Source organism: Massilia aquatica (genome assembly GCF_011682045.1).
GTDB classification, from domain to species: domain Bacteria; phylum Pseudomonadota; class Gammaproteobacteria; order Burkholderiales; family Burkholderiaceae_D; genus Telluria_A; species Telluria_A aquatica.
Window position 1 is genome coordinate 171986 of record NZ_VVIW01000003.1, and the last position, 57123, is coordinate 229108.

Below are 57123 nucleotides of genomic sequence, written 5' to 3' on the forward strand. Positions count from 1 at the left end.
TGGAATTGGGCGGCAACGACCTGCCAATCGTGCTGACCAACCTGAATGGCGACATTCTTGAAACGACGGCAGCCGGCCAGCTGCCGAACGCGTTCGGCAGCTGGGACCTGAAGAAGTAAGCCTTGAAAAAAACCATCGATGTCCAGGCCGCAGTCGCCCTTGCGGCGATTGAAGCCATCGCCGCCAAGACCCAGGGAACCTTCGGGGTCGGCGGCGTGCTGCTCGACCAGCATGGCAACGTGCTCAAATCACTACAGAACAATGTGGTGCGCGAAGGCTTGATCTTCGACCCGACCGCCCACGGCGAGCGCCAGTTGATCGACTGGTACTTCGCCGAACGCGCCAAGGGCCGCGCCTTGCCGCCGCCCGAAGAAATCACCCTCGTCACCTCGCTCGACCCGTGCGCCATGTGCACCGGCGCGATCCTGTCGGCCGGCTTTAACGTGGTCGTCGCCGCGCGCGACGCCAACGCCGGCATTAACTACGACACCAGTTTCACCTTTACCAGCCTGCCCGCCGGCCTGCGTCCGCTGGCCGAAGCGAGCTTCTTTTACCCGGCCGTGAAAGGCGCGTCCCCGTTCGCGCGCGAAAGCGCCGGCGCCGCGCCCAAGTCGTTCTTCATCGGGAAAACCATCGCCGAACCCACCCAGGCGCTTTGCTCGCTGGTGTTCGAAGCGACCGCCGAAAAAGTCCAGCTGCTGCTCACCAGCGACCTGTCGCGCGGGCAGCTCAGGGACCCAGCGCAGCTGGACCCTGACCACCCGCTGGTACGCCAGCTCAAAACCCTGTACCCCGACGCGCTGGCCTACCGCTGCGCGCCGCAGCAGCCCGATGCCGGCCTGGCGCCGTATCTGCGCGCGGCCATGGAACGCGACCGCCAGCAGGGCGGGGAGGGCGATGCCGTCGCCTTGCTCGATCCCTTCGGCAACCTGCTCTTGTGTTCACCGGGCCGGCGCGCGCTGTCGGCCATCTGCACCGCGTTCATGGAATGCACGCGCCAGTATGCCCAGCTGCGCTACACCCTGATGCAGGGGCAGGACGCGCAGGCGCAGGCCGAGGTGCGCCAGTACCTGGCCCACCCGCGCGAAGGCACCTTTGTGTTTGCGCGCGGGCCCGACGCCAGCGCGCAAAGCTACATGAACCTGGGCGCCTACGGCTCGACCATGGAAGGGCCGCTGCCGGCGGATAACCCGGCGCAGTTCCAGTACGTGAGCGCATCACTTGGCGACCCTGAACTGGCGGCGATCTGCGCCAACATGCCGCCGCTGTACCGCGACATTATCCGCATCCGTCCGCAACAGGTGGCCGACCAGGCGCTGGTGGCGGCGCTGGCGCAGCCGCAGCCAGCTAAGCAGCCGTGATATCGGCCTGCATCATCCCGAAGATGTTCCCGTCCGGGTCCTTGACGTAGGCCAGCCAGCCGATCCCCGGCACCGCCATCTTGGGCACGCACACCACGCCGTGCGGCGAGCCGGATACGGCTTTGGCGAGCGAGGCGTCGATATCTTCCACGTCGACCGTGATGACGAAGGCGTTGACCGCCGCCTGGCTCTCGGGCAGCGGACCGCGGCGCGGCAGCAGGCCGCCGTTGATGCCCGGCTGGTCTTCGGGCCCGGTGTGCACCATCCAGTACTCGCCGCCCGCCCATTTGTTGAAGCTCCAGCCGAACAGGCGTTGATAAAAGTCGATGATCGCCTGCGGGTCGGAGGCCTGGATTTCGAAGTGGACTGCACGTGACATGGTGTGCTCCTCGATGGCTGCCTTGGTTGGCTCAATGAGTTGGCGGAATTATTCGAAGGGGTCGTAGGTGCCGAAGGTCCAGACGTGACCCTCCAGGTCGCGGCAGGTAAAACTGCGCCCGCCATAGTCTTCGTCCTTGAGCTCCATGACGATCTGCGCGCGCGCCGCCAGCACGCGCTCGTAGACGGCGTCGGCATCGGCGACCACCACGCAGATGGTCTGGGTCTGCGCGCCGCCGATCTCGTCTGGCTGCTTCATCAGTTTGCTGTATTCGGAATCGATGGCCGAGGTCGAGCCGAGCATGATCATGCCGTTGCCAAAAGTTAATTGGGCATGCAGGATCATGTTGTTGTCGCCGGGGACGACGAGTTGCTTTTGGAAACCGAAATTATTGCAGAGCCATTCGATGGCGGCCGGCGCGTCGCGGTAGCGCAGGCATGGAATGACGTTGGCGCGGGTTTGTTTCGGGCTTGCTGACATGTTCCTTCTCCTGGGTAGGTGATCGGAAAAGCAGGGTTTTTCAAGGTCCCTATGGTACTGGATTATTGAAGCCGTGGCGCTTACATTTGCTGGAACAGATGCGCGTGATTGCGGCTCACTTCGAGCAGCGTGGGGTGGTTGCGCACCCTGAGCATCTGCCGTCCGCGCTCGTCGCGCGTGACCTCGGCGATGGCGTCGACCCGCACCAGGGTGGAGCGGTGGATGCGCCAGAATTCGTCGGGATCGAGTTCGTCGGCCAGCTCCTTGAGCGTCTTGCGGATCAGCAGTTCGGCCTGCGCCGTCCGCACCAGCGTGTACTTGTCGTCGGACTGGAAAAACAGGATTTCGCGGGTGCTGATCATGCGCAGGTTGCTGCCCACCTGGGCCTGGATCCAGCGCAGGTAAGCGGGCTTTTTGGCGTCGCCCTGCTGCAGGATCCGGGTCAGCTGGCGCAATTGCTCGCCGATGTTTTCGGGCGCTTTTGTCAAACGCGTGCGCAGCCGTTCGCACGTGACAAGCAGGCGTTCGGCTACCACGGGCTTGAGCAGGTAATCCATGGCGCCCTGTTCGAAGGCGTCCAGCGCGTACTGGTCGTAGGCCGTTACGAACACGATGTGGCAGCGGTTGTACAACTGGCGCGCCGCTTCGATGCCGCCCTGGCCGGGCATGCGGATGTCGAGGAAGACGATGTCGGGCTGGTGCTGGTCGGCCATGCTGACGGCATCAAACCCGTTCGCCGCTTCGCCTACGATGAGCAGGTCGGGCCACACCTCGGCCAGGCGCGCGCGCAGCTGGTCGCGCATGGGTGATTCGTCGTCGACAATGAGGGCGCTGGTCATGTTAGTTACTCTCCCGGGCAGCATAGGGTACGCGCAGCGAGGCCAGCGCGCCGCCTTCAAGCGGCATTTCGATCACCAGCTCGGCGCGCGCGCCGAACAGCAGGAACAGGCGCTCGCGGATATTCGCCAGGCCCACGCCGTCGCCCGCATGCATGTTAAAACCCACGCCATTATCGCGCACGTCGACGTGCATGGAATCGCCCACCAGGCGGGCGCCGATGTCGATGCGGCCGCCCTCGATTTTCGGTTCGAGGCCGTGCTTGATGGCGTTTTCGATCAGGGTTTGCAGCATCATCGGCGGGAACGGCGTGTGCTCCAGGTGCGCGGGCACGTCGAAGCTGACCGCCAGCCGCTCCTTCATGCGCGCCTGCATGATCGACAGGTAGGCGCGCGAGAGCTGCACCTGGCGCCCCAGCGTGCCGCCGCCGGCCGCGCGCATCTGCGGCAGGGTGGAACGCAGGTATTCGATCAGGTGCATGTGGATGCGCGCCGCCTGCGGCGGATCGGTTTCGATCAGCTGGCCGATCAGGGCAAGGGTGTTGAACAAGAAGTGCGGCTCGACCTGCGCCTGCAGGGTCGCCATCTGTGCTTCGAGCAGGCGCCGTTCGAGCACGGCGACGTTGGCTTCGGCGGTCGCTTCCCTGGCCACCAGTTCAGCGCGGCGCTTGCCGCCGGCCAGCACTTTGACGCCGTACGAGATGATGATGTACCAGACCGCCGGTTCGGGCAGGGTCAGGATCAGGCCGAACGCCAGGCCCAGGAACCAGGTGATGAACAGTTGCCGCCATTCCACCAGAGCAAGCCAGTCGAAGAAGTTCCACCATAGCACCGTGGCTTGCGCGAGGGAATCGCGCAGGAAATCCATCACCTTGTTCAGCTGGCTTGCTTTCACGCTGTTACTGGCCTTCGGTCTTCACCGGCGTGTAGGGCGTGGCCGGGCCGCGCGTGGCGCGGCCTTGCGCGGCCCGGTCGGTCACGTAGCCGTTGACCAGTTTAATGACCATGAACAACACGAACAAGGTGAGCACCAGCGGTACGATGGTCAGCAGCAAGGCCAGGCCGACGGCGCTGAGCATCAGAGTCGGCCACGACATGGTGGAAATGGCGCCGACGGCGTATTTTGCTGCCTTGACCAGGGTGCGGCTCAGGTCTTGCAGGCTGGCATACAGGGACGTAAAGGCAGGGTTGCTCATTTGCTTCTCCAGGGGAGGGTTGTCGATGGAGAGACTGTAGCAAGTGCGCGGCGAATGCTCTACGGTTGTCCGACGAAGTGCATAAAATGGGGGGCGACCGGTATGCATGGGCGATAAGCGGGCCGCCAGCTCAGGCCAGCGCCACCACCTTGCCGCCAAGGTCGTCCGCGATCACCAGCAGCTCGCCCGGCCCCGGCGCGGCCACGATCAGTGCACCGCCGGCGGCCCAGATCGCGCTGCGGCCGGCGCTCTGGTAGCCACCCGAGGCGCGCGCGTGATTGGCCATCAGTACACCCATGCCGAACAACTTGGCGTAGCCAGCCAGCTGGCCCGTATCCTTGTCGTACCCGCCCACCGAGATCAGCGAGCCGGCCGCATACAGTTCGGCCCCGGCCACCGCGGCGGCGTGCGCGTGCTGCTGCTGGCCGGTGTCGGCGCAAATCGCCAGCGCCACCCTGGTGCCGCGCACATCGTGCAGCTGGCTGATGGCGCTGCCGGCCGCGACGTGCTGTTCTTCTCCCGCGTGCAGGAAGTGCTTGCGGTAGCAAGATGTGCGGCCATCCGGATGGAAGGTAATCGCGCCGATGCCTGGCAGCGCACCAGCGTTGGCCAGCGGCGCGCCGGCCACGATGGTCATGCCGGCGCTGGCGGCGCGCTCGCGCAGCGGCGCCAGCACGGCGTCGTCGGCCTTGAGGGCGCAGGCGGCCAGGCCGGCCAGCTCGTAGCCGCACAAGGACAGTTCGGGGAACACCAGCAGCTGCACGCCTGCCTCGCGGGCGGCGTCGATGACGGCCAGATGGCGCGCGACGTTGGCTTCGATATCGAGCGGCACGCTGGCATACTGCGCGGCGGCGTAGCGCAGGCCGGCCATCAGATGCTCTCCCAGCCGCGCCGCAGCAGGCCGTAAAAGACGGTGTCGCAGATTTCGCCGTTGACGATCCAGCGTTCCGGCATGTAGCCCTCTTTTTGAAAGCCCATGCGTTCGAGCAGCTTGGCCGAGGCCAGGTTGCGCGGGTCGATATCGGCTTCGATGCGGTTCATGTTCATTTCCTTGAACAGGTAGTCGAGCGTGACCCGCATCGCTTCGCTCAGGTAGCCCTGGCCCCAGTGGGCGCTGGCCAGCGCATAGCCGATTTCGCAGCGCCGGTTCTGCGCATGGAAGGCGTGCGGCTTCATGGTGCCTATCAGCTTGCCTGTCTCGCGCAGGACCAGCGCCAGCTCCATGCTGCTGCCATCGCTGTAGCCGTCCAGCGCGCGCGCGATGACAGCGTCGCCCTGCGCCGGGTCGGTCCAGGCGGTGCCGCTGAAGTAGCGCATCACGGCCGGGTCGGAGTGGATGGTGTAGAGCGCCTGCGTGTCGCTGGCGTGCAGGAAGCGCAGGGTCAGGCGTTCGGTCTGCAGGGTGACTGGAGCAATTTCTGGCATGGGACGGTCCGGCAAATTAGTAGGTTAATAAGAATACACGAATGCCGCTTCAGGCGCGCGCAGCCGTCGTCCCGCCGGCATTGTTTCTTTCCTGACGACAAAAACAGCACGACCTGATCCCACGCGCACCCGGGGCATGCTCCTACTCGCATGGGTCGCTTGCAATGTAAGAATGTCTGTTCGATATCTTCATCAGGAGACAGGCATGAAAACCAGGATCGCAATCACTCTCGTCGCACTCATGGTCGGCGGCGCCGCCATGGCGCAAACCCAGGGCGGCACCAGCGGCAACGCTACCACAGGATCGACCGCCACCAATACCGGGACGGCCGCACGCGGGGATGCGACAAGGGCCAGTCCGAACCGGCAGGATCGTAACCGCAACAAGGCGCCGCAAAACCGCGACAAGGCACCGGAAGAGCGCGACGTGGCGAACGACCCGCGCGATAGCACCACCAACACGGGCACCGGCACCGCGACGAACAATACGGCCGCGCGCGACGCCGACCGCTCGTCCACCAGCGGCGGGGCCGAGATGCGCGGCTCGTCGGGCACCACGGGCGCCAGCGGAACCGGCAGCATGAATAACAATGGCACGACCAGCACCAATGAACCGGCGCGCAATGGCGATATTCCTGCGCCGCGCACGGGCGGCATGAACAGCACCGGAACCACCGGCGACAAGTCGGCCGTGCCGCCAGTGCGCTGATGCCATTGGGCGCTTCCGGGAATGCCACAGATGGTGTTCCCGGCGGTGGCGCGTCGGGCATCAGGCGTGATCAGTCAGGGTGGGTGATATACCAACGCTTGATTTTTTCGCCGAGCGCCGGACGCAGTGCCTCAAGGTGAACCTGGATGATCGTCTCGGGAAGTGCCTTCTGTATCGCGATGAGTCGGGACCCACCTGCCCGTCAAGATAGTGTAGCCAGATGCTGCCCACATCGGGCGCGTCGTCGCGCACGACGTCGCTCACTAACTGGCTCGCCGGCGCGAGGGGAGTGCGATCATGCGCCACCTGAAGATGGCGCCGCCGCAATCCCAAAACGCACCCGATAGCGCAGCGTGCTGACCCGCCTCGCGGCGTCGAGTTCGAGGTACGCCGGTTCGCTATCGTCGCCCGATCCTCCCATCCCGCGCATCAGGCCGGCCCTGCCCCAGCCCTGGTCGCCGAAGGCGCCGGAATGCTCGATCTGCGCTCCCATAGCCTCTACCTGGCAGACGAACGTCAGCTGCAGGCCCGCTTCGTCCGCGATGATCTGCGCCACGCTGCGCGCGTTGGCGATCGCCGCTGCATGGGCGGCGGCGCGCTTGGCCTCGGAGGCGTCGAATTGCGGCGGCAGCATCGACACGTTCAGGGTGTAGCGCTGGTGTTCAAAGATCGGCTGTAGCGCGTCGAGCGCGCTGTACAGGCGCTTCGCTTCCGGGCAGGCCAGCAAAATCTTGAAGCTGCGCTCCTGTCCTGGCTTGTTTTTCTTCCAGAACCACGGCTGCCAGATGGCGTTGCCGCCCTCGCTCATTTCATCAGGCGCGATGCCCGAACTTTTGAGAACACGGATGCAGTCGTCGCGCAGCGCGCCTGCTTCGGTGATGGCGTGCTCGGTTGTGGTGGCGCGCACCGATATCGACAGGTCGGCGCGGTAGATGGCAACCTGTTCGACCAGTGACGACTCGCCGGTTACTTCGATATACGAATCCATGGTGGTTTCTTTATGCGGGTTGGGTTCAGGGTGGTGATCCAGTGGCCGATCATACTATGCGGCCGGCGCGGGCTGCGGCGGCATGGCGGCACGGTCAGTTGTCGTAGGTGAGCGATTCTTCGACTTTGAGGCCCAGTGCCGGGCGCAGCGCAGTCATGTGCGCCTCGGCCAGGCTTTCAGGCAGCACGTCGGGTACCTGCAGTTTCCGCAGCTTGAGCCGCTCGTCGAGATAGCCGATGTCGATGCCGCAGGTGGTGGAATAGCTATAGTATTTGAATGCGCGGATCGATGTGATCGAGTAAAACGACAGCCTCATGATCCGGATGCCCCTGGCGGCGCCGCGAAGATGCAGCAAGAGCTGCTCCGACTCCAGGTCGATCTGGTAAAACACCACGGCCGCGCTGGATGTGCCCAGCGACGCCATCGACCATACCGTGGCCACGCAGGTCAGCCACAGCACGACCGCAAACATGTTACTGGCGACCAGGTGATAGATCTTTTCGTTGGTCAGTATTAGCACGAAAAAGAGCACATGGATCAGCAGGAAGCTCGTCATGAAGGGCTGCTCTTCAATGAAGGACAGGACCGAAAACCTAGGCGGCGTTTCCTCCGGCGTGTTCTTGTCGTGGAAATCGGAGCACCATTCGAGTTCGACAGGGGCGGCTGGAAGCGCGGGCGCGGCGGCCATGCGGGCGGCGTTGGAAGCTTCCGGCGCCAGCGTGTTGCGCGCCTGCGAGCGTTTCAGGTTCAGCCGGCGCGACCGGTAGACGGTCATGCGGCACCCGCTTCGGTGACGTCGATAGTCGAATGCATGGTGGTGTCTGTGCGCGGGTTGTGTTCAGCGTGGCGGTCCCACCGCGTGATCATACTATGCCGCCAAGGTGCGGGCACTGCCGGCAGTGGAATTGCGATACAGTTCACCTGTCGTAGCAGATCTGATCGCGTACACGGGAGCCCAGTGCTGATCGCAGCGCGTCAGCGTGAGCTTGCATGGTCTTTTTCGACATGCTGTCACGTGTTTCCCAGTACACCGCCTCGGTCCCGTTGGCGTAGTAACTAAAACAGAAACCACCGGTGTCGGCATAGATGGTCGGCAGGTAAGGAGTAATGGAGACGATTGCCGAAAACGGGATCGTGACGACGTCGACGCGATTGTGAGACTGTGACTGGTGCAAGGTAAGCTGCCCGGTTCGCAGGTCGATCTCATAGGCGCTGACATTACTGACTTCGGTGTACTTGCCCGTCATCGAGTAGAACATGACGCCCATCACCACAATGCACAGCGCTGCGCTCCACAGCATGTCATCGTCCGGCAGGCGCCAGTGCGGCGATTCGCCTCTGATCAGCGAAACGAAAAACATCGCCATATTTACTAGCAAAAAAAGTCCGGCGACGGGCGCAACGACGCCGTAGCCGAACAACAAAGTAGCGGTGCTGCGCGCGTGATCGTTGTTGTCATGATAGTCCGCAGCGTACCAGACGAGGACCTGGCCGCCGTCGGCTGCGGACGGTGCATGCCGCTTGCCTCCTTTTGGCCGCTTTGGCTTTGGCGCCGCCTGTTTCATTGAGCGCTCATGCGTGACCGGCGCGGTCGGCCGTGCCGCTCATCGACACCGCCGCCAGCACCATGTGGGTGATCATTTCCTCGGCGTCGTCGAAGTCCTTGCGCGAGAGCTGTTTGCGGTTCAGCACCAGTGCCATCTGCGCCGAGAAATCGGCGTACGACTGCGTCATGGCCCAGATGGCGAACAGCAGGTGGGTGGCGTTGATCGGGCCGATGCGGCCTTCGCCGATCCAGCCTTCGAACACCTCGATATCCTTGCGCAGCAGCGGCACCACCCGGCTCTGGATCTGCTGGCCGTACAGCTGCGCGCCGCTGATCACTTCCATCGCATACACGCGCGACGCCCACGGCTGTTCGCGTGAAAAGCGCAGCTTGGCCTGGATGTACGCGCGCAGCATGTCGCGCGGTTCCTGGCCAGGATCGGCCAGGGTGGCCATGCGCGCCAGCCAGTCATCGAGCACGCCATCGAGCACCCTCTCGTACAGCGCCTGCTTGGTCGGAAAATAGTACATCAGGTTCTGCTTCGACAGGCCGGCCTGCTCGGCGATGGTGGCGATCGAAGTGCCTTCGTAGCCGCATTCGGCGAACACGCGCACGGCCACGTTGGCGATGTCGGCTTCGAGCTTGTCGCGATTGAGAATGCGGCGCTTGACGGCGGGCGTGCGCGCAACTGCGGCGGTCTTGGTGGCGGCCATGGTGACTTTCAGCGTAGCGATTGCAGGAAGCCGATCAGCTCGGGCGCGTCGGCGGCATACGCCACGTTGAAGCGGAACCAGATGCTCGGGGACGGGCGCAGCATGAAAAACTCGTGAGGCGAGAGCAAAATGCCGGCGCGCAGCGCGCGGTCGGCGATCACCTTGCCGTTGAACTCCGCCGTCGGGGTGATGGGCCAGCCGGCGCTGACGAACATGCCGCCGCGCGGCCGGGCCAGCGGCTCCATGCCCGCCTCCTGCAAGCGCTCGATGGTGCGTTCGCGCCCCGAGCGCAGTTGATCGACCAGGCGTTCCACCATGCGTTTGTAGGGCCGCGCCGAGAGGGCGTGGTACACCGCGCGCTCGTTGATTTCGGAGGTGGTCAGCCCGGTCAGCATCTTCACGCGCAGCAGTTCGGGAATCAGCGAATTCGAGGCGCAGATCGAGCCGACCCGCAGCACCGGCGACAAGGTCTTGGAAAAGCTGCCGACGCGGATCACGCGCCGCAAGCCGTCCATGGCCGCCAGCGAGGCGTCGCCGCCGGCTGCCAGTTCGCGGTAGATGTCGTCTTCCACCAGCCAGAAGTCGAACTGCTCGGCCGCCAGCAGCAGCCGGTGCGCCTGCGCCTGCGTGAGCGAGGTGCCGAGCGGATTTTGCAGCACGGTGTTGACGAACATGAGCTTGGGCTGGGTGCTGGCCGCCTGCGCCATCAAGGCATCCATATCCAGCCCGTCCGGCCCGCGTGGAATGCCGACCGCAATGCAGCCGTGGTGGCGGATCAGCGAGAGCAGGTTGCTGTAGCCCGGATCTTCGACAAAGACCGTGTCGCCCGGCTTGGTCAGCGTGCGCAAAATCAGGTCGAAGGCGTGGGTGGCGCCGTTGGTGAGCAGGATCTGGTCGGGCGTGACGGCAAACAGTTCGTCGGCCAGCGTCGCGGCCAGGTGCTGGCGCAGGGTGGGAAAGCCGAGCGGATGGCCGTAGCCGCGCAGGCGGCTGGCGGGAATCTTCATCGCGTGGCGCACCGCGTCGAGCACCGTGTCGTCGCCATACCACTCGGGCGGCAGCCAGCCCGCGCCCACCGGCAGCGCATCCGACACGCCGGAATACAGGTCGGGGGTGAGGGCGTCGATGGCGGCCGGCGTGGGCTGCAGCGCCAGTTGCTGCGGCGCGCTGGCCGCTTCGCTGCGCGCCACGAAAAAGCCGGAACCGCGGCGCGAACTCAATAAGCCCAGGGTGAGCAGGCGGTCATACGACTCCACCACCGTGAAGGTGCTCACCCCGTTACACTTTGCGAAACGTCGAACCGAGGGCATCTTTGTGCCCACGCGCAATTCGCGCCGGTTTACCATCAGCGCGATGGCCGCCACGATCTGGTCGACCAGGCCGCCGCGCTTGCTGCGCTCGATTGCCAGCACCGGCCAGCCATCCCCGCAATTGCCAGGAGGAATTTCCTCACGCAGAACGTCGCTCTCATCCATCCACAAGTCCTTTGCTGCGGCGCCGCAAACTGTATTGTTTGCGCTACCGATACGGTTGGCGGGTTTTGCGATTTGTGTATATGTGCCATAGTTGATCTGCTGACTATTATTGCATCATCATTTTGCCAACTGGTAAATTATTTTTTTAGTTGTAAAAACTATTGGAGAGTCGCATGAACGAGTCCAGACCAGCATCGATGTCGTCGTTTTGGATGCCATTTACCAATAATCGCGATTTCAAAGCCAACCCGCGCCTGCTGGTATCGGCTGAGGGGATGTATTACAAGGATGTCGACGGCAACACCGTGCTCGACGGCACAGCGGGCCTGTGGTGCGTGCCTTGCGGGCACAACCAGCAGAAGATCGTCGCCGCCGTGCGCGAGATGGTCGGCCAGCTCGACTTCGCGCCCACCTTCCAGATGGGCCACCCGGCCGCCTTCGACCTGGCCGAAAAACTGATGGACTACACCGGCCACCGTTTTGGCCACGTCTTCTACACCAACTCCGGTTCGGAAGCGGTCGACACGGCGCTGAAGATGGCGCTGGCCTACCACCGCGCGCGCGGCGAAGCGGGGCGCACGCGCCTGATCGGGCGCGAACGCGGCTACCACGGCGTCGGTTTCGGCGGCATTTCGGTCGGCGGCATCGGCGGCAACCGCCGCACTTTCGGGCCGCTGCTGCCGGGTGTCGACCACCTGCCGCACACGCACAACCTGGAAAAGAACGCCTACTCGCGCGGCGAGCCGGAACACGGCGCCAACCTGGCCGATGAACTGGAACGCATCGTCGCGCTGCACGACGCATCGACCATCGCGGCGGTCATCGTGGAACCGGTGGCCGGGTCCACCGGCGTGCTGATTCCGCCGAAAGGATATCTGAAACGCTTGCGCGAACTGTGCACCAAGCACGGCATCCTGCTTATCTTCGATGAAGTCATTACCGGTTTCGGGCGCTTGACCACGCCGTTCGCGTTCGATTACTTTGACGTCATTCCGGACATGGTCACCTGCGCCAAGGGCCTGACCAACGGCATGGTGCCGATGGGCGCGGTGTTTACCCAACAGCATATCCACGACGCCTTCATGGACGGCCCGGCCGGCATTGAACTGTTCCATGGCTATACCTATTCGGGCCATCCGCTCGCCTGCGCCGCTGCGCTGGCCACGCTGGAGGTATTCGAAGAGCAGAAGATCCTCGACAACGCCAAAGCCGTGCAGGAATACTGGACCGACGCGGTGCATTCGCTCAAGGGCCTGCCGCACGTGATCGACATCCGCACCATCGGGCTGGTGGCGGGCATCGAACTGGCGCCCATCGACGGCAAGCCGGGTGCGCGCGCGTTTGGGGCCTTCAAGAAGGCGTTTGCCGATGGCGTGCTGATTCGCACCACCGGCGACATCATCGCCCTGTCGCCACCGCTGGTACTCGAGAAGAAGCACATCGACGAGTTGTTCGGCAAGCTGGCAACCATTCTCAAAAACCTGGACTGACCCCATGAGCAATCTCGACACGCAGTTGGATACAATCACTCACTTCATCAACGGCGCCAAGGTCGATACGGCCAGCGGCCGCTACGCCGACGTCTTCAATCCCGCCATGGGCGAGCCATGCGCGCGCGTGGCGCTGGGCACGGCCGACGATGTGGATGCCGCCGTCGCCGCGGCCGCCGCGGCGTTTCCGGCATGGTCGGCGACGCCGCCGCTCACGCGCGCGCGGGTCCTGTTCAAGTATCTGCAGCTATGCCAGGCGCATACCGACGAATTTGCGGCCATGCTCACGCGCGAACACGGCAAGACGTTTTCGGACGCGCAGGGTGAAGTGGCGCGCGGCATCGAGATGGTGGAATTCGCGGTCGGGATTCCGCAACTGCTCAAGGGCGAATTCACCGACCAGATTTCGCGCGGCATCGATGCCTGGTCGATGCGCCAGGCGCTCGGTGTGGTGGCGGGGATCACGCCGTTTAACTTCCCGGTGATGGTGCCGATGTGGATGTTCCCGGTCGCGATCGCCTGCGGGAATACCTTTGTTTTGAAGCCGTCCGAACGCGACCCGTCGGCGTCCCTGCTGCACGCGCTGCTGCTCAAGGAAGCCGGGCTGCCGGACGGCGTGTTCAACGTGGTCCAGGGCGACAAGGTCACCGTCGACGCGCTGCTCGATCATCCGGAAGTGCAGGCGGTCAGTTTTGTGGGCTCGACCCCGATCGCGGAATATATTTACGCGCGCGGCAGCGCCAGCGGCAAGCGGGTGCAGGCGCTGGGCGGGGCCAAGAACCACATGGTGGTCATGCCCGACGCCGACATGGACATGGCGATCGATGCCCTGATCGGCGCCGCCTTCGGGTCGGCCGGGGAGCGCTGCATGGCCATTTCGGTGGTGGTGGCGGTGGGCGACGCCGGCGACAAGCTCATTGGCGCGCTGGGCCAGCGCACCGCCGCGCTCAAGATCCGCGACGGCATGGCGCATGACGCCGAAATGGGGCCGGTGGTCAGTGCCGCAGCCAGGGAACGCATCGAGCGCTTGATCGGCGAAGGCGTGGAGCAGGGCGCGACGCTGGTGGTCGATGGGCGCAACTGCAAGGTGCCCGAACGCGAGAACGGCTTTTTTGTCGGCGGCACCTTGTTCGATCACGTGACGCCCGATATGACGATCTACAAGGAAGAGATTTTCGGACCGGTGCTGTGCGTGCTGCGCGCGCCGGACGTGGCCACGGCGGTCAAGCTGATCAACGCCAACGAGTACGGCAACGGCGTGGCGATCTACACGCGCGACGGCGGCACGGCGCGTGAGTTCGTGCGCCAGATCCAGGTCGGCATGGTGGGAGTGAACGTGCCGCTGCCGGTGCCGATGGCGTTCAACAGTTTCGGCGGCTGGAAGCGCAGCATGTTCGGCGACCACCACGCCTACGGTCCGGAAGGCGTGCGCTTTTATACGCGGCACAAGGCGGTGATGCAGCGCTGGCCGAACACCGCGAGTGCTGGCGTGGAATTTGCTTTTCCACAGATGAAGTAGAAGACCCTGAATGCGGGATGCGTACGGTTGGCTGATGATGCGTCGTTCCCGCGCAGGGCTAGGCGCCCCCGCGGGAATCCATAGCACCTGTGATCAAAGGTGCTATGGACCCCCGCCTGCGCGGGGGAGACGAGGGTTCAGCTAATAATGTGTCCACGGGGGTAGGTGAACCTAATTAGAAAAACAGGGATGTAAAACATGATCGAGTCTCTCAAGCACCTGCCGCACGCGGCCAGTTCCAGCAGCGCGCTGGCCGAACAGTTCACCGACCTCGCACCGGCATTGACCCGCCGCCAGGCCGCCATCGAAAGCGCGCGCTGCCTGTACTGCTACGACGCGCCGTGCACGCGCAGCTGTCCGTCCGAAATCGACGTGGCCAGCTTTATCCGCAACATCCACGACCAGAACATCAACGGCGCGGCGGCGGGCATCCTCAAGCAGAACATCCTGGGCGGCAGCTGCGCGCGCGTGTGCCCGACCGAGATCTTGTGCGAAGACGCTTGCGTGCGCAATCACGATGAAGAAGGCCAGCCCGTCAAGATCGGCCTGCTGCAACGGCACGCGCTCGATCATGCCTCGTTTACCTCCTATCCGTTCCAGCGCGCCGAGCGCACCGGCAAAAGAATCGCCGTGGTCGGCGCCGGCCCGGCCGGCCTGTCGTGCGCGCATCGCCTGGCCATGCTGGGCAACGATGTCGTCATCTTTGAAGCCCGCTCCAAGTCCGGCGGCCTGAATGAATACGGCATCGCCAAGTACAAGCTGACCGGCGACTTCGCCCAGCGCGAGGTGGAGTTCTTGCTCAGTATCGGCGGCATCGACGTGCAGCACGGCCGCATCCTCGGCGTGAACCTGCACCTGCACGAACTGCACACCCAGTACGACGCCGTGTTCCTCGGCCTGGGCCTGAACGCCAGCCGCCAGCTCGGGCTGACCGGCGAAGACGCCCCCGGCCTGATGGCGGCGGTGGACTACATCGCCGACCTGCGCCAGGCTACCGACCTGGCCAGCTTGCCGGTGCCGAAGCGCGCCATTGTCATCGGCGCCGGCAACACGGCGATCGACATGGCGGTGCAGATCAAGCGCCTCGGCGCCGAAGACGTGACCCTGGTGTACCGGCGCGGTGCGGAGTCGATGAGCGCGACGCACCACGAACAGGATATCGCGAAGGCCAATATGGTGCGTATCCGCACCTGGGCGGCGCCGCTGGAAGTGCTGCTCGACGATGCGGGCCGCGTGCGCGGCATGCGCTTTGAAGAGACGCGCCTCGATGGCGCCCGCCTGATCGGTACCGGCGCCTTTATCGAGATCGCCGCCGATGCGGTGTTCAAGGCCATCGGCCAGTGCATGGACCCGGTGGGTTTGTCGGACCAGATGGCGCAGCAGCTCACGCGCGAGGGCGACAAGATCCACGTCGACGCGCAGTTCCGCACGGCGCTGGCGGGTATTTACGCGGGCGGCGATTGCGTCGCGCCGGGGCAGGACTTGACGGTACAGGCGGTCCAGCATGGCAAGCTGGCGGCGATGGCCATTCACAATGACATCCAATTCAAGGTGGAGGCTTCCCATGGCTGACCTGAGCATCGAATTTTGCGGCATCAAGTCCCCCAATCCGTTCTGGCTGGCCTCCGCGCCACCGACCGACAAGGCCTACAACGTGGTGCGCGCCTTCGAGGCGGGGTGGGGCGGGGTGGTCTGGAAGACGCTCGGCGAAGACCCGGCCGCCGTCAACGTGTCGTCGCGCTACTCGGCCCTGTACGGCAAGAACCGCGAGGTGATCGGGTTTAACAACATCGAACTCATTACCGACCGCTCGCTCGAGATCAACCTGCGCGAGATCACGCAGGTGAAAAAGGACTGGCCGGACCGCGCCATGATCGTCTCGCTCATGCTGCCGTGCGAAGAAGCGCTGTGGGCCGAGATTTTGCCCAAGGTCGAGGCGACCGGTGCGGACGGTATCGAACTCAATTTCGGCTGCCCGCACGGCATGCCGGAACGCGGCATGGGAGCGGCCGTGGGGCAGGTGCCCGAGTATGTGGAGATGGTCACGCGCTGGTGCAAGAAGCACTCGAAGCTGCCGGTGATCGTCAAGCTCACGCCGAACATCACCGACGTGCGCAAACCGGCGCGCGCGGCCAAGGCGGGTGGGGCCGATGCGGTGTCGCTGATTAACACGATCAACTCGATTACGCACCTGGACCTGGACCGCATGGTGGCGCTGCCCATCGTCGGCAACGCGAGTACGCACGGCGGCTACTGCGGTGCGGCGGTCAAGCCGATTGCGCTGAACATGGTGGCCGAGATTGCGCGTGATCCGGAGACGCATGGCTTGCCGATTTCGGGCATCGGCGGCATTGGCAACTGGCGCGACGCGGCCGAATTCATCGCGCTCGGCGCCGGGTCGGTGCAGGTGTGCACCGCCGCGATGCTGCACGGCTTTCGCATCGTGGAGGAGATGAAGGACGGCCTGTCGCGCTGGATGGACGAGAAGGGCTACAAGACCATCGCCGAGTTTTCCGGCAAGGCGGTGCCCAACACGACGGACTGGAAATACCTGGACATGAACTACCAGGTGATCGCGCAGATCGACCAGGACAAATGCATCAAGTGCGGCAAATGCTATGTGGCGTGCGAGGATACCTCGCACCAGTCGATCGCCCAATTGATCGACGCGGCGGGTGTTCGGACGTACGAAGTGATCAAGTCGGAGTGCGTTGGGTGTAATCTGTGCGAGATTACCTGCCCGGTGGACGCGTGCATCACGATGGTGCCGCAGGAGACCGGGAAGGCGTACATGAACTGGACGCAGGATCCGCGTAATCCGAGGGCGGAAGTGCTTAGTTAGCCCTTGAGCCGTCGTTCCCGCCGAGGGCCGCCTTGGCGCGGGAACGACGGATTCCGACGTCACCACTTAGGAGAATACCACTGTGAGCAACGACCTGTCCGCCAACACCCAGCTCTGGAACGAAGACCTCGCGCCCACTTCCGACGCGCAGCGTACCTGGCGCTGGTATCACTTCGCCGCCCTGTGGGTCGGGATGGTCATGTGCATTCCGGCGTACACGCTGTCGGCCAGCCTGATCGAGGGCGGCATGTCCGGCTACCAGGCGGTGCTCACGGTCTTCATCGCCAACGCCATCGTGCTGCTGCCGATGCTGCTGATCGGCCACGCCGGCACCAAATACGGCATTCCCTACGCCGTGCTTGCGCGGGCTTCGTTCGGCACCACGGGCGCGCGCATTCCGGCACTGATGCGCGCCATCGTGGCCTGCGGCTGGTACGGCATCCAGACCTGGTTCGGCGGCAGCATGATCTACACCCTGCTCGGCGTGATGATGGGGGCCGACATCGGCGGCGCCAGGATTGCGGGCCTGGGCATCAACGGCATGCAGCTGCTGTGCTTTCTGGCCTTCTGGGCGATCCAGTTCTATTACATCGTGCACGGCATGGAATCGATCCGCAAACTCGAAACCTGGACCGCGCCGCTCAAGATCCTGATCTGCTTCGTGCTGCTTGGCTGGGCGCATAACAAGGCGGGCGGCTTCGGCCCGCTGCTCGAACAACCTTCCCAGTTCGTCGAAGGCGGCAAGAAGGCCGGCCAGTTCTGGTCCACCTTCTGGCCCTCGCTGACGGCCATGGTGGGTTTCTGGGCCACGCTGGCGCTGAACATCCCCGACTTCACGCGCTTCGCCAAGACCCAGCGCGACCAGATCATCGGCCAGTCGGTCGGCCTGCCGCTGCCAATGGGCCTGCTGGCGGCGCTCGCCGTGATCGTGACCTCGGCCACGGTGGTCTTGTACGGCAAGGCGATCTGGGACCCGGTCGACCTGGCCAGCCGCATGACCGGCATCGCCGTGCTGATTGCGCTGATCGTGCTGCTGGTCGATACCGTCAGCGTCAACCTGGCCGCCAACCTGGTCGGACCTGCCTACGACTTTTCGTCGCTGGCGCCCAGGCACATCACCTACCGCACCGGCGGCTACATCACCGCCGGCATCGCGCTGGTGATGATGCCGTGGAAGATCCTCGAATCGACCGAGGGCTATATCTTCACGTGGCTGATCGGCTACTCGGCGCTGCTCGGTCCCATCGCCGGCATCATGATCATCGACTACTACTTCATCCGCAAGACCGAGCTGCATATCCCGAGCCTGTACCGCGACGATGGCGCCTACTCGTACGGCAACGGCTGGAACGTGGCGGCGGTGGTCGCTTTCGTGGTCGGCGTGCTGCCGAATATTCCCGGCTTCCTGAATGCGGCCTTTCCGGCCTCGTTCCCCGGCGTGGGCCCCGTGTTCAAGACACTGTATACCTATGCATGGTTCGTCGGCATCGCCATTTCCGCAGTGGTGTACGGCGTGATGATGAAGGGGAAGGCAGTGCCGGCCCTTGCCACCGTCCGTCCCTGAGTTTCCGTTTGTCTTACAGGAGAGATTTATGACCACGATTATCCGCGGCGGCACGGTCGTCAACGCAGACCGCGCCTTTCGCGCCGATGTGCTCTGCGACGGCGACAAGATCGTCGCCGTCGGCGAGCAGCTCGATGCGCCCCTTCACGCCACCGTGATCGACGCCAGCGGCCAGTACGTCATGCCCGGCGGGATCGACACCCACACCCACATGCAGCTGCCGTTCATGGGCACCGTCACGGCCGACGATTTCTTTACCGGCACCGCCGCCGGTCTCGCGGGCGGCACCACGACCATCATGGACTTCGTGATTCCGAACCCGCAGCAGTCCTTGCTGGAGGCGTACCACATGTGGCGCGGCTGGGCCGCCAAATCGGCCGGCGACTACACCTTCCACGTGGCGGTAACGTGGTGGAGCGACAAGGTGCATGAAGAAATGGGTGTGCTGGTGCGCGAGCATGGCGTGAACAGCTTCAAGCACTTCATGGCGTACAAGAACGCCATCATGGCCGATGACGAAACCCTGGTGAAGAGCTTTACCCGCGCACTGGAACTGGGCGCCATTCCGACCGTGCACGCCGAAAATGGCGAGCTGGTTTTCCAGTTGCAGCAAGACCTGCTCAAGAAGGGCATTACAGGTCCGAGCGCGCATCCGCTCTCGCGTCCTCCCGAGGTGGAGGCGGAAGCGGCCAACCGCGCCATTGCGATTGCCAATGTGCTCGGCACGCCGGTGTACATCGTGCACGTATCGTGCGCCGAGTCGCTCGATGCGATTTCGCGCGCGCGCGCCAAGGGCCAGCGCGTGTACGGCGAGGCGCTGGCCGGGCACCTGGTGATCGACGACAGCGTGTACCAGAGCGCCGACCTTGAATTCGCACGCGGGCACGTGATGAGCCCACCGTTTCGCAGCAAGCACCACCAGGCGGCGCTGTGGCAGGGCCTGCGCGGCGGGAACCTGCACACGACGGCGACCGATCACTGCACCTTCTGCGCCGAGCAAAAGGCGGCGGGGGCGGACGACTTTACCAGGATTCCGAACGGCTGCGGCGGCGTCGAGGACCGCATGTCGGTGGTGTGGGATGCGGGCGTCAACTCCGGCATGCTCACGCCGTCCGAATTCGTGCGCGTGACGTCGACCAATGCGGCGCAGATTTTTAATATGTACCCGCGCAAGGGCGTGGTGGCGGTGGGTGCCGATGCCGACCTGGTGGTGTGGGACCCGGAAGGCACGCGCACCATTTCCGCCAGCACGCAGTTCGCCAAGGGTGGCTTCAACGTCTTCGAAGGGCGCACCGTGAGGGGCATTCCTTCGCATACCCTGCACGCGGGGCAAGTGGTGTTTGCCAAGGGCGAACTGCGCGCGGTCGAAGGGGCAGGGCGGCATGTGGACCGGCCCGCATTCACCAAGACCCATGCGTAAATCCCGTCGCACGTCTTCAACCCTGGAGTGATCAATGAACGATTTGCGCATTAACGGCGAGCGCCTGTGGGCCTCGCTGATGGAACTGGCCAAAATCGGCGCCACGCCAAAAGGCGGCGTCAAACGCCTGGCCCTGACGGACCTCGACAAACAGGGCCGCGACCTGGTGGTCGGCTGGGGCAGGGAAGCCGGCATGTCGATCACGGTCGACCAGATCGGCAACGTCTTCATGCGGCGCGAAGGCCGCAATCCGGCACTGGCGCCGATCATGACCGGCAGCCATATCGACACCCAGCCAACCGGCGGCAAATTCGACGGCAACTACGGCGTGCTGGCCGGGCTGGAAGTGGTACGCACCCTGAACGACCAGGGCATCGAGACCGAAGCACCGGTCGAAGTGGCTTTCTGGACCAACGAGGAAGGTTCGCGCTTCGTGCCGGTGATGATGGGTTCGGGCGTCTTCTGCGGCGCCTTCAGCCTGGAGACCGCGTATGCCGCCAAGGATACCGAAGGCAAGAGCGTGCGCGACGAACTGGCGCGCATCGGCTACATGGGCGAGCAGGTGCCGGGCCAGCATCCGATCGGCGCGTATTTCGAGACGCATATCGAACAAGGGCCGGTGCTGGAAGACGCCGACAAGGTGATCGGCGTGGTGCCGGCGGTGATGGGGTTGTCGTGGTACGACTGCGTGGTGACCGGCATGGAGGCGCACGCCGGCCCCACGCCCATGGGGCTGCGCAAGGATGCCTTGCAGGTGTCCACCTACATCATGCAGGAGGTGGTGAAGATCGCGAATCGCTATCCGCCTTACGGGCGCGGCACGGTCGGCATGGTGCAGCTGTTCCCGAACAGCCGCAACGTGATTCCGGGCGAGGTCAAATTCAGCATCGACCTGCGCAACGTGAACGATGAACTGCTCAATACCATGCACGAAGAAATGCTGGCCTTTATCGACAAGACCCGCAGCGACTCCGGCCTGGCGATGTCGATCGAGCGCGTGTCGTACTATCCGCCTTGTCCCTTCCATCCGGACTGCGTGGGTGCGGTGCGCGAGGCGACTGCAAAACTCGGCTACTCGACCATGGACGTGGTTTCCGGCGCCGGTCACGATGCGATCTACGCGGCGCGGCTGGCGCCGGCCGGGATGATTTTCGTGCCCTGCAAGGATGGCATCAGCCACAACGAAATCGAGGATGCGAGGTCCGACCACCTGGAAGCCGGCTGCAATGTGTTGCTGCATGCCATGCTGGAACGGGCGAAAATCGTTCGCTGATAATTTCAGTTAAGAAATCACGTCGGCGTTCTCCTACTGCTACGCCCGGACTGTTCTGATTCGTGCGTAGGAGTTTGCTTGTTACGCTGTCCTTTTCCATGAGGAGGACAGTTCATGCGCGCTTTAACCTATCACGGCAGCAACGACGTCAAGGTCGACAACGTACCCGATCCGATTTTGCAGGAGCTCGACGATGTGATCCTGAAAGTGACTGCCACCGCGATCTGCGGATCGGACCTGCACATGTACCGCGGGAAGATCCCGGCAATGAAGAGCGGCGATATCCTGGGCCATGAATTCATGGGCGAAGTCGTCGAGACGGGACCCAACGTCACCAAGCTGCAAAAGGGCGACCGCGTGGTGGTGCCGTTCGTGATCGCCTGCGGCAGCTGCTTTTTTTGCGATATGGATCTGTACTCGGCGTGCGAGACGACCAACCCCGATCGCGGTTCGATCATGAACAAGAAAAGCCTGCGCTCGGGTGCCGCGCTGTTCGGGTTCAGTCATTTGTATGGCGGCATACCCGGCGGGCAGGCCGAGTATGTGCGCGTGCCGAAGGCGAATGTTGGGCCGATCAAGATTCCGAAAAACCTGGCCGATGAACAGGTGCTGTTCCTGAGCGATATCCTGCCGACCGGTTACCAGGCGGTGCTGAACACGGGCGTGGGCAAGGGCGGCAGCCTGGCGATTTTCGGTGCGGGGCCGGTGGGGCTGATGGCGGCGGCCAGTGCGCGCATGCTGGGGGTCGAGAAAATCTTCATGGTCGACCATCACAAGTTCCGGCTCGATTTTGCGCAGCAAACCTATGGCGTCATTCCGATCAATTTTGAAGAGTGCGACGCTGCGGAGTTCATCCTCGATCACACCGATGCGCGCGGCGTCGATGGCGTGGTGGAGGCGGTCGGCTTCGAGGCCAAGGGCAGTGCGGTGGAAACCGTGATGACCAACCTGAAGCTCGAAGGCAGCAGCGGCAAGGCGCTACGCCAGTGTATCGCGGCGGTGCGGCGCGGCGGGACGGTCAGTGTGCCTGGCCTGTACGCCGGGTTTATCCACGGCTTCCTGTTCGGAGATATTTTCGAGAAGGGGATCGGCATCAAGGCCGGGCAGACGCACGTGCAGAAGCATATGCCGGAACTGCTCAAGTTCATCGAAGAAGGCAAGCTGCATCCGAATGCGATCATCTCGCATCGCCTGAACCTGTCGCAGGCGGCCGAGGGCTACAAGATGTTCGATAAAAAAGAGGATGACTGCCGCAAGGTGGTGCTCACGCCGTAAGCGTAACGGCCCTGCGCGTGGCGTCGGCCCCGCGCAGGAGCGGCGTTACCCAAGGCTGCGCAGGAAATCAAGAAAGACCTGCGCCGCCATGTCGGCATCATCGGCCGTCATCGTCTCCAGCCGGTTATGGCTGATGCCGCCATTGCCGCAGCGGACAAACAGCATCGCCACATCGGTAATCTTCGCCATGGCCATCGCATCGTGTCCCGCGCCGGAAGCGAGGTCGTAGCGCGGTAAACCCGCACGCTCGATTGCCGCACCCAGCTGGTCCATCAACGCCGGCGCACACGGCGCGGCCGGCGCCGACACGATCTGCTCGATCTCCATGTCGACATGCCGGCGAGCGCAGATCGCCTCGATGCCGTCCAAAATATCCTTGACCGCCGCATGGCGCACGGCGTCGTCCGCCGCGCGGATGTCCAGCGACAGCTTGCAATGGCCGGCAATCACGTTCACCGATCCATTCGGCACCTGCAACTGGCCCACGGTGCCCACCAGCGACGCCACACCGGTACAGCGCCGCTCCACCAGCAGCACGATTTCCGCAGCCGCCGCCGCCGCATCCTTGCGCATGTTCATGGGCGTGGTGCCGGCGTGGCTGGCCAGCCCGGTCAGCTCGACCAGGTAGCGCGAACTGCCGGCAATCGCCGTCACCACGCCCACCGCCAGGCCGCGTTCCAGCAGCACCGGACCCTGTTCGATATGCACTTCCACGAACCCCGGCAGATCGGCCGGATTGCGCGCAATGCCCGCAATCGCATCGGGATGATGACCGGCCGCTCTCAAGGCCTCGCGCATGGTCACGCCGGCTGCATCGGTCTGTTCCAGCAACGCCATGTCGAACTGGCCGATCACCGCGTTACTGCCCAGGAAGGTGCTGCGAAAGCGCACGCCTTCTTCTTCGGCAAAGCCCACCACTTCAAGGTGGTAGGGCAGGCGCTCGCCGCGTTGGTGCAGGTGGCGCACCACCGCAATCGGCAGCAGGATGCCCAGGCGCCCATCGTATTTGCCGCCATCGCGCACGGTGTCGTAGTGCGATCCGGTCATCAGCGTTTTTGCTTCCGGGTCATGCGACAGGTAGCGCCCGACCACGTTGCCGACAGCGTCGATATGCGTTTCCATGCCGGCCTCGCGCATCCACTCGGCCAGCTGCGCGGCGGTGCGCTGGTGTACGTGGGTCATGTAGGAGCAAGTCAGGCCATCGTCCGCTTCGCTCCATGCGCCGATGATTTCGGCCCACTGCATGATGGTGGGGCCGAACGTGAGCGTGAGCTTGAGCAGGTCGTTGATGCGCAGTTCGGCGATGCGGTGAATCTGGCGCAGGCTTTCGGCCATTTCATCAAGGCGCTGGTTTTTCAGGCGCCGCGTGAAGGTCTCGATGATCGCGCTGCGCGTCAGCCCATTGCCGTCCGGGCCCTTGACCGCGAGGATGAACGGAAAGCCGAAGCGGGCGTTGTAATCGGCATTGAGCTTGTGCAGGGTCGCATATTCTTCCGCGCTGCACAGGTTAAGGCCCGACTTGGCCTGTTCGTTGGTCGACTCCTGCGTCAGTTCGCCGGCGATGGCGGCTTTGCCGGCCAGTTCCGGGTGGGCGCGGATCAGGCCAAGCTGCTCGTCGACGCTGGCCTTGGCCACCGCCGTTTGCAGCGCGTACTTGAGCGCTGCCACGGTCGCAAACGGCCGTGCGGCCGCTGCCCGTTCGGGGATCCATGGCGAGTGTTCGTAGATGCCGCGCAGGGTGTCGATAAAGGCCGCCGCGTCGCAGCCGTTCAAATCAGTTAATGTGGTCATGGGGTGTCCATTCTTGATTACCGATCATAAGCGCTGGCCGCGTTGCAAACATACGCGCCGGCTGATAAACGCTATCGCTACTTCTGCACCAGCGCCTTGGCCGCCGCGCTGACCTGGTCGCGCAGCCATTTGTGCTCGGGCGCCTGGTGCACGCGCTCATGCCACAACTGGTAAAACCGCATCGGCGGGAACTTGACCGGCACCGTGAAGCTTTTCAGCGGCAGCGTCTTTTCGTAAAAGCGCATGAACTGGCGCCCGGTGGTCAGTACCAGGTCGGTCTGCGTCAGCATATACGGAATCAGGCCGAAATAGGCCGATTCCACTGCCACCGTGCGCTGCATGCCCTGGCGTTCGAGGAAGGCGTCGATCACGCCATGGTAACCGGGCAGCGTCTGCGACGGCGCCACGTGCGGCAGGGTGAGGTAATCCTCGATCGTCATGGCGTCGCTGGCGGTGCGCTTGGCGTACGGGCTGTCGGCGCGCATGGTGCAGATGATCGGGTCTTCGAACAGCTTGGAGATGTGCAGGTGCGCCGGCGGCTCGTCCCAGTTGGCGATGACGAGGTCCATGTCGCCGTCCGACAGCATGCGGATGTAATCGACGCCGCCACCCAGGCTGTGAATGACCACGCGGCTGTTGGGGGAGCCGCGCCGCAGCGCCGCCACCACGTTCGGCAGGAACTGGCTGTCGAGGTAATCGGGTGCTGCGATGTGGAAGGTGCGCGCTTCTTCCTGCGGCACGAAGGGCGACTTTTTGACGAACAGGCTCTCGGTTTCGTCGAGGATGCGCTTGGCGGGTTTGAGCAGGCTTTCGCCGTGCTGGGTCGGCACCATGCCGCGCGCGCCGCGCACCAGCAGCGGGTCGCCCGTCAGTTCGCGCAGTTTGCGCAGCGAGGCCGAGATCGAGGGCTGCGGCTGATTGAGCTTGAGCGCCACGCGCGAGACGTTTTTTTCGACCAGCAGCAGGTACAGGATGCGGATCAGGTGCAGGTCGAGGTGTTGGGGAAGGCTGGACATCGTTGTGTATATGAATTCGAGTATGTGGAATATACGCGATATTTCATGTAATGACACTTGAATCAGTTTATCTTGGGTAAATTCGCGCTACTATCGCCGCAGCCCACGCAACAAGGAAACCCATGGAAGTGTACGGATACCTGCTCCCCTACGGCCTCGAATGGCTCAACCTCATCGTGCGCTGGCTGCACGTGATCACCGGAATCGCCTGGATCGGCGCCTCGTTTTACTTCGTCTGGCTCGATAACACCATTCGCCCGCCGGCCCCGGGTTCCGAGCTGGCCAAAAAAGGCGTGTCCGGCGAATTGTGGGCGGTGCATGGCGGTGGTTTCTACAACCCGCAAAAATACCTGGTGGCGCCGGCCGAACTGCCCAAGGAGCTGCACTGGTTCAAGTGGGAAGCCTATTCCACCTGGCTGTCGGGCTTTGCGCTGCTCACCATCGTCTACTACTTCAACGCGCAGGCGATGATGGTCGATAAGGCCGTGGCCGACCTCTCGTCAATGCAGGCGATCGGCGTCGGCGTCGGCAGTCTGGTGGTCGGCTGGACCGTGTACGACCTGCTGTGCCGCTCCCCGCTGGGCAAGCGCGACCTGCCGTTCGGGATCGTGATGTTCCTGTTTTTGGTGGCCAGCGCGTATGTGCTGAACAAATACCTGAGCGGGCGCGCCGCCTATATTCATGTGGGCGCGATGATCGGCACCATGATGGTGGCCAATGTGCTCATGCTGATCATTCCGGGCCAGCGCAAGATGGTCGCGGCGATGACGTCTGGCCAGAAGCCGGACCCGATCCATGGCCTCAAGGCCAAGCAGCGCAGCGTGCATAACAACTACTTTACCTTGCCGGTCCTGTTCATCATGATCAGCAATCACTACGCCATGACCTACCGCCACGAGCACGCATGGGCGGTGCTGGCCGGGATCATGGCGGCCGGCGTCTTGATCCGCCATTTCTTCAACCTGCGCCATCGCGGCCGCGTGGAGTGGCGCTACCCGGCAGCCGGCGTGGCGCTGCTGCTGGCGGTGGCGATCGCCATCGCGCCGAAAGCGCCGGCGGCCGCCGTTGCGGGGGCAGATCCGGCGGCGCAGTTCGCACAGGTGGAGGCGATCATCACGCAGCGTTGCGCGACCTGCCACGCCGAGCATCCGACCCAGCCCGGGTTTGCCACCGCGCCGGCCGGGATCATGCTGCACAAGCCTGATTTGATTCACCAGAACGCAGCGAAAATTTACCAGCAATCGGTGCAGCTGAAAGCTATGCCGATCGGGAACCTGACCAATATGACCGACGCCGAGCGCGCACAGGTCGCCGCCTGGTTCGAAGCCGGCGCAAAATGAGGACAACAATGAACGCACAAGAAAAACTGGTCGACTGGATCGACGCCCACTTCGACGAACAGGTGGCGTTTTTGCAGGAAGTGATCCGCATTCCGACCGATACGCCGCCGGGGAACAACGCGCCGCACGCGGACGCCGTGGCCACGATGGTGGAAGCACTGGGCTGGAGCGCCGAGAAGCACGCGGTGCCCGAGCAGGCCGTGCGCGATTACGGCATGGAGAGCATCACCAACCTGATCGTGCGGCGGCCGTATGCGGCGGGCGGGCCGACCATTGCGCTCAATGCGCATGGCGACGTGGTGCCGCCGGGCGATGGCTGGGTGCATCCACCGTATGGCGCGGTGGTGGAAGGCGGCTTCATTTACGGGCGCGCTGCGGCGGTCTCAAAAAGCGATTTTTCGACCTATATTTTTGCCGTGCGCGCGCTGGAAGCGCTGGGCGTGCCGCTCAAGGGCGCCCTGGAACTGCACTTTACCTATGACGAGGAATTCGGCGGTTTGCTGGGACCGGGCTGGCTGCTTGAACAGAAACTGACCAAGCCCGATTTCGTGATCGCGGCGGGCTTCAGCTACAACATCGTCACCGCGCATAACGCCTGCCTGCAACTGGAAGTGACCGTGCATGGCAAGTCCGGGCACGGCGCCATGCCGGAAACCGGGCACGATGCCTTGCAGGCGGCCACGCGTATTTTGAATGCGATCTACGGGCAGCTGCCGGAACTGAAAAAGATCAAGTCGAAGGTGGCGGGCATCGATTCGCCGACCATGCTGGTGGGGCGCATCGATGGCGGGACCAATACCAACGTGGTGCCGGGGAAGGTGGTGCTGAAGATGGACCGGCGCATGATTCCGGAGGAAGATCCGGTGGCGGTGGAGGCGCAGGTGAGGGCGCTGATCGAAGATGCCGTGCGCGATGAAGCGGGGATTCGGGTCGAGATCCGGCGCTTGCTTCTGTCGCACGCGCTGCGGCCCTTGCCGGGGCAGGACAAGCTGGTGGCGAGCTTGCAGAAGAACGGCAGGCAGGTGATCGGCGAAGAGATTACTGCGCACGGCACGCCGCTGTATGCGGATGCGCGCCTGTATGGCGAACATGGGATTCCGGCGGTGCTGTATGGCGCGGGGCCAAGGACGGTGCCGGAGTCGAATGCGAAGAAGGCCGATGAACGCCTGGCGCTGGAGGATTTGCGCAAGGCGACCAAGGTGGTGGCGTTGACGTTGCTGGATTTTTTGGGCCAGTAATCCTGCTCTGTTTCTGCCAGCCCCCCGCGCGTCCCCTTGGCTGGAGCCCATGTCATCTTTGATCACAGGTGCTATGGGCTCCCGCCTGCGCGGGAGAGACGGCTCGTAAGGTAGCGGTAAGTGCGCGCGGGGTTACTTCAACGTCCGCTCAAACAGCTGGTAAATCCGGCGATACTGGTCGTACCAGCTCTCCGGCTGCACGAACGCGTGCCGTTCCAGCGGGTAGCTGGCCAGTTCCCAGTGATCCTTTTTCAGTTCGATCAGGCGCTGCGCGATGCGCACCGAGTCCTGGTAAAACACGTTATCGTCCACCATCCCGTGCGAGATCAAGAGGTGCCCGCGCAGCTTGTCGGCGTATTCGATCGGCGACGACTTGCGGTACGCCTCCGGATCGAGATCCGGCGTGTTGAGGATGTTGGCGGTGTACTCGTGGTTGTAGGTGGTCCAGTCGGTCACCGGCCGCAGCGCGGCGCCGGCCTTGAACATGTCCGGCTCGCGCATCAGCGCCATGAAGGTCATGAAGCCGCCATAACTGCCGCCGTACACGCCCACGTTTTTCAGGTCGCCCTGGTGGTTCGCCGCCATCCAGTTCACGCCATCGACGTAGTCTTCCAGTTCCGGATAACCCATCTGGCGATAGATCGCGGTGCGCCATGCGCTGCCGTAGCCTTTGGACGCGCGGTAGTCCAGGTCGAGCACGATGTAGCCCTTCTCGACCAGCAGGTTATGGAACATCTGCTCGCGGAAGTACACCGGATAACGCTTGCTCACGTTCTGCAGGTAGCCCGCGCCGTGCACGAACATCACGATCGGGTACTTCTTGCCCGGTTCCAGCGTGGCGGGGCGATACAGCTTGCCCCAGATCTGGCCCGCGCCCTTGGTCGACGGCACTGCCACGTACTGCGGTTCGATCCAGCTGCGTGCCTTGAACGCGGGCGAGCGCGTGTCGGTCAGCTTCACCGGCGCACCGCCGCTGGCAGCGATGGTCGCCAGCTGCGTCGGCATATAGCTCGACGAATAGTGCAGCAGCAGCTTGCGTTCGTCCGGTGACAGCGCAAACTGCTCCACGCCTTCGAGCGCCGTCACTTCACGCAGTTTCGCGTCGGTGCTCGAGACTGCGCACACTTCATACGTGCCCGGATTCTTCGGGTTGCACATCATGTACGCCGTGGTCCCATCGGCCGTCCACTGGATACGGGTCGCTTCCCACTTGCCCTGCGTGAGCGCGCGTGTCCTGCCGTCGCCGGCGCGCGTGTACAGGTGCGCGTAGCCGCTTTCTTCCGACAGGTACCACAGCGTGCTGTTATCGGGAAGCCAGCCGAATTCGTTGTTGCCCGAGTTGACCCAGGCGTTGTCGGTGACGCGGTGGGCCGGCTTGAGCGTGGCGCCGGCCAGGTCGACGGTGGCGATCCAGCGGTCCTTGTTGTCGGCGGCGCGCAGCATGACGGCCACGCCGGTGCCATTGCGGCTCCATTCGATCGCCGCGCCGTCGTCGTCCACGCGCACCACGCGGTTGCCTTTCAGTTCGGGCAGTTTTTGCGCCTTGCGCAGGTCCGCCAGCGGATCGACGGTGATGCCGGGCAGGGGGTCGAACGACAGGTCGCGCATCTCGCGCGTGGCCAGGTTGACCAGCTTGAGCGTATGCGACACCGGTGCGTTGCGGCCCACGCGCGGACGCTGGTCGTCGAATTCTTCGTAGCCCGATTCGGTCACGTAGCGCGGCAGCTTGCCGATGCGGCCCTTGTCGGTCACCTTCGGTGCCGTGACCAGCAGCAGCCAGCGGCCGTCCGGCGACAGGGCGCTGCCATCGATGACGACTTTGTCGCCCAGGTAGATCGGCGCCGGCGCGCGCGTGGCGTCGGCGCGGCGTTCCTGTTCGGCGCGGTCGCGGCCCGCGTCGCGGTCTTCTTTCTGGCGCTTGAGGGTCGAGATCAGGCGCAGTTGCAGGTCGCGCAGATTGTCGGCGTCCGGCGCGGCGGCCGGGTCTTTGGTGGCGCGCACGGCGGCCAGCGGGGATATCAGGCGGTCGGCGCGGTTCCAGCCGAGCCACTCGTGGCCGACGCGGAACTGCACGCCGCGTCCGTCGGCGGCGTACTGCGGCGCCATGATGCCGGTGCTGCCGCGGGTGATCTGGGTCAGCGCGCCGTTTTTCAGGTCGCGTTCGAACAGGTCGCCGTTGCGCAGCATGAGGGAGCGCGTGCGCTCGCGGTTGTAGATCACCTTGTCGCTGTCGAGGTTCGCCAATTCGCCGTCGCCGACCAGACGCGCTTTGCCGGGAGCGGCCTGGTAGATGTCGCGCAGCTGCGAACCTGTGCGTTTCTGTTTGTAGAACACCTGCTTGCCGTCCCAGCTCCACCAGGCGGTTTCCGCCGGCGTGCCGATCCAGTCGGGATGGGCCATCGCCTGATCGAGGCTGATGGGGTCGGCGGCGACGGCGGCAGCGGGGATGGCCCACAGCGCGGCCAGGAGGGGTAGGACAATTAGGCGCATGGTAAATACAGTTCAGTGGAAAATGAAAGGAAATGCGGGAAGTTGCACGATCGCATTCTAGCGCAGGCGGAGCCGCCGTGCGGACAATGCGCGCTCCGGCGGCATCGGCAAAGCAAGTACAAACGATCAGCCAAATCGGTCCTTGTCAACCTGATTGAGCAGCCAGCGCCATCGCTGTACCGATTAGCCCGTTTTACGCGGAATAGCCGATTTATCGTTTTTATGTTGACCAGATGCATTAAACTGGGTAAACCAGCCTGCTGGTCAGACAATGCCGCCGGTGCCCGCGTTTGTCGCGTCGCCGGTTCCGAAGACGACTGCAATCATGTGGATATAGCATGCCGCCGATCTTGACGCGCAAGTGGGTTACCCGCGCCTGCGTGCGATGCGCGCCAGGGGCGGGCGCCAGGGTATTTCTGTCCGGCCTGTTCGATCCATAGGCCACACCGACATTTTGCGGCAAGCGCAGCTCGCTGCGCCGATGTCATCAGCAACCCGCCAACCATTCAGGAACCTTAATATGATCAGCGCATCCGATTTGTTTCCCTCCCCTAAAGCGAGCCGCAGTATCGACCAGCAAACCCGGGAGGCGCGCCCTGGTGGAACGATTGTCGTCGAGCACGCCGGGAACCTGGAAACCGGCATCGGCTACGCCAGCGGTCGATCGTTCATGGTGGACAATGTGGGCCCGATCGTCGGCAGCGTCGGCGTCCCGGCCGGCAGCACCTATCTCAGCGGCGCCGCGCTCGAGTTCACCGTCAACTTCAATGAAGTGGTGCTGGTCGACAGCACTGGCGGCACCCCGCGCCTGGTCCTCACCATCGACGGCCCGGCCACCGTGTATGCGCAGTACCTCAGCGGCAGCGGGACCAGTGCATTGACGTTCAGTTATACAGTCGCCAACGGCAACGTCGATGGCGACGGAGTGGCGCTGGGCGGCGCCATCGACCTGAACGGCGGTACGCTCAAGGATGCGGTCGGCAACAACGCCACGCTGACCCTGAACAGCGTCGGCGCCCTGGGGGGCGTGCTGGTCAATGGCGCGGCGCCCGAGGTGTCGTCCATCTCACTGGTCAACGCGGCCATCAACAACCTGGCCAGCGTCGACTACACGGTGGTCTTTTCCAGCGCCGTGACCAACGTCGACATCGGCGACTTCGTCCTGAACGGCAGCGGCAGCGCCAGCGGCAACATCGCCGCCATTTCCGGCAGCGGCACCACCTACACCGTGACCGTAAACACGGTGGCCGGCAACGGCACACTGCGCCTGGACCTGAACAGTTCCGGCACCGGCATCATCGATGGCGCCAGTACTCCGATCGCAGGCGGTTACAGCGCCGGCGCCGCTTACACCATCGACACGGCCAGCCCGGCCAGCACCTCGGTGGCGGCGCCGGCGAATGGCAGCTACAAGGCCGGCAGCGAGCTCGACTTCACCGTCAATTTCAGCGAAGCGGTCACGGTCGACAGCAATGGCGGCACGCCGACCCTGGCCGTCACGCTCGACACCGGCGGCACGGTCAACGCCCACTACCTCAGCGGCAGCGGCGGCAGTGCGCTGGTGTTCCGCTACACCGTCGGCGGCGGGCAGAACGATGCCAATGGTCCGGCCCTGGGGCCGGCCATCGCGCTCAACGGCGCTACCCTGAAAGATGCGGCGGGCAACGACGCCACGCTGGCGCTGAACGGCGTAGCCGCCCTCGGCGGCGTGCTGGTCGATACCGAGACGCCCGACCTGTACCAGATCACGCGCATCGGTGCGCGCAACAACAATGGCGCCAGCGTCCAGTACAACGTCAAGTTCATCGAGAGCGTCAGCGGCGTCGATACCAGTGATTTTTCGCTGTACAAGGGCGGCACGGCGAATGGCAGCATTGCCTCGGTCTCCGGCAGCGGCGCCGATTATGTCGTCACCATCGGCAGCGTCGCCGGCGACGGCGAGCTGCGCCTGGACCTGAAGGGTTCCGGCACGAATATTGTCGACCTGGCCGGCAATCCCATCCCGAACGTGCCGCGCACCGGCAACCAGAGCTATATCCTGGACCACACGGCGCCGGCGGTGGCGTCGGTGGCGGTGCCGTCGAATGCCACCTATGGCGTCGGCCAGGCGCTCGATTTCAGCGTCAATTTTGGCGAGGCCGTCACGGTGGCGAGCGGCGGCGGCACGCCGCGCATCGCCGTCATGCTCGCCACCGGCGGCACGGTGTATGCGAACTACGTCAGCGGCAGCGGCGCGAGCGCGCTGCTGTTTCGCCACATCGTCGCCAGCGGCACCGCCGACAACGATGGCATCGCGCTCGGCGCCGCGCTCGACCTGAACGGCGCGACCCTGAAAGACGCGGCCGGCAACGATGCCGCGCTGGCGCTCAACAGCGTCGGCGCGCTGACGGGCGTGCTGGTCAACGGCCTGGCGCCCACCGTCACCTCGATCAGCCGGGTGCAGGCCGCCAGCAACAATCTGACCAGCGTGGACTACACGGTGCTGTTTTCCAGCGCCGTCAGCAACGTCGATGCCAGCGACTTCAGCCTGACCGGCAGCGCCGTGAGCGGCAACATCGCATCGGTGTCGGGCAGCGGCGCCACCTATACCGTAACGGTGAACAACATCGCCGGCGACGGCACCCTGCGCCTGGATCTGAACAGTTCCGGCACGGGCATCATCGACGGCGCCAGCAGCCCGATCGCGACCGGCTTCACGGCCGGCCAGGCGTATACCTTCGACCACACGGCGCCGCTGGTCGGGTCCGTGACGGCGCCCGCCGACGCGACCTACCTGGCCGGCGCCGCCCTCGACTTCGTGGTGCAGTTCGGCGAAGCGACCAGCGTCGACACCAGCGGCGGCACGCCCTCGATCGGCATCACGCTCGACAGCGGCGGCAGCGCCCAGGCGCACTACGTCAGCGGCAGCGGCGGCAGCGCGCTGACCTTCCGCTACGTGGTGGCCAACGGCCAGAGCGACAGCAGCGGCGTGGCCCTGGCCGGCGCCATCGCGCTCAATGGCGGTAGCTTGAAAGATGCGCTCGGCAACAATGCCACGCTGGCCCTGAACGGCGTGGCCGCGCTGGGCGGCGTGAAGGTCGATGCGCTGGCGCCGCTGGCGTCGTCCATCGTGCCGGCCGGCCCGGCCCGCACCAGTGCCAGCAGCGTGACCTACACGGTCACGTTTTCGGAAAACGTCAGCGGCGTCGACACTGGCGACTTTACGCTGGCCACCTCCGGCAGCGCCGCCGGCACGATTGCGTCGATCAGCGGCAGCGGCAGCACCTACACCGTTACGGTCGACACGGTCGCTGGCGACGGCATGCTGCAATTGAACTTGAAGGGCAGCGGCACCGGCATTGCCGACACGGCCAGCAATCCGATCGCGGCCGGGCTGAGCGGCCAGGGCTATGTCAGCGACCATACGGCGCCGGGCGCAACCCTGGCCATGTCGGGCCTGAACCTGGGCGCGGGGCAGACCGCGCTGCTGACGATTGCGTTCTCGGAGGCGGTCATCGGCCTCGACCTGGCCGACCTGAGCGCCGGCGGCGGCACCCTGAGCAACCTGGCCAGCATCGACGGCATCACCTGGACGGCGCTGTTCACGCCGGCCGCCAATACCACTGCCGCGGCCAACACCATCACGCTCGCCGCCAGCGGTGTCACCGACCTGGCCGGCAATGCGGGCACGGGCATGCCGGCCTCGCCCGCCTACGCCATCAACACCGTGGTCGCGCCGCCTCCGGTCGTGCCGCCTGCGGCCGTGCCGCCGCTGCCCGCCCTGCCCGTGACGGCCGGGCGCAGCACGGTCGACGGCGTGGTGCTCGATACCACGGTTACCTACAACGCGGCCACGGGCCTGAGCAGTTCCATCATCGCGATTTCGCCGATCCAAACGGGCCGGCCTGACGATCCGGGTTCGCCCAACGCATCCCTGGCCGATATTGCGCTCGGCCTGAACAACGGCGCGGGCGGCGTGGCGGTCAAGCTGACGGTCAGCCTGCCCGACGGGGTCGGCCTGCTGGTCGATGGCACCAACAGCCTGCTGAGCAATCAGCAAGCCTTGCTCGACCTGATCCGGCGCATCGAACAGAAGACCACGGCCGGCAGCGAGGTGCAAAACGCCATGAAAGGCCTGGGCCGGGATTTTCTCGGTTCGCTGTTCGGCGACGTGCTGCTGGAAAGCATGACCATCACGCCGCAAGTGGCGCCCGGCAGCAGCGCGGCACCGGCCATTCTCATCAGCGGCAGCTCGACCACGGCGGCCGAGGGCAGCCATCACCCGGGCGCCATTGGACTCGTGATCGACGCCAGCGGCTTGCCGGCGAACGCAGTGCTGCAACTCAATAACGTCGATTTCGCCGCGATTGTCGGCGCTGCCACCCTGCGTGGCGGCGATGGCCGCAACTTCGTCATCGGCGACGGCGCCGCGCAGAACATCCTGCTCGGGGCCGGCGACGACCTGCTCTTCGGCGGCGCCGGCGACGACCTCATCGGCAGCGCCGGCGGCCAGGACTGGCTGGACGGCGGCAGCGGCAACGACAAGCTGGCCGGCGGCATCGGCAACGATCAGCTGCAAGGCGGCAGCGGCGACGACCTGCTGCAGGGCGGGCGCAGCGACAGCGGCGCCTGGCAATTCTGGATCGAGCGTAGCGGTGCGCTGACGGGGCGCCACCAGACAGCGCTGTTCGCGCCGGGCCAGAGCGAAACGGTGGCGCGCGCCGACCTGAATGCGGCGGCGCCGGAACTGGCCTTCTTGAACGCGCCGCAGCACAAGCTGCTGCAACTGGCCGGCATGTACCAAGCCGTCTTTGGCCGCGTGGCGGACTTGCCGGGCCTGGCGTTCTGGGCCACCGACAGCGGCGACCTGCATACCACCGCCGCTTCCTTCCTGGCATCGAAGGAATGGGCTGATGCCGGCAATGGCGCGCTGGACGACCTGGCGTTCCTGACCACGCTGTACCGCCAGGGCCTGGGCCGTGCGCCGGACGCGGACGGCCTGGCATTCTGGCTGGCGCAGCTCGACGGCAGCGGCGCTACAGGCGTGCACAGCCGGGCCGACGTGCTGCTCGGTTTCGCGCTCGGCACCGAACTGCAGGCGCGCATCGACACGCCGGCCGGGGTGGCCATCGGCAGCGGCATGGCGGGGGTGGAAGGCAACTGGATTGCCGGCGGCGGCAACGACCGGCTCGACGGTGGCAGCGGCAGCGACCTGCTGGTGGGCGGCGACGGCAGCGATACCGTGGTGTACGGCGGCAAGCTGGGCGACTACGCCATCCTGCTGGGCATGGACGGCAAGGTGCGCATTGCGGACAAGGCCAGTGGCGACGTCGATACCATCAGTGGGATCGAACTGGGCGAATTCGGCGGCGTGACGGTCGACCTGGCATTCACGCAAGCGAGCAGCGCGACCTTGCGCAGCGTGGGCTTGCTGTATCAGAGCGTGCTGGACCGCCCCGCCGATCTGCACGGCATCAACGACCTGGTGGGGCGCGGCTTGAACGCCTTGCAGCGGGCGCAGGCCTGCACCGGTTCGGACGAATTCAAGGCGCGCTATGACGGCGTGGCCGATGCGCAATTCGTCCATTCCCTCTACGGCAACGCGGGTGTGGACGCCACTGCCGCGCAAGAGGGCGCGTGGATCGATTACCTGGGTACGCATACGCGCGCCGAGCTCGTCGCGGTCTGGATCGATGCCAGCGGCGCGGCGCAGGGGCAGTTTGGCGCCAACGGCCTATGGCTGGTATGACGGCGCCGGCGGCGCAAGGAGATGCAGCTGCTAGCGGGCTTGCCAGCGCTTGCGTGCGGCCTCGGCCAGTTCGAACAGCATCATTCCACCCAGCATCGCCGCCACGAACACCAGCGCATCGCTGCCGCCGGTTGTGAGCGACGCCAGAGCCGGACCCGGGCAGTAGCCGGCCACGCCCCAGCCGGCGCCGAAAGTCAGCGCGCCGAGCAGGAGGCGCTTGTCGATCATGCGGGTAGCAGGCAGGTGCAGCGCGCCCGGGCGCCGCGCCGCGATGCGCAATCCGATCGCCGCCACAGGGATGGCGCCAGCCATCACGAAGGCCAGCGCGGGATTGAAGTTGCCGGCCAGGTCCAGAAAGCCGATGACCTTGGCCGGATCGGTCATGCCCGACAGGATCAGGCCGAGGCCGAACACCAGGCCGCTGGCGAAGGCGGTTATGACGTTTTTCATGCGGTTCCCGATCCGGCCAGATGGCGCAGCACGAAGACGGTGGCGAAGCCGGCCAGCATGAAAGCGGCAGTCGCGGCCAGCGAGCGGGGCGACAGGCGGGCGATGCCGCACACGCCGTGTCCGCTGGTGCAGCCCGAGCCGTAGCGGGTGCCGAGTCCGACCAGCAGGCCGCCGACGATCAGGCTCGCCTTGCCGGCTTCCACGTGCACGGCGGGAAGGGGAGCGAAAACGACAAATGCCAATGGCGAAATGATTAGTCCAAGCACAAAGGCAATGCGCCAGCCGAGTTCGCTACGAACCGGACGCAACAAGCCGCCGAGGATGCCGCTGATGCCGGCGATGCGGCCATTTAGCAACACGAACATGGCTGCGGCCAGGCCGATCAGGGCGCCGCCCGCCAGCGCGCGGACAAGGTCAGGGTTGAGCGAGGGCATCATCTTGCTTCTCCGGGATGGGCGAACAGAACTGTTGGTACAACACGTCCATGACGGCTTTGGCTTGCTCGCTGCTGAGCGAGTAGAAAATTTGCTTGCCGTCACGTCGGGTGCTGACCAGTTGCTCATTGCGCAAGACGGTGAGCTGTTGCGACAGCGTTGGCTGGCGGATGCCGGTCAATTGTTCGAGTTCGCCCACATTGCGCTCCTGATGAGACAGCTGGCACAGGAGGAACAGGCGGTCGCGGTTGACCAGCACTTTGAGCAGCGCGCAGGCTTTGTCGGCACCTGCGGCGAAGCGGTCGAGATCGAGTTGGTGTTCGGGCATGAGAAGGTACGGCATTCATTATCAACCCAGATAATATATCACGGAATAGAATATGATCGCGTGAATTGTTCTTGCGGCGATTGCTGAGGCTGTGTCTTAATGTCAGACCTGGCACCGCAGGGAGAACCGGAAGGGGAGGATGTCGAACCTGGCATTGAGGGGGAATGCCAGGCCCGGCATCGGAGGGCTTTGTGCGCTGCAGCAGTGGTAGCGCGGACATGCGTCCGGCCACGAGCGCGGCCGGTGAGGAATCAGGCGTCTTGCTGGTCCTGCTCCGGCTCGGGGCCGTCGCGGAAGAAAATGGCAATGCGGACGGCCAGGGCGATCGCCGCCAGCGCGCCAGGCAGATATTCGATCACTTCCATGCTCAACCCCGCGATGCCAGGTTGCGCAGCTCGGCAGCCAGGCTCGGATGCATGTTCTGATAGGCATTCGCCATCACGATCAGCTTGCGGTGGCTGCGCATGCGCGCACGCTCGTCCTGGGTCGGCTTGACCGCTACTTCCTGCGCGATGAACTGGCGCTCTTGCGCGGCAAACAGCGCAGCGGCAAAGGCACGGGCCGCATTGCTGACGTCGGTCAGGTAATGGCGGAAGCCCTGGTTCGTCGGTTGGGTGTAGGTGGCGCTGCTCATTTGGAACTCTCCTGGATTAAACTGTGTGTTGTTGCAGTGCAGTATAAGAGAATCGCAGCTATAAAGAAAATTTTGATTTATGATGCCCCATATCACCATCGTCAATATCAGATCATTTCTTTTCTATATGCATTATTCGCGTCAGTGATGATACTGAGCAATATGAAATGTCCGAATATTAAGGTGATGAAAGCGGCAAAGCACTTGGCTGGAGGAACCGAAGCACGCTCAACACCTTGAAGCATGTCGCTGCGGGATTGTTACAAGCCTTCCTCGGCGGCAACAGCGACGTCGGCGGTTTATGGGCGTTCGGCGTGCTGTACGGCGAGAGCCGTGCCCCGGATTATTCCTTGCACTTGAATTTGCCTGACGCCAGCGCGGCCGGACGCAGCGTGAAAGACGACGCGGGTTAAGCGTTGCCTTCAACCGCCGGTCCAGTACAAGGGCTTGCCGGCCAGGTAGCGTTTGATTTCATTCTTGACATTGCGGTCGTGCCGTGAAGCGTAGAAGGAGTGGCGCTGCGCCTCTTCCGCGCTGACCGGCTCGCTGATATCGAAAACCCCCACGGCCATCCAGTGCGGGTCGCCGTAGACAAAGCGCAGATCGCGGTAGCGCTCGTCCGGCGCGAAGCCGGCTGTATGGCCGATGATGCGCCAGTCGCCTTCAACGCGCGCTTCGAACAGCCCGTGGGTACCGATGGTAATCGGTGGAATCAGCCAGGTGTCGATCCTGCTGTAGTCGAACACCGGCTGGCTGGCCGTATAGTCGAAAAACTCGGCCAGTGCGCCGACCGTCATCTTGCTGACGATCCGGCCGAAGCCCCAGCGTCCATCGTCAAGCTTGAAAGCGAAAATGTCCCCCGGCGTGGCTTTTTGCCGCTTCGGACGTTTGGCGGTCTTGATCGTTACCTGCCGGAGGTCGAGCGCTTCAAGACCGGAAACGATCTGGTCGTCGAGGTTGACCGTGAATGCCAGGCTCAAGGCGTATTGCAGTTCCTGCAAGGTCGGTTTGCGCGCCAGGTCTTCCTGGTATTGACGGCTGACAGCGCGCAGAAAATGCCGCACCGAGTCAAGCACGGCATCGCCAACCATGATATCCGGATTGTCCGGCGCGTTCCACCATCCCATTATTGACCTCCGCATGAGGCAGGAGCGCCACCGGCGCCATCGCGCGCGGCGATGAGCGTCTTGATATTGACGTCGCCACGCGCCGCCAGGGCCGGCAGTGCTTTTGCCGCTGTGGCACTGACCGGTTCTTCCTTACCGTGGATATCGACTGCTTTCAAAAAATTCGGTGGCGTGCCATACACGAAACGCAAGGCGCTGAACCTGGCATCAGGTTGATAGCCGGGTGTGTGTCCGATAATCCGCCAGTCGCCATCCTTGCGCGCTTCCAGCAACGAGAAACTGTCGATGGTGGTCGGCGCAATCAGCCAGTTCCCGGTTTTTGAATAATCAAGGATGGGCTGCCCGGCGATATAGTCGAAGAACTCGGCTACCGCACCCATCGACGTGTCGGTGACGATGCGTCCGAAGCCATAGCGGCGGTCGTCCAGCCTGAATGCAAAGATATCACCGGCCGATACGGTCTGGCGCCGCCGCCGTTTCGCTGTCGTCAGCGCTACCTGCCGGACTTCCAGCGCATCAAGGCCATCGAACAGATCGCTGCCGGCATTGACCTTGACCGCCAGGTTCAGCGCATATTCCAGCTCCGCCAAGGTCGGTTTGCGCGACAGGTCTTCCCGATACCCGCGGCTGAAATCGAACAGGCAATGGCGCGTCAGATCCAGCACTGCATCGCCCACGGTCAATTCCGGATTGTCCGGCGCGTTCCACCATCCCATGCCTTCTCCTTTAGTCAGTTACCAGGTCGTGGCGCATGCCCGGCGATCAAGAGCTGGAAGCGAAAGTCATCGTAAGCGACATACTCTGGCAGACCCTCGGCATCGGCAGCACTGATCGGTCGATCCTGGTCGTCAATACCGATAGCATACAAACTGTTTTGAGATGACCCGTAAACGTAAAGCAGATCCTTGAATTCCGGACCAGGGACGAAGCCGGCCGTGTGACCGATGATCCGCCAGTCGCCAATCGAACGCGTTTCGAGCAGCGAGTAGCTTTCGATCGGGACAGGCGGGACCAGCCATTTTCCCAGTTTGCCGACATCGCAAACCGGCTGCGCTGCGAAGTGATCGAAGATTTCAGCAAAGGCGCCAACCGACGTCAGGCTGACGATACGGCCAAACCCAAAGCGTCCATCGTTTATCTTGTAAGAAAAGATGTCACCTGGTTTTACTTTCTGCTTCTTCGGCCTCCTGGCGGTTTTCAACAGCACTTGTTTGACTTCCAGTTCGTCGACATCGGCGAGAATATCACTGTCAACGTTCACCTTGAACGCCAGATTCAAGGTGTATTCCAGCTCCTGGAGGGTCGGCTTGCGCGACAATTTTTCCTGGAACTCGCGGCTGACGTCGATCAAACAACGGCGTGCCGCATCAAGCACGCTATCGCCCACGGTCAGATCCGGATTGTCCGGTGCATTCCACCATCCCATACAGGGTTCCTTGGTAAGTCAACGTGCGCGCCCGATACCGTCGGCGCGCGGTGGGACATGGTTGGCAATGAGTTGCGTGAAGCGGAAGTCATCGTAGGCCGAATAGCGCGGCAAACCTTCGGCGTCGGCACCGCTGATCGGTTCCTTGTTGCCGAAAACATCCGTGGCCGTTTGCCCGTTTGGGGCGATGCCGTAGACGTAACGCAGTGATTTGTATTGCGGGCCTGGAACGAAGTCCGGCGTATGGCCGACAACGCGCCAATCGCCCTTCGAACGTGTTTCCAGCAAGGCATAGCTCTCGATGGGCACCGGCGGCACCAGCCATTGATCGAGTTTGCTGAAGTCGGTGATCGGTTGTTCGGCAAAGTGATCGAATATTTCCGCAAAAGCCCCGATTGACGCATCGCTGAGAATCCGTCCGAAGCCGAACCGTCCATCGTCCAGTTTGTAGGCAAAAATGTCGCCCGGATTTACTTTCTGCTTTTTCGCACGTTTCGCGGTTTTCAGGACAAGCTGCTTGACTTCTAGTTCTTCAAAGCCATCAAGCAGGTCGCTGTCGAGATTGACCCGAAACGCGAGCGTGAGTACATACTCGAGTTCCCGCAGCCTCGGCTTTCTCGACAAGTCTTCCTGGTACTCGCGACTGAAGTCGCGCAGAAAATGCCGCACCGAGTCCAGTACGGTATCGCCTACGGTGACCACCGGATTGTCCGGTGCATTCCACCAGCCCATCGAATCTCCTTCATGCTGCCCACCGCAGGCAAGGGCAGGTGTGCTGTCACTTAGCCGGTTTTCGCGGTGGAACGTGACTGGCGATATGTTGCTCGAACAGATAATCGTCCAGGCCGATGTAGGGCGGCAGTCCCTCCGCCTCGGTCGCGGAGATATCCCCTTTCTTGCCTTCCATATCTTTCCACATCAGGGTGTTTGGGGTGGAACCATACACATAACGCAAGGCTTTGTATTTCGGGCCGAGCACGAAGTCCGCAGTGTGACCGATAATGCGCCAGTCCCCGATTGAACGGGTTTCGAGCAAAGAATAGCTTTCGATCAGCACCGGTGGCACCAGCCAGGTATCGATCTTCGTGTAATCGAAGACCGGCTGCTCGGCGAAATAGTCGAAAATCTCGGCAAACGCGCCGACCGACGCGTCCGCGACAACCCGGCCGAAGCCGAAGTGGCCGTCTTTCAGCTTGTAGGCAAAGATATCACCCGTGCTGACCTTGTGTTTCTTCGGCCGCTTGGCCGTTTTCAGTACGACCTGCTTGATTTCCAGTTCGTCGACCCCGTCCAGGATGTCGCTATCGACGTTGACTTTGAAAGCGAGGTTGAGGGCGTATTCAAGTTCCTGCAGGGTCGGTTTGCGCGACAAGTCTTCCTGGTACTCACGGCTGAAATCGCGCAGGAAATGCCGCACCGAGTCGAGTACGGCATCGCCGACCATTATGTCCGGATTTTCCGGTGCACTCCACCATCCCATTACATGCTCCTTTTTTGAGTTTACTATGTGGCTACAGGAGGGCGCTTCTAGCAGCCCGCGCTGCCTGTACCGGCGTCCGCACTGCCTCCGCTTCCGCCTTTTTTGCCATTGAGCCGGTCTGTCTCGGCTTGAAATTCACGTTCAAAATACGCTTGCCTGGTTTCCGCCCGCGTGGTGTTCTTATGGTCGAATGAGGCGACCTTGTTGCCGCGCGCATCCCAATCAGCCGCATCTTTCAAGTCCATGCCGATGGTCCCGTTTTTGGTGTGGTGATGCTCGATATTGGCCTGTTCGATGCCGCGCGCCTTGCCATAAGTGACGTCGCTGGCAATTTCGCGCATGCTTGCCCCCGAGCCTTCGGGCATCCGCCCCGAGTTGCGATGCTCCGCGGCGCGCCGCTTGAGGTCATCGGTAATGCCGACGTAGTACGGTTTGGTCCCACCCGGCGCCCACAGTTCGTAGACAAAGTAACCCGGCGTCGATTCATGGACCCACCCCAGCGGATCCATCCACCCGCTCGGATTGGGCGCATACGCGTACAGGTTGGCGCCGCCATCGAGCCCGATCGGGTCCTGGCTGATGTAGCGCCCCACATCCGGATCATAATACCGGAACGTGTTGTAGTGCAGTCCCGTTGCCTGGTCTTCGTACTGCCCCGGAAAGCGCAGCGGCTGGTCGATGCGCGCGACCAGGGCCGCGTCTTCGCCCGCCTCGACCTTGCCCCAGGCCTTGTACTTGCCGGCCCACGCAATCTGGCCGGCCTCGTCGGTCACTTCCAGCGGCGCGCCCACCAGGTCGGTGTGGAAGTGGAACACGCGCGTGCCCTGGCGCGCGTTGTCGATCGCCACTGCCGCCATCGCCGCGCCGATCACCGCATCGATGCGCGCCAGCGGCGTGTAGGCCGCGTCCGGGTTGTAGACGTAGCTGCTCACGCCACCCTCGCGCACTTCCTGCACCATGCGCAAGCCCTGCCAGACGAAGCGCTTGCGCTCGACGTGCGTCATGCCGCCGCTATCGGTGCGCGCTTCGGTGCTGGCAATGCGCCGTCCCAGCGCGTCGTACTCGAAGCGCATTTCCACCAGGCCGCGCACCGTTTCGGTGCGGATGCCGATCAGGCGGTCTTCGGCGTCGAAGCTGAAATGCTGCACCTGGTGCGCGCCCTTGCGCTTGAGCGCCACATTGCCCCAGGCGTCGTAGTCGAAGCGGATATCCTGCCACACGCGCAGGCGGTTGCCTTCGACCTGGCCGCGGCTCTTGCCGGCGGCGCCGGCGTCGAGCAGGTTGCCGGCCGCATCCCACGCAAACTGTTCCTCGCGCTGTTCGTCGGTGCGCGTCTCGCGCTGCAGATGGCCGGCCGGATCGTACTGGAAGTCGATGCTGCCGCGCAGCTTGTCGCGCTGCCCGGCCAGTTCGCCCGCAGGACTGTAGCGGTAGTCGCGCCACAGGTCGCCCTGCTGCCGGCCCACGCCGCCCGCGTGCGGGCCGCTGGCCTGCCAGGCGCGCCGTCCCAGCGCGTCGTAGCCCATGCGCTGCACCAGGCGGCCCTGGGTGCGCTGCACTTCGCGGTGCAGGTCGTCGCGCTCGAAGTCGCTGATGATGTGCTGGGCGCTGCGGATCTGGTGCACGTGGCCGGAGCCATAGGTGAGGGTGTCGATGCGCTGCCCGTGCGGCAGGTTCAGCGTGGTCAGGTTATCGAGTTCGTCGAACGCGTAGCCGACCGTGCCCTCGGCGCCGTGTTCGGCCACCAGCCGGCCCGCCGCGTCGTAATCGAAGTGGACGCTGCTGGCGACGACGCCGAGGGCGGCCCCGGCCTCGGTCGGCACGCGCGCGCCGCCCAGCAGGCGGTCTTGCTGATCCCAGGCATAGCGGCTGGTCGCGCTGGCGGTCAGGCGTGCCAGCAGGCGGCCCATCTTGTCGCGCTCGAAGCGCGTGCTGCGGCGTGGCCGTTCGGCCTGCCCGGCAAGCGGCGCGCCGATTTTTTCGATCTCCACCAGGTTGCCGGCCGCGTCGTAGCGCAGCAGGCGCTCCATGCCGTCGGGCCGGATTTCGCGCGTCAGGCGGTTGGCGCTGTCGTACTCGAAACGGTAGCGCGCCGCAGCGCCGGCTTCCATCTCCACCACCCGGCCCTGGACGTCGTAGCGGTAGTGCAGATGGCGCTGCGCCGCATCGATTGCTTCGAGCACCTGGCCGCGCGCATTGCGCACCCAGCGGTTGATCCGTTCGGCGCCGTAGCGGCGTTCGGTCAGGTGGCCGGCGGCGTTGTAGACAAAGCTCTCAACGCTGCCGTCGGGCAGGGTCACGCGCGCCGGTTCGCCGCTGCGCAGGCGCTCGATGCGGGTGCGCTGGCCGAGCGGGTCGATGGCTTCGGCCAGCAAGCCATCGGCGTCGTAGTCGTATGCGGTGGTCTTGCCCGAGCAGTCGGTGTAGGACGTGAGCAGGCCGCGCCGGTTCCATTCGAGCGTGCTGCGCCCGCCGCGCGCATCGACCCGCGCCACCGGGTAGGGCGACAGGCCGGGCGGATATTCCTGGCGCGCTGTGCGTCCGAGCGGATCGGTGGTCGAGAGCAGGCGGCCAAGGTAATCGTAGTGCGCCGTCCAGCGCTTGCCGTCGGCCGCGGTCAATTGCGTCACGCGCAGGCTGTTGCCGTCGTAGGCGGTGCGCGTGGTGCGGCCGAGCGGATCGGTTTCGGCCACGATGCGCCCCAGCGGGTCGTATTCGAAGGCGATGGTGCGCTCGCCGGGCAGTTCGATTCGCACCGGTTGCCCGGCCGCGTTGTACTGCATGCGGTAGCTGCCACCATCGAGATCGGTGCAGGCCAGGATGCGGAAGTTCTCGTCGTAGACCCAGTGCGCGGTGCGTCCCTGTTCGTCGGTGGCCCAGCTCTGGCGCTGCGCCGTGTCGTAGCGGAACGCGGTGTGTTCGCCTTCGCTGGAGCTGCATGCCACCACCCGCGCCTGGCCGTCGACCTCGGCCCAGGTATAGCGCGACACCAGGCCGAGCGCCGTGGTGTGGCTGGTCATCAGGCCGGCGGCCCAGGTGAACTGGCGCGACAGGTCGCCGTTGGCGTCGGTCACCGAGAGCAGCTGGCCGGCCGCGTCATAGCCATAGCGCACCAGCGGGCCCGGGGTGCCGCCGTGGGTGCATTCGACCATGGCCAGGCGCGCCGGCAGCGCGCTGTAGTGCAGGCTCAGTTCCTGGCCGCCGCTGGAACGGATCGCGGTGACGCGCTGCGCGTCGTCGCGCTGGTAGCTGATCCACTGGGCGCTGCGGTCCTCGACCCGGCGCACCCAGGCGACATCGTCGGTGGCCGGGTCGAGGTGGCCGAAGTCGAACCAGGTGTCGTTGAGGGTGTACAGGATGAACTGCCCGTCCGCAGTGCGGGCCAGGTAGCATTGTTCTTCTTCGCTAAATGCCGTGGTCCCCGCTTGAAGGAGGGGGAAGCCGGTTTCGCGGCCCTGGCCATCGCGGTACCAGATCTTGCCGTCGCGCTGCTGCAGGCACAGGTCCCATGGCAGCACCCAGCCGCGCCCGAGCGTGCCTTCGGCGGTGAGGTTGCTGGCGTAAAAGCGCGAACCCACCAGCGGCAGCGGGCTTTGCACCACAAAGTCGATTTCATCCTGCGCCAGCAGCAGCTTGCGGCCGGTGGCCACTTCCACCGGTTTGCCGAACAAGCCGCCCATGACGCGCCCGACCACCGGCGAGATGACATAGCGTCCGACCGCTTCGCCGACGATAAAGCCGCCGATGAATTTGGCGGCGCACGGCAGCACCGCCTTGGACAATCCGCCGGCGGCCTTGACCAGTCCCGCCAGGCCGCCCACCAGCCCGGCCAGGGCGAAGGCCCAGTCGACCGTGGTGCGCAGCCAGGCCGGCACTTCGTCCGCCACTTCCTTGTAGCGCACCGTGCCGCCGCCGATGAAGACATTGTGCGAGCCGCCGTCGATCTTGGCGCCGCAGACAATGGCGTCGGTCTTGCGCGCCGCCGGCAGGCCGTTGATGAAGACGTTGCCCGAGCCGTCGGCGATCACCGGCGACGGCGAGTGATTGCTGCACGCGACCGTGCTGACGGTGGCATAGGCGGCGGCCAGGTTGTTGGTGAACACGTTCATCGAGCCGGTGATGATGGTGCCGGCCGGCGAGGAGAACATCTTGCCGATGCCCTCCCCGAGCGCGAGGATGCCGCTCGCGCCGAGGCCGGCGGCCATGCCGGCCAGCAGGGCCACGCCGAAGCCGCAGGTGAAGGTGGCAAAGGCGACGGCGGCGATGAGGGCAATCCCGATCACGGCGCCGACCAGGAACCCGGTCAGTGCGCTGGTGTGGGCGATCGGGTCGGTGATGCGGGCAGCTTCAAGCATGGCGGACCTTCCGTTGGGTGTTACGGGGCGCTGGCGGGGGCGTCGGCGGGCGGCGCAAAACTGTCGAGCCAGGCGCGCCACAGCGTCTCGAACTCCTGGTCGAACGCGCGCGCGCTGGCGGCCGTGAGGATCAGCGCGCGGCGCGGGCCGATGACGAAGGCGGCCTGGCGCTGGCGGATGGTCTGGGCGCCGTTCTTGTACTGCGCCTCGATCCGTTCGCCCTGCATGGCCGGGTCGTGCAGGCCTAGCCGTTCGGGCGCGCGCGCCAGCAGCTTGTGGCTGGCCAAGCGCGATTTGAGCAGCGCGATCTGGCGCTCGACATAGGCGGCCAGGTCTTCGCCCTCGGCCAGCCAGTCGCGCGCGATGCTCAGGTTGGGCTGGGTCTGGAGGTTGGCCGGGATGAAGATGTTACTGGTGCGGTCCTCGTAGCCGGCGGGCAGGCCGATGCTGCCTTCGTGGATGCCGATCCGGGCGTTGCTGCCGCTGCTGCTCGCTGCTGTGGTGTCGCTCATGCGCTGCTTTCCGTTTTGTGAAGTTCAAAAAGTATTCGGCGATGGGAGGTGGCGGGGTTGTCGGTGGCGCTCCTATTTGGTGGAGTAGCGCGCCGCCGTGGCGTCGCCGGCACAGCGCGGGGCGCGTGGGCCGGTGCAGCGTTCGAGCATGTCGATCATGGCGGGCAGGGCGCGCCGGCGCGCAATGGCCAGCGCGTTTTCGCCGCGCGCGTTGCGAAGAAACGGATCGGCGCCCTGGTCGACCAAAAAGGCGGCCAGGTCGCGCTTGCCGGCGTCGATGGCCAGCATGAGCGGCGTGCTGGCCTGCGGGCCGCTCGCATCGATCGCCGCGCCCAGTTTGAGCATGCTGTCGGCCAGCGCCGCCTGGGCGCCCGGGTCGGCGCCGTGGGCGCTGTTGGCCAGGTGGTGCAAGCCGGTGTTGCCGTCGTCGTCGCGCAGGCGCGTATCGGCGCCGCGTTCGAGCAGGACGGCGGCGGCGCGCCACTGGCCGGCGGAAAGGGCCGCGTGCAGCGCCGTGCCGCCTTGTTGGGCATCGCGCGGCGCATCGATGACGGCGCCGGCCTGGTGCAGCAGGTGCAGCGCCTCGGCGTCGCCGGCGGCGGCGGCGATCATCAGCGGCGTGCGCCCGCCGTGGCATGGGTTGGGATTGTCGCCGGCGGCCAGCACTTTCTTCAGCGCGGCATGACGCTCCTTGCCAAGGGCGGCGAAGAGGCGCGGGGCGTTGGCGGCGTCGGTGGCGGGGCAGCGCTGGCGCGCGGAAGGCTGCTCCGGCAAGGGCGCGGCCGGCGCCCAGGGCGTGGCCAGCAGGCAGGCGGCCAGCCATGCCAGGCGCCAGGCGCTTGCGATCGGGCGGCCTGGCCTGGCGTGCGTTTGAGTTGAGTCCTTGCAATTGACCATGCTGAGGAGATCCATCAGGTATGCGTGCAATATAAAAAGAGCAAAAAGGATTCTATCAAACCATTTCATTCCAGACAATTTGTATCGGAACGCGGGGCACGCAGACACCTACCGGTGACGTTTGCAATGACTATTGTGTTAAGATCAACTTTTCGTCGTTCAGTCAAAGAGTAGATCATGTCCGCACAGCGCATCTTGCTGCCAATGTCGCCGAGCCCGGCCATCTTGAATCGAAGGAGCGCGGCGCATGGCTGCTGACGACAGCGCGATGCAGCTGTACCTGGAACGCTGCAAGGCCACGGCGGCCGGGTATATCGAGCGCGCAACCCGCTTTAACGTGACCGACCTGGTGCTGCTCGGCGCGCGCCCCGTCATGCGCCAGTTTTCGGTCACGGTCCGGCACGACCTGGAAGTCATTTCCGAGGCGATTGACTATCACGGCGTGCACCATCCCGATAAAGGCGATTTTGGCACGGCCGACTGGAAGTGGTACCAGGAGGAAGTGGGAGCGCAGGCGCGTTCGGAATTTGTGCGTCCCGAGACGATGGATAGCCTGGTGCAGTCGGTCAGGACCCAGGCGTACGCCGCCATTTCCGCCAGAACCTGCATTCGCACTCATCCCCGGCGCCTGTTCCATACCTATACCTGCAATGGATGCAATGGCCGGGGCAGGGTACAGTGCGGGAACTGTTCCGGCGCGGGCGAGGTCCGGTGCGGGAGCTGCTCGGGTTCGGGACGCACCAGCTGTTCGAGCTGTGGCGGTTCCGGCTCGATCACCCAACATGCGACCGTGACAGACTACAACGGTCACACCCGCCACGAAACGCAGCGCCGCTCGTGCGGTTCCTGTTCGGGCGGCAGCGTCACGTGTTTCACCTGCGGCGGCTCCGGGAAAAACCGCTGCGGCAACTGCGCTGGTACGGGCGAGCTTACCTGCACAGGCTGTTCCGGGCATGGCTACCTGACCAAAGTCACCTCGACGGCGACCTATACCATTCCGGGTTTCGCGGGCCGCTATCCCGAAGGCACGCCCGATTACGTGCATGCGGCCCTGTGCAAGGTGGGATTTGCCAGCCTGGCCAGTCATGGCGATATCGCACTCCAGAAGGTGGATGTGTTGCGCGACAAGTCGGCGGCGGAGTTCGTGTATCAATGCGCGATACCATTTTGCGAGCTGTCGATCGACGTGCGCGGCGTCACATCGCAGTGGGTGATGTTCGGCGCCGATCCGCAGATATTCGACGCCGGCGGGGTGCTGGAAGCACTGCTGGAGAGCGACTTCAAGGCCCTGGCGGACGTGAGCAGCGGCGGCGCGCGCTGGTCGCCCTGGTTTTATCGGTCGGCGCGCAAGGCGGTCGCGCCGTTCATGGAGTCGGAGGTGAACCAGATGGTGCTCGACGCGACCTCGGAAGGGCTGGCGCCGAATGCGATCGTGGAAAGGGTCAGCCGCTCGGTCTCGGAAACGTATGTTGAACAGACCTTGAAAAACCTCAGGACCACGGTGTCGGTGGCGGCGAACTGGTCGCGTTTGCGGTCGCTGATTGTGTTGATCGTCTTGGCGATCCCGTTTTCGTTTGCCGCGAACGGGTATCTTCAGCGCAACAAGGCGATCGACCTCTTGTCGGCCGATAAGCAACGCTTCATTTACCAGCCGGACAATGCCGCTATTCAGTGGGAAATGGGGCTGATGACGATTCCTTTCATCCTGCTGGGATGGTTCGTCGCGAAATGGCTCAGCGTGCGCTGGTTGAAAAAGGCCGGCGGCCAGAGAACGCTACTGTGGGCGCAGCGCCAGGGACTGTTGATGGGGAAGTGGAGCGCGTTGCTGATCGTGGTGACCGCAGTCGGCACCACCGGGGCGTTCTTCAAGCGCTGGCCGATGTGGGTTGACGATAACGGCAAGGGTTATGGATTGATTCCTGTGTATGAACCGAGAATCCCTTACGAAGCGCAGGAAGCGGCGAAGGACATGGAAAAAATGCGGCGCGAGGGGAGGAAGTTCGAATCGGTGGTGGAGATCGAAAAGAAGCGGCGCGCGCGTCTCAAGCTGGAGCAGGACAACAACGCAGCCGCCGGGAAACCGTAACGGGCTGCGCGTGCCATGCGCGGCTTTGGAAATGTCAGCGGCGTGGGTAGATCTGGTGGATTTTCCCGTTCGCCGCTTCGGTAACTGAGACGCGGCCGGCGTCGTGCTTCACCCTGAAGTGCCGTTCTATATAAATTTCGTACCACAGACGCATGCAGACAGCACTGACGCGCCCATCTTCGTAGCGGAAATCCGCTTCGGTGTAGTCGCCGCCGGCGTGCAAGGTCCAGGTTTGTTGGATGCGGCCGTCGTGCAGCGCGCCGTACGTCACTCTTTGCAAGCTCGCCGTCGCCTCAGTGCCGCACACGCTGGCGAACCTGAATTCGCAGACGCCATCGCCGTCGTAGGTGGTAACCTCGTCCGCGTGCATCCACAGGCCGTCGTCCATCAACGCCGAATACCACGTCATCGCGACCACACGCCCCTGCTGGTCGAACAGGTAGCTGAAACGGTTTTTTCCGGGACCGGTTGCTCGTTTCAGAAACGGGGAGGGCGTCTCTCCGCGCAGTTCATTATCGTAGGGCTCCAGGGTCAGCGGGGGCAGTCCGGTGCCCCATTTTTCGGATACGCCACGCGATTGCGCCTGGTTGAGCAGCCTGGCGTAAGCATGTTCATGTTCCAGGAAAATCGCGCTCAGCTTTTCTCTGTTCATGTGGCCGGCGCTGACTGGTTTGATTGTCATGGCATGAAGGTGTCTTTGTCCAGATAATAGACGGCGGCGGCGATCAGCTCCCCGACTGGCGCCGCAGGATTCTTTTCCAGTCTTTCGCCGACGATCGCCTGGAACATGGGCGCTTCCAGCCAGGTGCAATGGGTTTCCTCCAGGTCGAATTTTTCATCGTCGTCCTGCGCGATATAAAACCGGCCTTCCCTGATGTCTTTTTCCGATGTCGTGTCGAAGCTCTTCTCGACGAAGATCCATCCGCTCTCGGGAAACGCATCCTGGTGGGCCAGCAAATCGCCGATTCCGGAAAAAGTCATCATCGTTTTACTCCTTGCCGCAGGCGCGGGGGATTCGGTTTGGGCCGGTCATTGTCGATGGTCTGGCGACGCGCGCCTGGCATGCTGCGCACTTTTCCTGCGCCGGGACGAAGGGCGCAGCAATGCCGCTTTCAGCAGCCGGATGGCTGGCGTCAAGGCAAACGCATCTTCCAGCGTCGAATCCTCGAGCGCCCAGTAATCGATCATTTCCCAATGAATTCTGTGATTTCTGGCGAGTGCGTCGATCACCTTGTCGACATGGACATCCTGGCCGGTCTGATTTGCGAGATCATTTGCGGTCTCAAGCATCAATTCCATCATGATTTCCCGCTCGTCGCTTGAGCAGCCGGGAGCTGCATGATAGGCGAGGTATTTTTCCAGCCAATCAACCGTCCTGAATTTTCCCGGCAACTCGCATTCCCAGTCTTGTGAAAACGGGCCGGGAAGCGGCAGCCCAAGCTGCCTGCAGATGCGTCGATAGGCGTCGTTCATCCGGTTTGAGTCCTCAGGAAGGCGGCTGGCTTTGTCATCGGAACGCGCGCGGCTATATCTTCTTCAGCGCGCTGGCGCGATGCGCCGCTTCGGCGCCGGTCTTGTCGCTGACCACCAGATATTCAGGGTGCTCGGGCGAGGCCGCTACGTCATGGCCCTTGATATGGCCAGGCGAGGTCAGTTTTTTCTTGACCGTGCCGTGCACCGTCCCTTGTGGCGAGTTCCACGTTACCTTGTCGCCTGCCTTGAATTCTTCCGCCATGTTCATTTCTCCAGAGTTGACCGCGATGGAAATTTAAACATGGATTGGCATGGGCAGGCGTCCGATACAGCGTCGATTGCGGGACCGGTCACTGCGCGACCGCGTGGATCAGCAGCCCCACCAGCCCGCCCACCACGGTGCCGTTGATACGGATGAATTGCAGGTCGCGCCCGATGGCCAGCTCGATGCGCGTGCTCATTTCTTCCTTCGACCATTTGGCCAGCTGCTGCTCGATGAACTTGCCCACGTCGCCGCGGTAGCGCTGCACCAGGGCCGCGCTGCCGGCCTCGATCGCGCTGTTGAGCCAGGTGCGCACGCCGGGGTCGGCGCCCAGCACGCGTCCGCATTCCTGCACCAGTTGGCGCACGGTGGCGGCAAGCACCGGATCGGCGCCCTGCAGATCGGCCTTCACCCGCTGGCGCAAGGTATCCCAGATCCCGCCGAGCATGGCTTGCAGTTCCGCGCTGCGCAAGGCGTCGGCCTGGTAGCGCGCCACCGATTCCTTCCAGCCGGGATCGGCCTTCAGGCGCACGGCACTGTCGGCCAGCCAGCTGTCGAGCTTGCCGCGCAGCGGGTGCTCGCGGTTCATGCGCACGTCGATCGCCTGTTCGCGCAGCGAGCCGATCACTTTTGGCGCGTAACCGATCACCATCGACTTGACCATCGCGTTCTCGATGGCGAAACAGCGCAGCATGAATTCGCCGATGGTGTCATGGTTGCCGTCGTCGCCCAGCCAGGTAATCAGCTTTTCCAGCAGCGGATCGAGCAGCGCCTGGGGCGTGCCTTTGCCGATCATGGTGTCGAGAAAGCCGCCGGCCAGGCCGGACAGGTCCAGCTTGCCCAGCTCGGCGCTGGCAAGGTCGCGGATACGGATGCGCATCGCCTCGTCGTCCACCTTGTCGAGCGCCTGCGCCAGAACGCCGATGAGCGCCTGGCTCACTTGTCCGGCATGGACCGGGTCGGCCAGCCATGCACCGGCACGGCCGGCCAGGTCGGCTTGGCGGATGCGCTCGGCCACGCCTTGCTCGGTAACAAAATGGTTTTCCACGAAGCTGCCCAGGTTGGCGCCGATGCTCGCTTTGCTGTTGGGAATGATCGCGGTATGCCAGAGCGGAATGCCGAGCGGGTGGCGGAACAGGGCGACCACGGCAAACCAGTCGGCAACCGCGCCGATCATGGCCGCTTCGGCGAATGCTTCGAGATACGCCCAGGCAGGATGTTGCCCGCGCTGCGAGCGGGCGATGGCGAACAGCACGGCGGCCGCCAGCAGCAGGCCGAGCGCCACGCGCTGCATGGTGCGCAGGCGGCTGCGCTTGTAGGAATCTTCGGCGGCGTCGAGCTGGCCGACAAGGTTGGAATCGTGTGTCATGTGGTCGATCTTAGTTGCTTGATGTTAAACGGCCGCCAGGATGGATGGTCGTGGCAGGGCCAGGAATGGGACGCTGTGTCAACAGCGGGCACAGCAGGCCATGGGCCGGACTGCTGCTGCGCGACAGCGGACCGCACGCATCTTACCCGGCTTGGCCGGCGGCGTAAGCGCCGGCGCTGAGCGCCTGGCCGCAATAGCGCGCCCACAGCATCATGCTCCACTCGCGCTGCGGCCATGTCAGCGGCAGCATCTGCAGCGCCTCGATGAACCGGGCAAAGGTAATGATGTGGAATGAGGAAGCGCCATCCTTGAGCAGCGCGCCGAACGCCTGCCCGGTCGCGATGGCGCTGGCGTCGCCCGGTTCGCAGAACAGGCCGGTCATCCGGAAATCGACGTTCTTTTGCTCGATCTCGTGTTCGGCGATGAGCTGGTTGCGGAACAGCTGGTTCAATGCCGGCGTCATGAACGCCTGGTACGGCACGTTGAATGCGCCGCAGCGCGTTGCGATCTCTTCGTACTGGGCGGTGTCGTAGATGGTTGGCGAAAACGGTTCGGTAAACTTGCTTTCGAGGCCGATCAAGCCGCGTTGGCCTTGCGCTGTCACTTCCAGCTTCACGTCGAAGGCGGAATTGTCGATCCACTGTTCCGGTGCGTACTCGAAACGGATCGCCGTGACCTCATCGATCGACGGGATCAGGGCCTGCACGAGGTGGGTTGCCAGCGGCAGGTTCTTGCGGAGCGGGCCGAAAAAATTGAACAACAGCGGCTGGCTGGACAGCATGTTATTGAACAGGCGCCGTTCGTCGATCATGCCGCCGGCTTGGTTTTTATGTTCGTCCAGTGTTTCCCGCACTGCCTCGATGGTGCCGGGGCCAAAGAAATTCTTTTCCGACGACTCACCGTTGTTGAGCATGCTGCACACCGTGTCGCCAGGGCGTAGGGGATGCGGGCCGGCAGTCTCGGCCAGCACGAACGCGCGCCACCAGCCCTGGTGAAAACGGACGCGGCGCTTGCGCCGGGATTCGTCCGGCAGGTTGCCGATTTGCTCGCCCAGACTGGTATGTTGTTGCTGCATTGATGCATCCTGTAGTTGGTAAGGTCAGGCTCAAAGTGGCTCTGGCGGATCGGTGAAAAGGGAATCGGGATGCTGCATTCTCACTACGCTTTACGGCAAGATCGCCGAAACCATCCATCTTAGCAAAAAATATTGCTGAAATATAATAATAACCAACTCTTTCTATTTTTCTATTAAGACAATAAAATTGCCCTATCGAATCTTCGGGGCGGCCGGCCAGGCGAGGCGTTCAAGCCGGGCCGGTGCGGCGCTATGACATGGTTAAACAATCGACAGGATACGCATGGCGCTGTTTGGAAAGCGGGAAAAGAATCTCGAGGCACAAGTCGCTTCATTGACGGCGGAACTGGAACAGGAGCGGCACACGGCGCGTAACGCCTTCAAGATGGCGCAGGCAACGCAAGAGAAGCTGACAGCGCTGCATGCAACGCACCTTGGCGTCAGTAAGGAACTGGCAGCGGCGCGGCAGCTCCAGGCCGACCGGGCAGCGGTGCCGCCCAGCGTATCGGGTCAACTGATCCGGTATATCAATGTGCTCGGGCTCTTGCTCATCGCTGCGGCGCTGCTGCTGGCCTGGCGCATCGCGTTGCCGGCAGAGCCAGGGAAAAGCCTGGCGATCAACTGGTGCATTTACCTGAGCTGCCTGCTGACGGGCCTGTCCCTGACCGGTTTTGGCCGTCCCAACGTCTTGGGCAGCTGGTTGCTGGCGGGAACGTTGATGACCACGTGTGCGGTCATTGTCGCCTTGGCGATCGCCTTGCGGGCGCTGCCGGTCACTGTCGATTCCTTGGGGTTGGGCGCGGTGAACGCTGTCGGGATCATTGTGCTGGCATGGAGCAGCCGGCGTTGGAGAGCAACCTGAGCAAGGCATCAGTGGGGCACCTCGAAAAACCGGCGCAGCCGTGGCATCATAACGGCTCCACGTTGCTGACCTAATTTCATGATCAAGACGAGTCTGTTTGCCGACCAAGAGCGCGAAGCTAAGCTGAACAAGCTTGGTGATGCGCTCAAGGTGATGGAGCAGCATGTCGACTTCGTCGCGCTTGCCGATGCGGTTGATGAAGCGGCTCCGCGTCCCGGCCGCGAACGCGGCGGGCGTCCTCCATTCCCGACCGAACTGATGGTTCGCGTCCTGCTGATCCAGCAGTTGTTCAACCTGAGCGACGAACAAATGGAATTCCAGTTGCTCGATCGCCTGAGCTTCCAGCGCTTTGTTGGACTGCGTTCCAGTAGTCAGATACCGGACCGGACAACGATCTGGACGTTCAAGGAGCACTTGCTCAAGGCCGGTGCCAGCGAGAGTATCTTTGAAGCCGTCAACCGTCAGCTCTCCAGGCATGGCTACATTGCGCGTGGCGGTCAGATGGTTGACGCGAGCATCGTGCAAACGCCGAAGCAGTCAATGAACAAAGAGGAAAAGGCGCTCGTTGGAGAAGGCGCCATGCCCATCGACTGGAAGCCTGCAAAGCGCCGGCAGAAAGACATGGACGCGCGCTGGACCAAGAAGCATGGCAAGTCCTACTTCGGCTACAAGGTATCGGCTAATGCAGACAAACGTTACAAGCTGGTACGCAAGATCAAGGTCAGCACGGCCAGCGAGCATGACACCCTTCATTTCGAGGCGGTGCTCGACCCCACGAATACCAATCGCAACGTCCTGGTAGATAAAGGCTACGTGGATGGCGAGCGCGAGGACAGGTTGACGCGGCAGGGCTGGCGCATGCATATCCAGCGCAAAGGAAGCAAGGGCAAGCCAATTTCGGAAACCCAAAAGCGGCGCAATACGCGCATCGCCAAGACCCGCGCCAGGATCGAGCATGTGTTTGCCGGCTTGGCCGAGATGGGCGGCAAGGGCCTGCGCACGATCGGATTGGCGCGCGCCACGTTGCAGCTCAATTGGAAGGTCGCCGCCTACAATTTGCGGCGCCTGGTCTATTTGAAGGAGGCCAGGGTCGAGGCGTTCTGACGCCCGCAGTCCGTCCTGACTGCACAAAACGAGGTTCAGCGCCCATAAAACAGGCGGGAAGCGGCTCGGTCTGACATCAAAAAACGCAACTGCCGGCATCGCGACCGGCGATTACGCGGAAATTACCGGTAATTCGAGGTGCCCAGTGATGAGCACTACAACAGTAACATCTCAAGCAAGCTTTTTCCAGGCCAAAAAATCAGAAGCCATTGATAATGAAACTCAGAGGTGGTTTTATGACTTGGATAATGAATTTTTTTATGGTGCATCTTCATTTTGGGAGAAGAGTTCTCTAGTGCGCCGCTCCGAACCATGCCATTATGGGGAGAGCAAAGGAGTGGTGAATTTCAGTATCTTTTACTAGTAAATAATAACGCAGTCGTGAGGTTGAGTCCGTGGAGTGTTGAGCGTAGACATTAATTTGGATTTTTCCTCTATAGTTACCAACGTTTTCGACTGGAAGAACCTGTCATTATAAAGACAGACTTGCCGGTGGCTGGTCTTCTATCGTCAACGATATCTTGCGGATGGGTGGCAACTCAAGGAAAGGCAAACTTGGGAATACCCCTGATTGAGATCGGGTAATCGATTATTTCAATGACTCTAGAAATCACGACAAACAAGTCATGGATGCAAATGGAGCGGGTGTGACAGTACTTCTCTCCATAGTACAAAACACTGATACCTGGTAGGTTGATCAAGGGTGTGATAGTCGAGCAGCTTACCGACCCTGTTTAACTGGGCCAGCATCCGGCCATCAAGACGGTGAGAATTAATAATTTACGGTTAAGTTATCTAGACGATATGGGAAATAATAGAACATGAAAGCTGCTGAACTTATCTCGGCGTTATCCAGCAAACTTGGCACAACTTCCCAATCTGAACTCGCAGATGCATTAGGGGTAACGGTAGGAACGCTTAGCAATTGGAAGAATAGAGATGAAGATTTGAGCGCATTGCAGGTTGCATCCGCTTTGGCAAAATCTCGCTCCGCAGCGGTACGTAAGTCCCAATTTGAGACTATTCAACCTATAGTTGAATTTTACTCAATTAATAGGTGTGAATCTGCCCAAGGCGCTGGCTGGTTGGTTTTCGATGGGGGAGCTGGTGCAAATTTATATGCGAAAGGATTAAGAGATGCGCTTCGTGAAAGTC

53 protein-coding genes (2 of these 53 only partly in view) are annotated in these 57123 nt (G+C 63.5%); 20 read left to right on the forward strand and 33 right to left on the reverse strand.

All coding sequences use genetic code 11. The features are described 5' to 3' along the window. A protein-coding gene (locus tag F1609_RS06805) for a cytidine deaminase (protein ID WP_167075738.1) crosses the window boundary here: on the forward strand, positions 1-119 show its 3' portion. It extends 286 nt beyond the left edge of the window; the window shows 119 of its 405 coding nt (coding positions 287-405); its start codon lies off the left edge, out of view; its stop codon occupies positions 117-119. Between the two features lie 3 nt (positions 120-122). Further along, the gene (locus tag F1609_RS06810) at positions 123-1361 is read left to right on the forward strand and encodes a nucleoside deaminase (RefSeq protein ID WP_167075739.1); all 1239 of its coding nucleotides are present in this window, start codon (positions 123-125) and stop codon (positions 1359-1361) included. Here F1609_RS06810 and F1609_RS06815 read toward each other — a convergent pair. The 7 genes from F1609_RS06815 to F1609_RS06845 all read right to left on the reverse strand — a co-directional run bounded on the left by F1609_RS06815 (position 1348) and on the right by F1609_RS06845 (position 5677). Continuing rightward, positions 1348-1740, reverse strand: a complete 393-nt coding sequence (locus tag F1609_RS06815) for a VOC family protein (protein WP_167075740.1) — start codon at positions 1738-1740, stop codon at positions 1348-1350. The genes F1609_RS06810 and F1609_RS06815 overlap by 14 nt on opposite strands. Positions 1741-1788: 48 nt before the next feature. After that, on the reverse strand, positions 1789-2220 hold the full coding sequence (locus F1609_RS06820) for a VOC family protein (RefSeq protein WP_167075741.1): 432 nt from the start codon (positions 2218-2220) through the stop codon (positions 1789-1791). Between the two features lie 80 nt (positions 2221-2300). Beyond that, the gene (locus F1609_RS06825) at positions 2301-3059 is read right to left on the reverse strand and encodes a LytR/AlgR family response regulator transcription factor (protein WP_167075742.1); all 759 of its coding nucleotides are present in this window, start codon (positions 3057-3059) and stop codon (positions 2301-2303) included. Between the two features lies 1 nt (position 3060). Next, the gene (locus F1609_RS06830; protein ID WP_167075743.1) at positions 3061-3951 is read right to left on the reverse strand and encodes a sensor histidine kinase; all 891 of its coding nucleotides are present in this window, start codon (positions 3949-3951) and stop codon (positions 3061-3063) included. 4 nt (positions 3952-3955) lie between these two features. Then, entirely contained in the window at positions 3956-4252 is a 297-nt protein-coding gene (locus F1609_RS34050; RefSeq protein WP_187362944.1) for a hypothetical protein, read from the reverse strand. Between the two features lie 130 nt (positions 4253-4382). Further along, entirely contained in the window at positions 4383-5123 is a 741-nt protein-coding gene (locus F1609_RS06840; protein WP_167075744.1) for a carbon-nitrogen hydrolase family protein, read from the reverse strand. Next, positions 5123-5677: a GNAT family N-acetyltransferase gene (locus tag F1609_RS06845; RefSeq protein ID WP_167075745.1), complete on the reverse strand. Its 555-nt coding sequence runs from the start codon at positions 5675-5677 to the stop codon at positions 5123-5125. The genes F1609_RS06840 and F1609_RS06845 overlap by 1 nt, the downstream gene beginning before the upstream one ends. A 205-nt stretch (positions 5678-5882) precedes the next feature. On the opposite strand from F1609_RS06845, the gene F1609_RS06850 reads away from it, so the two are divergent. Further along, positions 5883-6386 carry a hypothetical protein gene (locus F1609_RS06850; RefSeq protein WP_167075746.1) on the forward strand — a complete coding sequence of 168 codons (504 nt, stop codon included), beginning with the start codon at positions 5883-5885 and terminating at the stop codon, positions 6384-6386. Between the two features lie 295 nt (positions 6387-6681). Here the strand turns inward: F1609_RS06850 and F1609_RS06855 are convergent, their stop codons facing one another. From F1609_RS06855 to F1609_RS06875, 5 genes are all read right to left on the reverse strand, one after another. Next, complete coding sequence (locus tag F1609_RS06855; protein WP_167075747.1) at positions 6682-7374, reverse strand: SIMPL domain-containing protein; 693 nt, start codon at positions 7372-7374, stop codon at positions 6682-6684. 94 nt (positions 7375-7468) lie between these two features. Beyond that, positions 7469-8149, reverse strand: a complete 681-nt coding sequence (locus F1609_RS06860; protein WP_167075748.1) for a hypothetical protein — start codon at positions 8147-8149, stop codon at positions 7469-7471. Between the two features lie 142 nt (positions 8150-8291). Then, positions 8292-8939 carry a hypothetical protein gene (locus tag F1609_RS06865; protein ID WP_167075749.1) on the reverse strand — a complete coding sequence of 216 codons (648 nt, stop codon included), beginning with the start codon at positions 8937-8939 and terminating at the stop codon, positions 8292-8294. A 7-nt stretch (positions 8940-8946) separates the two neighbouring features. Then, positions 8947-9633: a TetR/AcrR family transcriptional regulator gene (locus tag F1609_RS06870; RefSeq protein ID WP_167075750.1), complete on the reverse strand. Its 687-nt coding sequence runs from the start codon at positions 9631-9633 to the stop codon at positions 8947-8949. Between the two features lie 8 nt (positions 9634-9641). After that, a complete protein-coding gene (locus F1609_RS06875) occupies positions 9642-11108 on the reverse strand; it encodes an aminotransferase-like domain-containing protein (protein WP_167075751.1) in 1467 nt (488 codons plus the stop codon). Positions 11109-11281: 173 nt separating this feature from the next. On the opposite strand from F1609_RS06875, the gene aptA reads away from it, so the two are divergent. From aptA to F1609_RS06915, 8 genes are all read left to right on the forward strand, one after another. Then, positions 11282-12598, forward strand: a complete 1317-nt coding sequence (aptA, locus tag F1609_RS06880) for an omega-aminotransferase AptA (RefSeq protein WP_167075752.1) — start codon at positions 11282-11284, stop codon at positions 12596-12598. Positions 12599-12602: 4 nt separating this feature from the next. Then, positions 12603-14117 carry a CoA-acylating methylmalonate-semialdehyde dehydrogenase gene (locus tag F1609_RS06885; RefSeq protein ID WP_167075753.1) on the forward strand — a complete coding sequence of 505 codons (1515 nt, stop codon included), beginning with the start codon at positions 12603-12605 and terminating at the stop codon, positions 14115-14117. Positions 14118-14315: 198 nt separating this feature from the next. Beyond that, on the forward strand, positions 14316-15689 hold the full coding sequence (locus F1609_RS06890) for an NAD(P)-dependent oxidoreductase (RefSeq protein ID WP_167075754.1): 1374 nt from the start codon (positions 14316-14318) through the stop codon (positions 15687-15689). After that, a complete protein-coding gene (gene preA, locus F1609_RS06895) occupies positions 15682-16959 on the forward strand; it encodes an NAD-dependent dihydropyrimidine dehydrogenase subunit PreA (RefSeq protein ID WP_167075755.1) in 1278 nt (425 codons plus the stop codon). Before F1609_RS06890 ends, preA begins: the two co-directional genes overlap by 8 nt. Positions 16960-17041: 82 nt before the next feature. After that, on the forward strand, positions 17042-18523 hold the full coding sequence (locus F1609_RS06900) for an NCS1 family nucleobase:cation symporter-1 (protein WP_167075756.1): 1482 nt from the start codon (positions 17042-17044) through the stop codon (positions 18521-18523). Between the two features lie 28 nt (positions 18524-18551). Continuing rightward, positions 18552-19943: a dihydropyrimidinase gene (hydA, locus tag F1609_RS06905; protein WP_167075757.1), complete on the forward strand. Its 1392-nt coding sequence runs from the start codon at positions 18552-18554 to the stop codon at positions 19941-19943. A gap of 34 nt (positions 19944-19977) precedes the next feature. Further along, complete coding sequence (locus tag F1609_RS06910) at positions 19978-21216, forward strand: Zn-dependent hydrolase (protein WP_167075758.1); 1239 nt, start codon at positions 19978-19980, stop codon at positions 21214-21216. Positions 21217-21330: 114 nt separating this feature from the next. Next, positions 21331-22491, forward strand: a complete 1161-nt coding sequence (locus F1609_RS06915; RefSeq protein WP_167075759.1) for a zinc-dependent alcohol dehydrogenase — start codon at positions 21331-21333, stop codon at positions 22489-22491. 45 nt (positions 22492-22536) lie between these two features. Here F1609_RS06915 and F1609_RS06920 read toward each other — a convergent pair whose 3' ends face one another. Next, positions 22537-24282, reverse strand: coding sequence for an allantoate amidohydrolase (locus F1609_RS06920; RefSeq protein ID WP_167075760.1), 1746 nt, complete (start codon positions 24280-24282; stop codon positions 22537-22539). A gap of 77 nt (positions 24283-24359) precedes the next feature. Continuing rightward, positions 24360-25298, reverse strand: a complete 939-nt coding sequence (locus F1609_RS06925) for a LysR substrate-binding domain-containing protein (protein WP_167075761.1) — start codon at positions 25296-25298, stop codon at positions 24360-24362. 122 nt (positions 25299-25420) lie between these two features. On the opposite strand from F1609_RS06925, the gene F1609_RS06930 reads away from it, so the two are divergent. Together F1609_RS06930 and F1609_RS06935 are read left to right on the forward strand one after the other, a co-directional pair. After that, positions 25421-26638: a urate hydroxylase PuuD gene (locus F1609_RS06930; protein WP_167075762.1), complete on the forward strand. Its 1218-nt coding sequence runs from the start codon at positions 25421-25423 to the stop codon at positions 26636-26638. Between the two features lie 8 nt (positions 26639-26646). Continuing rightward, complete coding sequence (locus tag F1609_RS06935) at positions 26647-27876, forward strand: M20/M25/M40 family metallo-hydrolase (RefSeq protein ID WP_308609344.1); 1230 nt, start codon at positions 26647-26649, stop codon at positions 27874-27876. A gap of 132 nt (positions 27877-28008) precedes the next feature. Here F1609_RS06935 and F1609_RS06940 read toward each other — a convergent pair whose 3' ends face one another. Further along, positions 28009-30366, reverse strand: coding sequence for a prolyl oligopeptidase family serine peptidase (locus tag F1609_RS06940; protein ID WP_167075764.1), 2358 nt, complete (start codon positions 30364-30366; stop codon positions 28009-28011). Positions 30367-30886: 520 nt separating this feature from the next. Between F1609_RS06940 and F1609_RS06945 the strand changes: the two genes are divergently transcribed. Next, entirely contained in the window at positions 30887-36094 is a 5208-nt protein-coding gene (locus F1609_RS06945) for an Ig-like domain-containing protein (RefSeq protein WP_167075765.1), read from the forward strand. 30 nt (positions 36095-36124) lie between these two features. Here the strand turns inward: F1609_RS06945 and F1609_RS06950 are convergent, their stop codons facing one another. The 4 genes from F1609_RS06950 to F1609_RS06965 form a co-directional block, all read right to left on the reverse strand. Then, entirely contained in the window at positions 36125-36544 is a 420-nt protein-coding gene (locus F1609_RS06950; protein ID WP_167075766.1) for a DUF6691 family protein, read from the reverse strand. Then, the gene (locus tag F1609_RS06955) at positions 36541-36981 is read right to left on the reverse strand and encodes a YeeE/YedE family protein (protein WP_167075767.1); all 441 of its coding nucleotides are present in this window, start codon (positions 36979-36981) and stop codon (positions 36541-36543) included. Before F1609_RS06955 ends, F1609_RS06950 begins: the two co-directional genes overlap by 4 nt. Continuing rightward, complete coding sequence (locus F1609_RS06960; protein ID WP_167075768.1) at positions 36959-37306, reverse strand: ArsR/SmtB family transcription factor; 348 nt, start codon at positions 37304-37306, stop codon at positions 36959-36961. Before F1609_RS06960 ends, F1609_RS06955 begins: the two co-directional genes overlap by 23 nt. Positions 37307-37673: 367 nt before the next feature. Next, entirely contained in the window at positions 37674-37940 is a 267-nt protein-coding gene (locus F1609_RS06965; RefSeq protein ID WP_167075769.1) for a hypothetical protein, read from the reverse strand. 236 nt (positions 37941-38176) lie between these two features. On the opposite strand from F1609_RS06965, the gene F1609_RS06970 reads away from it, so the two are divergent. Beyond that, positions 38177-38353 (forward strand): hypothetical protein, encoded by a 177-nt coding sequence (locus F1609_RS06970; RefSeq protein ID WP_167075770.1) that lies wholly within the window; start codon positions 38177-38179, stop codon positions 38351-38353. Positions 38354-38362: 9 nt separating this feature from the next. Here the strand turns inward: F1609_RS06970 and F1609_RS06975 are convergent, their stop codons facing one another. From F1609_RS06975 to F1609_RS07010, 8 genes are all read right to left on the reverse strand, one after another. Continuing rightward, positions 38363-39067, reverse strand: a complete 705-nt coding sequence (locus F1609_RS06975; protein ID WP_167075771.1) for an immunity 26/phosphotriesterase HocA family protein — start codon at positions 39065-39067, stop codon at positions 38363-38365. Further along, positions 39067-39783, reverse strand: coding sequence for an immunity 26/phosphotriesterase HocA family protein (locus F1609_RS06980; protein WP_167075772.1), 717 nt, complete (start codon positions 39781-39783; stop codon positions 39067-39069). The genes F1609_RS06975 and F1609_RS06980 overlap by 1 nt, the downstream gene beginning before the upstream one ends. Positions 39784-39797: 14 nt before the next feature. Further along, positions 39798-40493: an Imm26 family immunity protein gene (locus F1609_RS06985; protein WP_167075773.1), complete on the reverse strand. Its 696-nt coding sequence runs from the start codon at positions 40491-40493 to the stop codon at positions 39798-39800. Positions 40494-40511: 18 nt separating this feature from the next. Then, a complete protein-coding gene (locus F1609_RS06990; RefSeq protein ID WP_167075774.1) occupies positions 40512-41225 on the reverse strand; it encodes an Imm26 family immunity protein in 714 nt (237 codons plus the stop codon). Positions 41226-41271: 46 nt separating this feature from the next. Then, the gene (locus tag F1609_RS06995) at positions 41272-41973 is read right to left on the reverse strand and encodes an Imm26 family immunity protein (protein ID WP_167075775.1); all 702 of its coding nucleotides are present in this window, start codon (positions 41971-41973) and stop codon (positions 41272-41274) included. Between the two features lie 47 nt (positions 41974-42020). Beyond that, complete coding sequence (locus tag F1609_RS07000) at positions 42021-46328, reverse strand: RHS repeat-associated core domain-containing protein (protein ID WP_167075776.1); 4308 nt, start codon at positions 46326-46328, stop codon at positions 42021-42023. A 20-nt stretch (positions 46329-46348) separates the two neighbouring features. Beyond that, positions 46349-46840, reverse strand: coding sequence for a DUF1795 domain-containing protein (locus F1609_RS07005; RefSeq protein ID WP_167075777.1), 492 nt, complete (start codon positions 46838-46840; stop codon positions 46349-46351). A 72-nt stretch (positions 46841-46912) separates the two neighbouring features. Then, on the reverse strand, positions 46913-47752 hold the full coding sequence (locus F1609_RS07010; protein ID WP_167075778.1) for an ankyrin repeat domain-containing protein: 840 nt from the start codon (positions 47750-47752) through the stop codon (positions 46913-46915). Between the two features lie 232 nt (positions 47753-47984). Between F1609_RS07010 and F1609_RS07015 the strand changes: the two genes are divergently transcribed. After that, positions 47985-49823, forward strand: a complete 1839-nt coding sequence (locus F1609_RS07015; RefSeq protein ID WP_167075779.1) for a hypothetical protein — start codon at positions 47985-47987, stop codon at positions 49821-49823. 34 nt (positions 49824-49857) lie between these two features. Here the strand turns inward: F1609_RS07015 and F1609_RS07020 are convergent, their stop codons facing one another. From F1609_RS07020 to F1609_RS07045, 6 genes are all read right to left on the reverse strand, one after another. Further along, positions 49858-50505: a hypothetical protein gene (locus F1609_RS07020; RefSeq protein ID WP_206752950.1), complete on the reverse strand. Its 648-nt coding sequence runs from the start codon at positions 50503-50505 to the stop codon at positions 49858-49860. Next, a complete protein-coding gene (locus tag F1609_RS07025; protein WP_167075781.1) occupies positions 50502-50807 on the reverse strand; it encodes a hypothetical protein in 306 nt (101 codons plus the stop codon). Before F1609_RS07025 ends, F1609_RS07020 begins: the two co-directional genes overlap by 4 nt. Positions 50808-50852: 45 nt before the next feature. Further along, entirely contained in the window at positions 50853-51296 is a 444-nt protein-coding gene (locus F1609_RS07030; RefSeq protein ID WP_167075782.1) for a hypothetical protein, read from the reverse strand. A 52-nt stretch (positions 51297-51348) separates the two neighbouring features. Beyond that, entirely contained in the window at positions 51349-51558 is a 210-nt protein-coding gene (locus F1609_RS07035) for a hypervirulence associated TUDOR domain-containing protein (protein ID WP_167075783.1), read from the reverse strand. Between the two features lie 88 nt (positions 51559-51646). Continuing rightward, complete coding sequence (locus F1609_RS07040) at positions 51647-52927, reverse strand: DUF445 domain-containing protein (RefSeq protein WP_167075784.1); 1281 nt, start codon at positions 52925-52927, stop codon at positions 51647-51649. Between the two features lie 142 nt (positions 52928-53069). Further along, entirely contained in the window at positions 53070-54002 is a 933-nt protein-coding gene (locus F1609_RS07045; RefSeq protein WP_167075785.1) for a PGN_0703 family putative restriction endonuclease, read from the reverse strand. A gap of 283 nt (positions 54003-54285) precedes the next feature. Here F1609_RS07045 and F1609_RS07050 point away from each other — a divergent pair, with 283 nt between their 5' ends. The 4 genes from F1609_RS07050 to F1609_RS07065 form a co-directional block, all read left to right on the forward strand. Beyond that, the gene (locus F1609_RS07050; RefSeq protein ID WP_167075786.1) at positions 54286-54864 is read left to right on the forward strand and encodes a hypothetical protein; all 579 of its coding nucleotides are present in this window, start codon (positions 54286-54288) and stop codon (positions 54862-54864) included. A gap of 78 nt (positions 54865-54942) precedes the next feature. Then, on the forward strand, positions 54943-55968 hold the full coding sequence (locus F1609_RS07055) for an IS5 family transposase (RefSeq protein WP_167075787.1): 1026 nt from the start codon (positions 54943-54945) through the stop codon (positions 55966-55968). Positions 55969-56116: 148 nt separating this feature from the next. Next, positions 56117-56332 carry a hypothetical protein gene (locus F1609_RS07060; RefSeq protein ID WP_167075788.1) on the forward strand — a complete coding sequence of 72 codons (216 nt, stop codon included), beginning with the start codon at positions 56117-56119 and terminating at the stop codon, positions 56330-56332. A 457-nt stretch (positions 56333-56789) separates the two neighbouring features. Next, a protein-coding gene (locus F1609_RS07065; protein ID WP_167075789.1) for a helix-turn-helix domain-containing protein crosses the window boundary here: on the forward strand, positions 56790-57123 show its 5' portion. The gene runs 344 nt beyond the window's last position; only the first 334 of its 678 coding nucleotides appear in the window; it begins with the start codon at positions 56790-56792; its stop codon lies beyond the right edge, outside the window.

Bases quoted from the DNA above. Each gene is read 5' to 3' on its own strand.
- F1609_RS06925 (WP_167075761.1), bottom strand. From the start codon at position 25,298: ATGTCCAGCCTTCCCCAACACCTCGACCTGCACCTGATCCGCATCCTG.
- F1609_RS07000 (WP_167075776.1), bottom strand. From the start codon at position 46,328: ATGCTTGAAGCTGCCCGCATCACCGACCCGATCGCCCACACCAGCGCA.
- F1609_RS06850 (WP_167075746.1), top strand. From the start codon at position 5,883: ATGAAAACCAGGATCGCAATCACTCTCGTCGCACTCATGGTCGGCGGC.
- F1609_RS06865 (WP_167075749.1), bottom strand. From the start codon at position 8,939: ATGAAACAGGCGGCGCCAAAGCCAAAGCGGCCAAAAGGAGGCAAGCGG.
- F1609_RS06975 (WP_167075771.1), bottom strand. From the start codon at position 39,067: ATGGGATGGTGGAACGCGCCGGACAATCCGGATATCATGGTTGGCGAT.
- F1609_RS07015 (WP_167075779.1), top strand. From the start codon at position 47,985: ATGGCTGCTGACGACAGCGCGATGCAGCTGTACCTGGAACGCTGCAAG.
- F1609_RS06960 (WP_167075768.1), bottom strand. From the start codon at position 37,306: ATGCCCGAACACCAACTCGATCTCGACCGCTTCGCCGCAGGTGCCGAC.
- F1609_RS06875 (WP_167075751.1), bottom strand. From the start codon at position 11,108: ATGGATGAGAGCGACGTTCTGCGTGAGGAAATTCCTCCTGGCAATTGC.
- F1609_RS06920 (WP_167075760.1), bottom strand. From the start codon at position 24,282: ATGACCACATTAACTGATTTGAACGGCTGCGACGCGGCGGCCTTTATC.
- F1609_RS06985 (WP_167075773.1), bottom strand. From the start codon at position 40,493: ATGGGATGGTGGAATGCACCGGACAATCCGGATCTGACCGTGGGCGAT.
- F1609_RS06965 (WP_167075769.1), bottom strand. From the start codon at position 37,940: ATGAGCAGCGCCACCTACACCCAACCGACGAACCAGGGCTTCCGCCAT.
- F1609_RS07060 (WP_167075788.1), top strand. From the start codon at position 56,117: ATGAGCACTACAACAGTAACATCTCAAGCAAGCTTTTTCCAGGCCAAA.
- F1609_RS07040 (WP_167075784.1), bottom strand. From the start codon at position 52,927: ATGACACACGATTCCAACCTTGTCGGCCAGCTCGACGCCGCCGAAGAT.
- F1609_RS07050 (WP_167075786.1), top strand. From the start codon at position 54,286: ATGGCGCTGTTTGGAAAGCGGGAAAAGAATCTCGAGGCACAAGTCGCT.
- F1609_RS06820 (WP_167075741.1), bottom strand. From the start codon at position 2,220: ATGTCAGCAAGCCCGAAACAAACCCGCGCCAACGTCATTCCATGCCTG.
- F1609_RS34050 (WP_187362944.1), bottom strand. From the start codon at position 4,252: ATGAGCAACCCTGCCTTTACGTCCCTGTATGCCAGCCTGCAAGACCTG.
- F1609_RS06845 (WP_167075745.1), bottom strand. From the start codon at position 5,677: ATGCCAGAAATTGCTCCAGTCACCCTGCAGACCGAACGCCTGACCCTG.
- F1609_RS07010 (WP_167075778.1), bottom strand. From the start codon at position 47,752: ATGGATCTCCTCAGCATGGTCAATTGCAAGGACTCAACTCAAACGCAC.
- F1609_RS06935 (WP_308609344.1), top strand. From the start codon at position 26,647: ATGAACGCACAAGAAAAACTGGTCGACTGGATCGACGCCCACTTCGAC.
- F1609_RS06855 (WP_167075747.1), bottom strand. From the start codon at position 7,374: ATGGATTCGTATATCGAAGTAACCGGCGAGTCGTCACTGGTCGAACAG.
- aptA (WP_167075752.1), top strand. From the start codon at position 11,282: ATGAACGAGTCCAGACCAGCATCGATGTCGTCGTTTTGGATGCCATTT.
- F1609_RS07055 (WP_167075787.1), top strand. From the start codon at position 54,943: ATGATCAAGACGAGTCTGTTTGCCGACCAAGAGCGCGAAGCTAAGCTG.
- F1609_RS06930 (WP_167075762.1), top strand. From the start codon at position 25,421: ATGGAAGTGTACGGATACCTGCTCCCCTACGGCCTCGAATGGCTCAAC.
- F1609_RS07045 (WP_167075785.1), bottom strand. From the start codon at position 54,002: ATGCAGCAACAACATACCAGTCTGGGCGAGCAAATCGGCAACCTGCCG.
- F1609_RS06995 (WP_167075775.1), bottom strand. From the start codon at position 41,973: ATGGGATGGTGGAGTGCACCGGAAAATCCGGACATAATGGTCGGCGAT.
- F1609_RS06860 (WP_167075748.1), bottom strand. From the start codon at position 8,149: ATGACCGTCTACCGGTCGCGCCGGCTGAACCTGAAACGCTCGCAGGCG.
- F1609_RS06825 (WP_167075742.1), bottom strand. From the start codon at position 3,059: ATGACCAGCGCCCTCATTGTCGACGACGAATCACCCATGCGCGACCAG.
- F1609_RS06980 (WP_167075772.1), bottom strand. From the start codon at position 39,783: ATGGGATGGTGGAACGCGCCGGACAATCCGGAATTGACCGTGGGCGAT.
- F1609_RS06955 (WP_167075767.1), bottom strand. From the start codon at position 36,981: ATGATGCCCTCGCTCAACCCTGACCTTGTCCGCGCGCTGGCGGGCGGC.
- F1609_RS06950 (WP_167075766.1), bottom strand. From the start codon at position 36,544: ATGAAAAACGTCATAACCGCCTTCGCCAGCGGCCTGGTGTTCGGCCTC.
- hydA (WP_167075757.1), top strand. From the start codon at position 18,552: ATGACCACGATTATCCGCGGCGGCACGGTCGTCAACGCAGACCGCGCC.
- preA (WP_167075755.1), top strand. From the start codon at position 15,682: ATGGCTGACCTGAGCATCGAATTTTGCGGCATCAAGTCCCCCAATCCG.
- F1609_RS07005 (WP_167075777.1), bottom strand. From the start codon at position 46,840: ATGAGCGACACCACAGCAGCGAGCAGCAGCGGCAGCAACGCCCGGATC.
- F1609_RS06915 (WP_167075759.1), top strand. From the start codon at position 21,331: ATGCGCGCTTTAACCTATCACGGCAGCAACGACGTCAAGGTCGACAAC.
- F1609_RS06840 (WP_167075744.1), bottom strand. From the start codon at position 5,123: ATGGCCGGCCTGCGCTACGCCGCCGCGCAGTATGCCAGCGTGCCGCTC.
- F1609_RS07020 (WP_206752950.1), bottom strand. From the start codon at position 50,505: ATGACAATCAAACCAGTCAGCGCCGGCCACATGAACAGAGAAAAGCTG.
- F1609_RS06910 (WP_167075758.1), top strand. From the start codon at position 19,978: ATGAACGATTTGCGCATTAACGGCGAGCGCCTGTGGGCCTCGCTGATG.
- F1609_RS06815 (WP_167075740.1), bottom strand. From the start codon at position 1,740: ATGTCACGTGCAGTCCACTTCGAAATCCAGGCCTCCGACCCGCAGGCG.
- F1609_RS06870 (WP_167075750.1), bottom strand. From the start codon at position 9,633: ATGGCCGCCACCAAGACCGCCGCAGTTGCGCGCACGCCCGCCGTCAAG.
- F1609_RS07025 (WP_167075781.1), bottom strand. From the start codon at position 50,807: ATGATGACTTTTTCCGGAATCGGCGATTTGCTGGCCCACCAGGATGCG.
- F1609_RS06990 (WP_167075774.1), bottom strand. From the start codon at position 41,225: ATGGGCTGGTGGAATGCACCGGACAATCCGGTGGTCACCGTAGGCGAT.
- F1609_RS06890 (WP_167075754.1), top strand. From the start codon at position 14,316: ATGATCGAGTCTCTCAAGCACCTGCCGCACGCGGCCAGTTCCAGCAGC.
- F1609_RS06940 (WP_167075764.1), bottom strand. From the start codon at position 30,366: ATGCGCCTAATTGTCCTACCCCTCCTGGCCGCGCTGTGGGCCATCCCC.
- F1609_RS06885 (WP_167075753.1), top strand. From the start codon at position 12,603: ATGAGCAATCTCGACACGCAGTTGGATACAATCACTCACTTCATCAAC.
- F1609_RS07035 (WP_167075783.1), bottom strand. From the start codon at position 51,558: ATGGCGGAAGAATTCAAGGCAGGCGACAAGGTAACGTGGAACTCGCCA.
- F1609_RS06945 (WP_167075765.1), top strand. From the start codon at position 30,887: ATGATCAGCGCATCCGATTTGTTTCCCTCCCCTAAAGCGAGCCGCAGT.
- F1609_RS07030 (WP_167075782.1), bottom strand. From the start codon at position 51,296: ATGAACGACGCCTATCGACGCATCTGCAGGCAGCTTGGGCTGCCGCTT.